The sequence below is a fragment of the Sulfitobacter sp. DSM 110093 genome, assembly GCF_022788715.1.
Lineage (GTDB): Bacteria > Pseudomonadota > Alphaproteobacteria > Rhodobacterales > Rhodobacteraceae > Sulfitobacter.
Genome location: NZ_CP085167.1, coordinates 1,458,636 through 1,515,785, shown reverse-complemented (window position 1 = coordinate 1,515,785; position 57,150 = coordinate 1,458,636). Strand labels below are relative to the sequence as shown.

At 60.1% G+C, this 57,150-nt stretch carries 52 protein-coding genes and 1 tRNA gene (2 of these 53 running past the window's edge); 25 read left to right on the top strand and 28 right to left on the bottom strand.

Features of this window, described 5'->3' with window-relative positions; genetic code table 11:
* From DSM110093_RS07320 to DSM110093_RS07310, 3 genes are all read left to right on the top strand, one after another.
* Positions 1-333, top strand: the 3' end of a protein-coding gene (locus DSM110093_RS07320) for a class I SAM-dependent methyltransferase (RefSeq protein ID WP_243267430.1). The gene continues 513 nt to the left of window position 1, outside the view; only the last 333 of its 846 coding nucleotides appear in the window; the start codon falls outside the window, past its left edge; the stop codon is at positions 331-333.
* A 41-nt stretch (positions 334-374) separates the two neighbouring features.
* A tRNA-Gly gene (locus tag DSM110093_RS07315) sits at positions 375-448 on the top strand.
* Positions 449-647: 199 nt separating this feature from the next.
* Positions 648-2,699, top strand: a complete 2,052-nt coding sequence (locus DSM110093_RS07310) for an ATP-binding protein (protein WP_243267429.1) — start codon at positions 648-650, stop codon at positions 2,697-2,699.
* 55 nt (positions 2,700-2,754) lie between these two features.
* On the opposite strand, the gene DSM110093_RS07305 is transcribed toward DSM110093_RS07310, so the two are convergent.
* From DSM110093_RS07305 to zwf, 4 genes are all read right to left on the bottom strand, one after another.
* On the bottom strand, positions 2,755-4,383 hold the full coding sequence (locus DSM110093_RS07305) for a long-chain fatty acid--CoA ligase (RefSeq protein ID WP_243267427.1): 1,629 nt from the start codon (positions 4,381-4,383) through the stop codon (positions 2,755-2,757).
* A 162-nt stretch (positions 4,384-4,545) separates the two neighbouring features.
* Complete coding sequence (pgi, locus tag DSM110093_RS07300) at positions 4,546-6,138, bottom strand: glucose-6-phosphate isomerase (RefSeq protein ID WP_243267426.1); 1,593 nt, start codon at positions 6,136-6,138, stop codon at positions 4,546-4,548.
* Positions 6,135-6,806, bottom strand: a complete 672-nt coding sequence (gene pgl, locus DSM110093_RS07295; RefSeq protein ID WP_243267424.1) for a 6-phosphogluconolactonase — start codon at positions 6,804-6,806, stop codon at positions 6,135-6,137. Before pgl ends, pgi begins: the two co-directional genes overlap by 4 nt.
* Positions 6,803-8,266 carry a glucose-6-phosphate dehydrogenase gene (gene zwf / locus DSM110093_RS07290; protein ID WP_243267423.1) on the bottom strand — a complete coding sequence of 488 codons (1,464 nt, stop codon included), beginning with the start codon at positions 8,264-8,266 and terminating at the stop codon, positions 6,803-6,805. The genes pgl and zwf overlap by 4 nt, the downstream gene beginning before the upstream one ends.
* Positions 8,267-8,426: 160 nt before the next feature.
* Here zwf and DSM110093_RS07285 point away from each other — a divergent pair, with 160 nt between their 5' ends.
* On the top strand, positions 8,427-9,374 hold the full coding sequence (locus DSM110093_RS07285) for a radical SAM protein (protein ID WP_243267422.1): 948 nt from the start codon (positions 8,427-8,429) through the stop codon (positions 9,372-9,374).
* 19 nt (positions 9,375-9,393) lie between these two features.
* Here DSM110093_RS07285 and DSM110093_RS07280 read toward each other — a convergent pair whose 3' ends face one another.
* Positions 9,394-9,663 carry an usg protein gene (locus DSM110093_RS07280; RefSeq protein ID WP_067623819.1) on the bottom strand — a complete coding sequence of 90 codons (270 nt, stop codon included), beginning with the start codon at positions 9,661-9,663 and terminating at the stop codon, positions 9,394-9,396.
* Between the two features lie 189 nt (positions 9,664-9,852).
* Here DSM110093_RS07280 and gyrA point away from each other — a divergent pair, with 189 nt between their 5' ends.
* Positions 9,853-12,603 (top strand): DNA gyrase subunit A, encoded by a 2,751-nt coding sequence (gene gyrA / locus DSM110093_RS07275; protein ID WP_243267421.1) that lies wholly within the window; start codon positions 9,853-9,855, stop codon positions 12,601-12,603.
* Between the two features lie 129 nt (positions 12,604-12,732).
* On the opposite strand, the gene DSM110093_RS07270 is transcribed toward gyrA, so the two are convergent.
* The 4 genes from DSM110093_RS07270 to DSM110093_RS07255 all read right to left on the bottom strand — a co-directional run bounded on the left by DSM110093_RS07270 (position 12,733) and on the right by DSM110093_RS07255 (position 16,881).
* The gene (locus tag DSM110093_RS07270) at positions 12,733-13,065 is read right to left on the bottom strand and encodes a hypothetical protein (protein WP_243267419.1); all 333 of its coding nucleotides are present in this window, start codon (positions 13,063-13,065) and stop codon (positions 12,733-12,735) included.
* A gap of 164 nt (positions 13,066-13,229) precedes the next feature.
* Positions 13,230-14,711, bottom strand: coding sequence for a carboxypeptidase M32 (locus tag DSM110093_RS07265; RefSeq protein WP_243267418.1), 1,482 nt, complete (start codon positions 14,709-14,711; stop codon positions 13,230-13,232).
* Between the two features lie 3 nt (positions 14,712-14,714).
* Complete coding sequence (gene ctaA, locus DSM110093_RS07260; protein ID WP_243267416.1) at positions 14,715-15,860, bottom strand: heme A synthase; 1,146 nt, start codon at positions 15,858-15,860, stop codon at positions 14,715-14,717.
* Positions 15,861-16,116: 256 nt separating this feature from the next.
* Positions 16,117-16,881 carry an RNA methyltransferase gene (locus DSM110093_RS07255; RefSeq protein WP_243267414.1) on the bottom strand — a complete coding sequence of 255 codons (765 nt, stop codon included), beginning with the start codon at positions 16,879-16,881 and terminating at the stop codon, positions 16,117-16,119.
* 122 nt (positions 16,882-17,003) lie between these two features.
* Between DSM110093_RS07255 and DSM110093_RS07250 the strand changes: the two genes are divergently transcribed.
* Complete coding sequence (locus DSM110093_RS07250; RefSeq protein WP_243267413.1) at positions 17,004-17,627, top strand: thiamine phosphate synthase; 624 nt, start codon at positions 17,004-17,006, stop codon at positions 17,625-17,627.
* Between the two features lie 40 nt (positions 17,628-17,667).
* Here the strand turns inward: DSM110093_RS07250 and DSM110093_RS07245 are convergent, their stop codons facing one another.
* Positions 17,668-18,813: a HupE/UreJ family protein gene (locus DSM110093_RS07245; protein WP_243267412.1), complete on the bottom strand. Its 1,146-nt coding sequence runs from the start codon at positions 18,811-18,813 to the stop codon at positions 17,668-17,670.
* Between DSM110093_RS07245 and DSM110093_RS07240 the strand changes: the two genes are divergently transcribed.
* From DSM110093_RS07240 to DSM110093_RS07225, 4 genes are all read left to right on the top strand, one after another.
* On the top strand, positions 18,812-19,639 hold the full coding sequence (locus DSM110093_RS07240; RefSeq protein WP_243267411.1) for a DUF4198 domain-containing protein: 828 nt from the start codon (positions 18,812-18,814) through the stop codon (positions 19,637-19,639). The genes DSM110093_RS07245 and DSM110093_RS07240 overlap by 2 nt on opposite strands.
* Before the next feature lie 42 nt (positions 19,640-19,681).
* Positions 19,682-20,566 carry a PfkB family carbohydrate kinase gene (locus tag DSM110093_RS07235; RefSeq protein ID WP_243267408.1) on the top strand — a complete coding sequence of 295 codons (885 nt, stop codon included), beginning with the start codon at positions 19,682-19,684 and terminating at the stop codon, positions 20,564-20,566.
* Positions 20,563-21,495: a pseudouridine-5'-phosphate glycosidase gene (locus DSM110093_RS07230; RefSeq protein ID WP_243267406.1), complete on the top strand. Its 933-nt coding sequence runs from the start codon at positions 20,563-20,565 to the stop codon at positions 21,493-21,495. Before DSM110093_RS07235 ends, DSM110093_RS07230 begins: the two co-directional genes overlap by 4 nt.
* Before the next feature lie 84 nt (positions 21,496-21,579).
* Entirely contained in the window at positions 21,580-22,332 is a 753-nt protein-coding gene (locus tag DSM110093_RS07225; RefSeq protein WP_243267405.1) for a DUF502 domain-containing protein, read from the top strand.
* Here DSM110093_RS07225 and DSM110093_RS07220 read toward each other — a convergent pair.
* Together DSM110093_RS07220 and DSM110093_RS07215 are read right to left on the bottom strand one after the other, a co-directional pair.
* The gene (locus tag DSM110093_RS07220; RefSeq protein WP_243267403.1) at positions 22,312-23,346 is read right to left on the bottom strand and encodes a patatin-like phospholipase family protein; all 1,035 of its coding nucleotides are present in this window, start codon (positions 23,344-23,346) and stop codon (positions 22,312-22,314) included. The two genes, DSM110093_RS07225 and DSM110093_RS07220, sit on opposite strands and share 21 nt — an antisense overlap.
* A 5-nt stretch (positions 23,347-23,351) precedes the next feature.
* On the bottom strand, positions 23,352-24,137 hold the full coding sequence (locus DSM110093_RS07215) for a 3-hydroxybutyrate dehydrogenase (protein ID WP_279290857.1): 786 nt from the start codon (positions 24,135-24,137) through the stop codon (positions 23,352-23,354).
* 402 nt (positions 24,138-24,539) lie between these two features.
* On the opposite strand from DSM110093_RS07215, the gene DSM110093_RS07210 reads away from it, so the two are divergent.
* Positions 24,540-26,270, top strand: a complete 1,731-nt coding sequence (locus tag DSM110093_RS07210; protein ID WP_347568637.1) for an extracellular solute-binding protein — start codon at positions 24,540-24,542, stop codon at positions 26,268-26,270.
* On the opposite strand, the gene DSM110093_RS07205 is transcribed toward DSM110093_RS07210, so the two are convergent.
* The gene (locus DSM110093_RS07205) at positions 26,259-26,882 is read right to left on the bottom strand and encodes an XRE family transcriptional regulator (protein ID WP_243267402.1); all 624 of its coding nucleotides are present in this window, start codon (positions 26,880-26,882) and stop codon (positions 26,259-26,261) included. The genes DSM110093_RS07210 and DSM110093_RS07205 overlap by 12 nt on opposite strands.
* Before the next feature lie 102 nt (positions 26,883-26,984).
* Here DSM110093_RS07205 and DSM110093_RS07200 point away from each other — a divergent pair, with 102 nt between their 5' ends.
* Positions 26,985-27,629, top strand: a complete 645-nt coding sequence (locus tag DSM110093_RS07200; protein ID WP_243267400.1) for a DsbA family oxidoreductase — start codon at positions 26,985-26,987, stop codon at positions 27,627-27,629.
* A gap of 146 nt (positions 27,630-27,775) precedes the next feature.
* Entirely contained in the window at positions 27,776-28,981 is a 1,206-nt protein-coding gene (locus DSM110093_RS07195; RefSeq protein WP_243267683.1) for a multidrug effflux MFS transporter, read from the top strand.
* 17 nt (positions 28,982-28,998) lie between these two features.
* On the opposite strand, the gene mfd is transcribed toward DSM110093_RS07195, so the two are convergent.
* Both mfd and DSM110093_RS07185 read right to left on the bottom strand, forming a co-directional pair.
* Complete coding sequence (gene mfd, locus DSM110093_RS07190; protein ID WP_243267398.1) at positions 28,999-32,469, bottom strand: transcription-repair coupling factor; 3,471 nt, start codon at positions 32,467-32,469, stop codon at positions 28,999-29,001.
* A 31-nt stretch (positions 32,470-32,500) separates the two neighbouring features.
* Positions 32,501-33,028, bottom strand: coding sequence for a component of SufBCD complex (locus DSM110093_RS07185; RefSeq protein ID WP_243267682.1), 528 nt, complete (start codon positions 33,026-33,028; stop codon positions 32,501-32,503).
* Between the two features lie 119 nt (positions 33,029-33,147).
* Here DSM110093_RS07185 and hemB point away from each other — a divergent pair, with 119 nt between their 5' ends.
* Entirely contained in the window at positions 33,148-34,152 is a 1,005-nt protein-coding gene (gene hemB, locus DSM110093_RS07180; RefSeq protein ID WP_243267397.1) for a porphobilinogen synthase, read from the top strand.
* 124 nt (positions 34,153-34,276) lie between these two features.
* The gene (locus DSM110093_RS07175) at positions 34,277-34,843 is read left to right on the top strand and encodes a YSC84-related protein (RefSeq protein WP_243267396.1); all 567 of its coding nucleotides are present in this window, start codon (positions 34,277-34,279) and stop codon (positions 34,841-34,843) included.
* Positions 34,844-34,918: 75 nt separating this feature from the next.
* Here DSM110093_RS07175 and DSM110093_RS07170 read toward each other — a convergent pair whose 3' ends face one another.
* On the bottom strand, positions 34,919-35,791 hold the full coding sequence (locus tag DSM110093_RS07170; RefSeq protein ID WP_243267395.1) for an NAD(P)-dependent oxidoreductase: 873 nt from the start codon (positions 35,789-35,791) through the stop codon (positions 34,919-34,921).
* A gap of 96 nt (positions 35,792-35,887) precedes the next feature.
* On the opposite strand from DSM110093_RS07170, the gene DSM110093_RS07165 reads away from it, so the two are divergent.
* Together DSM110093_RS07165 and DSM110093_RS07160 are read left to right on the top strand one after the other, a co-directional pair.
* Positions 35,888-38,356 (top strand): penicillin acylase family protein, encoded by a 2,469-nt coding sequence (locus DSM110093_RS07165; RefSeq protein WP_243267393.1) that lies wholly within the window; start codon positions 35,888-35,890, stop codon positions 38,354-38,356.
* The gene (locus DSM110093_RS07160) at positions 38,353-38,919 is read left to right on the top strand and encodes a pseudouridine synthase (protein ID WP_243267392.1); all 567 of its coding nucleotides are present in this window, start codon (positions 38,353-38,355) and stop codon (positions 38,917-38,919) included. The genes DSM110093_RS07165 and DSM110093_RS07160 overlap by 4 nt, the downstream gene beginning before the upstream one ends.
* On the opposite strand, the gene DSM110093_RS07155 is transcribed toward DSM110093_RS07160, so the two are convergent.
* From DSM110093_RS07155 to trkA, 5 genes are all read right to left on the bottom strand, one after another.
* On the bottom strand, positions 38,916-39,317 hold the full coding sequence (locus tag DSM110093_RS07155; protein WP_243267390.1) for a DUF2177 family protein: 402 nt from the start codon (positions 39,315-39,317) through the stop codon (positions 38,916-38,918). The genes DSM110093_RS07160 and DSM110093_RS07155 overlap by 4 nt on opposite strands.
* A gap of 99 nt (positions 39,318-39,416) precedes the next feature.
* Positions 39,417-40,715 carry a GTPase HflX gene (gene hflX / locus DSM110093_RS07150; protein ID WP_243267388.1) on the bottom strand — a complete coding sequence of 433 codons (1,299 nt, stop codon included), beginning with the start codon at positions 40,713-40,715 and terminating at the stop codon, positions 39,417-39,419.
* Positions 40,712-40,951: an RNA chaperone Hfq gene (hfq, locus tag DSM110093_RS07145; RefSeq protein WP_007119530.1), complete on the bottom strand. Its 240-nt coding sequence runs from the start codon at positions 40,949-40,951 to the stop codon at positions 40,712-40,714. The genes hflX and hfq overlap by 4 nt, the downstream gene beginning before the upstream one ends.
* Positions 40,952-41,081: 130 nt before the next feature.
* Positions 41,082-42,635 carry a potassium transporter TrkG gene (locus DSM110093_RS07140; RefSeq protein ID WP_243267387.1) on the bottom strand — a complete coding sequence of 518 codons (1,554 nt, stop codon included), beginning with the start codon at positions 42,633-42,635 and terminating at the stop codon, positions 41,082-41,084.
* A 15-nt stretch (positions 42,636-42,650) separates the two neighbouring features.
* Positions 42,651-44,027, bottom strand: coding sequence for a Trk system potassium transporter TrkA (gene trkA, locus DSM110093_RS07135; protein WP_067942561.1), 1,377 nt, complete (start codon positions 44,025-44,027; stop codon positions 42,651-42,653).
* A gap of 126 nt (positions 44,028-44,153) precedes the next feature.
* On the opposite strand from trkA, the gene DSM110093_RS07130 reads away from it, so the two are divergent.
* Positions 44,154-44,648 (top strand): hypothetical protein, encoded by a 495-nt coding sequence (locus DSM110093_RS07130; protein ID WP_243267385.1) that lies wholly within the window; start codon positions 44,154-44,156, stop codon positions 44,646-44,648.
* 46 nt (positions 44,649-44,694) lie between these two features.
* Here DSM110093_RS07130 and DSM110093_RS07125 read toward each other — a convergent pair whose 3' ends face one another.
* From DSM110093_RS07125 to dusB, 5 genes are all read right to left on the bottom strand, one after another.
* Positions 44,695-46,107, bottom strand: coding sequence for a sigma-54 dependent transcriptional regulator (locus tag DSM110093_RS07125; protein WP_243267384.1), 1,413 nt, complete (start codon positions 46,105-46,107; stop codon positions 44,695-44,697).
* Positions 46,100-48,355, bottom strand: coding sequence for a PAS domain-containing sensor histidine kinase (locus DSM110093_RS07120; RefSeq protein ID WP_243267382.1), 2,256 nt, complete (start codon positions 48,353-48,355; stop codon positions 46,100-46,102). Before DSM110093_RS07120 ends, DSM110093_RS07125 begins: the two co-directional genes overlap by 8 nt.
* Before the next feature lie 95 nt (positions 48,356-48,450).
* Complete coding sequence (locus tag DSM110093_RS07115) at positions 48,451-49,830, bottom strand: response regulator (protein WP_243267380.1); 1,380 nt, start codon at positions 49,828-49,830, stop codon at positions 48,451-48,453.
* 1 nt (position 49,831) lies between these two features.
* Positions 49,832-50,917 carry an ATP-binding protein gene (locus tag DSM110093_RS07110; protein WP_243267378.1) on the bottom strand — a complete coding sequence of 362 codons (1,086 nt, stop codon included), beginning with the start codon at positions 50,915-50,917 and terminating at the stop codon, positions 49,832-49,834.
* The gene (gene dusB / locus DSM110093_RS07105; RefSeq protein ID WP_243267681.1) at positions 50,914-51,858 is read right to left on the bottom strand and encodes a tRNA dihydrouridine synthase DusB; all 945 of its coding nucleotides are present in this window, start codon (positions 51,856-51,858) and stop codon (positions 50,914-50,916) included. The genes DSM110093_RS07110 and dusB overlap by 4 nt, the downstream gene beginning before the upstream one ends.
* Positions 51,859-52,090: 232 nt before the next feature.
* Here dusB and DSM110093_RS07100 point away from each other — a divergent pair, with 232 nt between their 5' ends.
* The 3 genes from DSM110093_RS07100 to DSM110093_RS07090 are packed head-to-tail and all read left to right on the top strand — an operon-like array spanning position 52,091 to position 54,183.
* Entirely contained in the window at positions 52,091-53,221 is a 1,131-nt protein-coding gene (locus tag DSM110093_RS07100; RefSeq protein ID WP_243267376.1) for a bifunctional 2-C-methyl-D-erythritol 4-phosphate cytidylyltransferase/2-C-methyl-D-erythritol 2,4-cyclodiphosphate synthase, read from the top strand.
* Entirely contained in the window at positions 53,218-53,709 is a 492-nt protein-coding gene (locus DSM110093_RS07095; RefSeq protein ID WP_243267375.1) for a phosphatidylglycerophosphatase A, read from the top strand. The genes DSM110093_RS07100 and DSM110093_RS07095 overlap by 4 nt, the downstream gene beginning before the upstream one ends.
* Positions 53,710-54,183: a CinA family protein gene (locus DSM110093_RS07090; protein ID WP_243267373.1), complete on the top strand. Its 474-nt coding sequence runs from the start codon at positions 53,710-53,712 to the stop codon at positions 54,181-54,183.
* A 3-nt stretch (positions 54,184-54,186) separates the two neighbouring features.
* Here the strand turns inward: DSM110093_RS07090 and DSM110093_RS07085 are convergent, their stop codons facing one another.
* A complete protein-coding gene (locus tag DSM110093_RS07085; RefSeq protein ID WP_243267372.1) occupies positions 54,187-54,639 on the bottom strand; it encodes a type II toxin-antitoxin system RatA family toxin in 453 nt (150 codons plus the stop codon).
* 68 nt (positions 54,640-54,707) lie between these two features.
* Here DSM110093_RS07085 and hpt point away from each other — a divergent pair, with 68 nt between their 5' ends.
* From hpt to DSM110093_RS07065, 4 genes are all read left to right on the top strand, one after another.
* The gene (hpt, locus tag DSM110093_RS07080) at positions 54,708-55,244 is read left to right on the top strand and encodes a hypoxanthine phosphoribosyltransferase (RefSeq protein WP_243267371.1); all 537 of its coding nucleotides are present in this window, start codon (positions 54,708-54,710) and stop codon (positions 55,242-55,244) included.
* Positions 55,241-55,417 (top strand): hypothetical protein, encoded by a 177-nt coding sequence (locus DSM110093_RS07075; protein WP_243267370.1) that lies wholly within the window; start codon positions 55,241-55,243, stop codon positions 55,415-55,417. Before hpt ends, DSM110093_RS07075 begins: the two co-directional genes overlap by 4 nt.
* Positions 55,418-55,510: 93 nt before the next feature.
* The gene (locus DSM110093_RS07070) at positions 55,511-55,990 is read left to right on the top strand and encodes a cytochrome c (RefSeq protein ID WP_243267369.1); all 480 of its coding nucleotides are present in this window, start codon (positions 55,511-55,513) and stop codon (positions 55,988-55,990) included.
* A 3-nt stretch (positions 55,991-55,993) separates the two neighbouring features.
* Positions 55,994-56,881: a cytochrome c gene (locus DSM110093_RS07065; RefSeq protein ID WP_243267367.1), complete on the top strand. Its 888-nt coding sequence runs from the start codon at positions 55,994-55,996 to the stop codon at positions 56,879-56,881.
* A 22-nt stretch (positions 56,882-56,903) separates the two neighbouring features.
* Here the strand turns inward: DSM110093_RS07065 and lipA are convergent, their stop codons facing one another.
* Positions 56,904-57,150, bottom strand: the end of a protein-coding gene (gene lipA, locus DSM110093_RS07060) for a lipoyl synthase (RefSeq protein WP_093926366.1). 707 nt of this gene lie beyond the right edge of the window; the window shows 247 of its 954 coding nt (coding positions 708-954); the start codon falls outside the window, past its right edge — the gene reads right to left on this strand; it ends in the stop codon at positions 56,904-56,906.

Genomic DNA, 57,150 nt, shown 5'->3' with positions numbered 1-57,150 from the left:
GGTGCCATGCCCAAAACCGACCCCGACGCCCCCGGCCCCTTCGCCTTTCGCGATCCCCAACGGGTGGACGCGACCCTCACGCAAGCAGGCTTTGCCGACATCAAATGTGAGGTGATGAAGCTTGATCTAACGCCCGCAGGCTCGGTCGAAGGTTTGGCCCAACAGATGTGTGATATTGGTCCGGCAAGCGGTACGATTAATTATTTCAACGCACCCCCAACACAGGTGGCCGAATTGCGCCAAACCATCGCCGACGCCCTGCGGCCCTACGCGCAAAACGGCCCCCTGCGCCTGCCCGCCGAGATCAATTTCGTCACCGCCACCAAACCCTGACTTGACCTTCTCCTGCACGCCGATTATCTCAACCTCAGCGCGCGGGTATGGTGAAAAGGTATCACGGCAGCTTCCCAAGCTTTAGTTACGAGTTCGATTCTCGTTACCCGCTCCACGCTGATTTACCGCTGCCCTAGTGAGGCGCGACATCAGCCATTTTGAAACCCGCTGGTTTCTCGCAGATCAATCACTTGAATAGCTTGAGGATGTCCGAATTTTGCCATGATTTCTATCAATGGTAGCGGCCAGCAGGATGTAAACTACGCGCAAATGGCCCAACGATGTCAAATGCGCCCGGAGGCAAAGGATAAAACGTGGGAAACACGTTTCGGGACTACGCGACATCCAAGGCGTATATCATCGTCAATTTCATCGTGCTGTGCTGCGTGGCTGGCATCAGCTATTCGATCGTCAAACTGGATTACGAGCAGCATATCGCCAGCATGCGTCAGGATGCGCGCCAAGCGCTGCACGAAGTCAGCAATCAGGTGCAGCACCAGTTTCAAGAGACGATCTTAGTCACCAAGAACATCGAGAATATTCTGCTCTCGGGTGAGTCGTTCAAAGACAAAAAGATTGAATTGTTGGTTAAGGAATTGAGGGAGCGGAACCCCGGCATAAAGGCCTTTGCCCTCGCCCCAGATCTGACCATTACCGAAAGCTATCCCAAACAGCCGAATGGGCCGACCATCGGCATGGCGTACAGAAACATTCCCGCACAGTTATCAGGCGTTGCAAATGCCTATCGCCGCCAAAGCCCAACCATCGAAGGTCCGCTGACGCTTGTGCAGGGCGGTAGGGGCTATATCATGCATTATCCGGTCTTTGAACGGCCCACCGGCCTTGGTGCACCGCGCTTTTGGGGCGTGATGTCGATCGTGTTCCAGCCCGACCGTCTGTTTGAACCGCATCAGAATCCCCATCAAGCCGCCGACTATACCTATAGCCTACGCGCATTCCCGACAGGCACGCTCCCGCCAGAAATAGAGCCTTCGGCGCTCAACGATGGTGATCCGGTGCGCACCCGGTTTGAGCTGTTGGGCAAGACATGGGAAGCCACGGCACGCCCGGTTAACGGTCTGCCGCCCTATGCTCCGCAAAGCCCCTACCTTGTAGCCTTCGCGCTGGTTGCGACCATCGCACTGATGGCCGGGCTTTGGGCGTTCCGCCGGGTTACGTTGAAAAAGCAAGAGGCCGACGCCCTTTTGGCCGAGGGAATCGGCTCAATCCAAGAAGGCTTTATTGCTTTTGATGAAAAGGAACGGTTGGTCACCGTGAACAGCAAGTTCCTTGAGTATCACCCTGAGATCGCCGATCTTCTGGTCCCCGGCAGGACCATTGAAGAATTGCTGCGGCATTGGGTGGCCCGCAATCAGCATCCCGAGAATGTCGAAGAGCGCGAGGCATGGATTGCGAAGCGCCTTGCCCGTTTCCGCAACCCAAGTGGCGCCTTTAACCTAGAAGTCTCGGACAATTTCTGGCTCAAGGTCACGGAATCGCGCACGCCGCACGGGTACACCGTGGGTATCTGGACCGACGTGACCACCGAAAAGCGCGCGCTAGACGCGGCCAAGGCGGCGGACCGGGAAAAGACCGAATTCCTGAACAACGTCAGCCATGAACTGCGCACCCCACTCACCGTAATCTCTGGCCGGGCGACCTTTTTGCAGCACGCCGAGAAACTGCCACAGGCGCGCCGTTTGCAGACTGCACTGACCAATAGCCCCAACGCCACGCCCGAAATCCGCAACAGCGTGGATGAGTTCCAGAATTTTGTCTCTAACCAAGCAGGCGGCATTGCAGGATCGTCAAAACATATGCTGCGCCTTGTCGAAGACCTGCTGGATTGGACCAAAGTCGCCCGTGGGAAGATGGAACTTGATCTACAAGAGATTGAGGCCAGCGATATCGCCCGCTCCGTCGCCGATGACCTGCGCCCAGATGCCGAGGCCAAGGGGCTGACCCTGACCTATGAAGACAACGGCACCGCCACAGCCAATGCCGATCCGGTGCGCTTGCGGCAGATCCTTTACAATCTGATTTCAAATGCGGTCAAATTTACGCGCAGCGGGAATATTCACCTCCAGATGCATCAGACTGCCGAGGAGATCACCTTCGCAGTGACCGACACCGGCTGTGGCATCTCCGAAGAGAACTTGGAACGGGTTTTCTTGCGTTTTCAACAAGTTGATGGGTCCATGTCGCGGGAGAATGGCGGCTTGGGACTGGGGCTTGCGATTGCCGAACAGCTCGCCACGCTGCACGGCGGTGGGCTTTCGCTGGAAAGCACAGTCGATGTGGGAAGCACCTTCAGGCTTACCCTGCCGCGTCCGCTGACCGACAGTGACCTGCGCCGCTCGGCCTGAACGGCAGTTTAGGGTGCAAAGGCCCCGGCCCAAGCTGGACCGGGGCGCTTTTTTTTTAGCTCTCGCTTTGCGTCAGTATGTCGCCAAAACGCTCACGCAGATCACGCTTTAGCACTTTCCCTGTCGCATTGCGCGGCAGTTCTTCGGCAAAAACCACGCGGTCGGGCACCTGCCATTTCGCAATCTGGTCTTCAAAGACCTTAAGAATATCAGCCTCTGAGGGGTCGGCCCCTTCGGCCTTTACCGCGATCAGAACCGGACGTTCATCCCATTTTGGGTGTGTCGCGCCAATCACGGCGGCGTCGGCCAGATCGGGATGGGCGATGGCGATGTTTTCCAACTCGACCGAGCTGATCCATTCCCCGCCCGATTTAATGATATCTTTGGCGCGGTCACGGATGGTGATATATCCGTCCTTGTCCATCGTCGCGATATCGCCGGTGTCGAACCAACCGTCGCGCAGGGTGCTGTCGCGGTCGGATTGATAATAGGCGTCCAATATCCAATGACCGCGCGTTACCAGCGCCCCTTGGGTTTCGCCGTCATGGGGCAGCGGCTTGCCTGCGTCGTCCCAAATTTCAAGCTCAACACCAAACACCGGGCGGCCTTGGTTCTCGCGCAGCTTGTGCTGTGCGTTTACGGGCAATTCGCCGTGTTTCGCCAAGGGTTTATTGACGCTGCCCACCGGCGACATCTCGGTCATGCCCCAAGCGTGGATCGTCTCTACGCCATAGTCTTCGCGGAAGGTCGCAATCATCGACGGCGGACAGGCCGACCCGCCGACCACGGTGCGCTCAAGACTGGAGAGTTCACTGCCCGACTTCTTGGCCGCCGCCAAGAGCCCCTGCCAGATCGTCGGCACGCCAAGTGCAAGTGACACGTTATACGTGTCGATCAGCCCAACCAGCGGCGCCCCATCAAGGTTCGGCCCCGGCAGCACCATCCGCGCGCCGGTCATGGCGCTGGCATAGGGGCTGCCCCAAGCGTTGACGTGGAACATGGGCACCACCGCCATAACGATATCCCGCGCGGAAATGGCGATGCTGTCGGCCATGTTGATGCCAAAGGAATGCAGCACGGTCGAGCGATGGGAATAGAGCACGCCCTTGGGATTGCCCGTGGTGCCGGAGGTGTAGCAAAGGCTCGACGCGGTGTTCTCATCCAGATCGGGCCAGTCGAAACCAGCATCGCCCGAGGCTACCAAATCGTCATAAAAAATCAGCCCCGGCAGCGCTTCGGCGGCTTCGGCATCAGGTCCCGACATCAACACGAGGTGCTTGAGATGCTCCAGCTTGTCGCGGATCGCGGCGATCAGCGGCACGAAGGTCTTGTCAATGAACAGCACCTCATCCGCCGCGTGATTGAGGATATAGATCAGTTGATCGGCAAAAAGACGTGGGTTGATCGTATGGCAGACAAAGCCCGCGCCCGAGGTGCCAAAGTAGATCTCCAAATGCCGACGGTTGTTCCACGCGATGGTCCCGCAGCGCGCCTGCGTTGACAGCCCCAGATCCGTCAACGCCGAACCCAAGCGCCGCGCGTTCTCGGCTACCTTGCCCCAGTTGGTTTCCTCGACCCCGCCCGTGGTCGAGACCGAGATAATCTCCCCCTCGGGGTGATAGCGTTCGGCGTGGGCAATCAAGCTTGAGATCAGCAGCGGCTGCGTCATCATTTGGCCAAGCATAATGGGGATCCTCCAATCATTTGCGTTGAGACTGTCCAAAGGTCAGGGCAGTTGCAAGCCTTCCCCTTCGGCAAGTCTAAATCGGCAACGATAGGCAGCAGAATGGCCCGCGCAGGCGGGGTTTGCCTGCGCGCGTCGGTCCATCAATTTTGGATGCAGCCCTTAGCCGCGATGCTGGTGGATATAGCCGATCAACCCGGCGGTAGAGCCATCCTTGCCCTCGGCAGAGACCTCTCCTTCGACCAGCGGCTGGAGCGATTTGGCCAGTTCCTTGCCCAGTTCCACGCCCCATTGATCGAACGAGTTGATGCCGAGGATCACCCCTTCGACAAAGACGCGATGCTCATAAAGCGCGATGATCTGGCCCAGCGTGAAGGGATCGAGCGTTTCATAGGCCAGCGTCGTCGAGGGCCGATTGCCGGGGAAAACACGGTGACGCGCTTGCCGCTCAAGCTCATCGCCCGACAGCCCGGCATCGCGCATGATCGCCCGTGCTTCGTCCAAAGACCGCCCGCGCATCAGCGCTTCGGATTGGGCAAGGCAATTGGCGATCAGCAGGTCATGGTGATGCTCTAATTCCGGCTCATGCCCCTTGGCCGCGACCAGAAACTCACACGGGATCACCCGCGTGCCTTGGTGGATCAACTGATAGAAAGCGTGCTGGCCATTGGTGCCCGCCGCACCCCAGACCACCGGACCAGTGTGACGCGGGCTGTCAGCGCCGTCCATCTGCACGCCCTTGCCATTCGATTCCATCTCAAGCTGTTGCAGGTAATCGGGAAGTTTTTCCAACCGTTGGTCATAGGGCAGCACCGCGCGCGTCGCGTGGCCGCAGATTTGGTTGTGCCAAATGCCCACAAGCGCCAGCAACATCGGCATATTCTCTGCCGGATCTGCTGCACAGAAATGGCGGTCCATCTCTTGCGCGCCGCGTAGAAAACTGTCGAACGCTTTGGGGCCAATGGCAATCATCAGCGAAAGCCCAATCGGGCCCCAGACGGAATAGCGCCCGCCGACCCAATCCTCAAACCCGAAGACCTGCGCCGGGTCGATTCCAAACTCGGCGGTCTTGTCATCAGCGGTGCTGAGGGCTGCGAATTGCGCCGCCGGGTCACCACCATGGTCCTGCATCCATGCCCGCGCGGTGCGCGCGTTGGTCATGGTCTCAATGGTGGTAAAAGTCTTGGAGGCGACGATCACCAAGGTCGTCTTGGCATCCAGCCCGCGCAGCGTATCGGCAATATGCGCGCCATCGACGTTGGAGACGAAATGGCAGCGCGGCCCATCGTGATAGGGTGTTAGTGCACGAACTGCCATCGCAGGGCCAAGGTCAGAGCCGCCGATGCCGATATTGACCACATCCGTAATCTCGCCGCCGCGCACCTGATCGGCAAAGCGGCCCATCCGCACCAGCGTATCGCGGATCTGCGGCATGACATCCGCGCCCTCGACCTCGACCGGCCCGCCATCAAGATTGCGCAGGGCGGTATGGAGCACCGCGCGGCCTTCGGTTTCGTTAATCGGCTCGCCTGCAAACATTGCATCACGGCGGTGGGTCACCTTAACAGCGTCGATCAACCGCAGCAGGGCCGCGCGCGCCTCAGCGTCAATATTCGTCTTGGCGTAATCGAACAGCATGTGCTGCGTCCGCAAAGAAAATTCTTCGGCCCGTTTGGGGTCTTCAAACAGCGATGTGATCTTGCGATCTGCCGTTGCATGTTGCTGTTCTTGCAAGTCTTGCCAAATGTCCATCATGCTGCCCAGTAGACTTCTATTTCATCGAGTACCGCCGCGATGGGCGCATCTTCGGGTGAGAGTTTCTCCGAGCGTTCAAGTGCTGCGCGTTTTTCGTCGCCGAAAATCACCAAATGTTTGTTTAACGCCCCATCCAGCACATGGGCCGGAAGTGTCACCCGCGCCGTTGGCTGGCCCTCGGGGTAAACCGGACACAACAGCGGCGCGTCAGACGCGAGCGCATTGTTCAAGCTTGGGTCTCCGGGAAAGAGCGAGGCGGTATGCATGTCGTCGCCCATGCCCAACAGCAGCACCGAAATCGGCATATGGCGCGCCAAACTGGGTGCTACAGTCTCGGCCCCCTCGCCCGGCGACAATCCTGCGCGGAAAAATGGGATGAACTGCGCATTAGCAGCGCGGTCGTTCAGAAGGTGCTCCCGTACCAGCCGTGCGTTGGACAGGGGATCGTTTCCATCCACCCATCGCTCATCGGTCAGCATGACATCCACGCGATCCCAATCAAGATCGGTCGCGCTGAGCATTTCGAAAATCGGACCGGGGGTAGACCCTCCCGGCACGGCAAATGATACGCGATCATTACCCGAAAGCGCCGATTTCAGCTTGCCCGCCAGTTTGTTGGCGACATTCATGACCAGCATTTCGCGGTCTGCATATTCGATGATGTTCATGGGGATACCTTTCGCCATTCACGGCCATCGCGCCGCATCATTTCACCTGCATCCGTGGGCCCGGCAGAGCCGCTGTCATAGGGCTTTGGCACATCATTGCGCGCCTCCCAGCCTTGGATGATCGGATCGGTCCAGGCCCAAGCGGCCTCGACCTCATCGTCGCGCATGAACAATGTCTGGTTGCCCCGGATCACGTCCATAATCAGCCGCTCATATGCATCCACCTGATCGCCGCCATCGGGGCCGAGCGCTTCGGCGAATGTCATATCAAGCGGCACATCGACAAGACGCATTCCCCCCGGCCCCGGTTCCTTGATCGTCACGCCAAGGGTGATGCCTTCATTGGGTTGAAGCCGGATTGACAGCACATTGCGGTGCCGGCCCGCGTCCTCGGCAAAGATCGAATGCGGCGTGTCTTTGAACACCACGGTGATTTCGCTCGATCGGGCCACCATGCGTTTGCCGGTGCGCAGGTAGAACGGGGTGCCATGCCAGCGCCAGTTGCTGATATGGGCCTTTAGCGCCACAAAGCTTTCGGTGCGCGAACGCGGATTTTCCACAGCATTACGGTAGCTTGGAGCCTTTTCTTCATTCCCTGCCTCGGCCTCATACTGGCCACGTACAAGGTGATGTGGCAACACCGGGTCAAGCGCACGGATCACCTTGAGTTTTTCATCGCGCACCGCATCGGGGTCGAAACGCGCGGGCGGCTCCATCGCGATCAGGCACAACAGCTGCATCAGGTGGTTTTGCACCATGTCCCGCATCGCACCGGATTTGTCGTAATACTCACCACGCCCGCCGACGCCCACCGTTTCGGCCACGGTAATCTGGATGTGATCGACATACTGCCGGTTCCACAGCGGCTCGAACAGCATATTGCCAAAGCGCACGGCCATGAGGTTTTGCACCGTCTCTTTGCCGAGGTAGTGGTCGATCCGGTAGATCTGCTGTTCTTTGAAATAGGTCGCCAGCGTGGCGTTCAACGCCCGCGCGCTTGCCAGATCACGGCCAAACGGTTTTTCTACGACGATACGGCTGTCTTCGCCCGCCATGCCCCATTGTTGCAAACGTTCTGCCAAATCACCGAACAACCCCGGCGCGACAGAGAAGTAGTAAACCTCGATCCGATCCTTGCCTGCCATCATCTGCTGCAATTCGGCCCAGCCGGTTTCGCCCCGCGCGTCGATCGCTACGTAATCAAGCTTGGCAAGAAATGCGTCAAGGTTATCGCATGCATCCTTGCCGCCAAACTCACTGATCGCCTCTGATACCATCTCGCGGTAGCCCGCGCTGTCCATCTCGGTCCGCGCGGCGCCGATAATCCGCGCCTCTTCGGGCATCTGGCCTGCGCAATACCGCCGGTAAAGGCCGGGCAGAATCTTGCGCCGGGCCAGATCGCCGGTGCCGCCAAAAATAACCAAATCGAAAGGGTCGACAGGGATAACGCGCGAAACCATTAATTATTCCTTGTCCGGGTAAATGGGCAGAGTTAGCGCAAACATACTTATTTTTACCTACTTCACAAGACTGTGCACCCCGCACCTTGGACTTTTAGGCAGGGCCGCAATAGCTTACCACAACAGGACAGGAACAAATGGGATCACGCAAGGACCAATCATGAAAGATATCGCGCAAGCAAACGAGGGCAAGTTCCAAAACCCGGCGGTGACCGCCAAGGGGGAACCACGCGCCACCGTAGCCCTGCGCGGCGCGGAGACGCTGTGGTTCAACACTGGCACCCTTTGCAATATCGAATGCGTCAACTGCTATATTGCCTCAAGCCCCAAGAATGACGCGTTGGTCTATATCACCGCCGATGAAGTGCGCGATTACCTTGATCAAATCGTCGAGCGTAACTGGCCGGTGCGCGAGATCGCCTTTACCGGCGGCGAGCCCTTTATGAACCCGCAGATGGTTGAGATCACCGAAGCCTCGCTGGAGCGTGGCTATGAAGTATTGATCCTAACAAATGCCATGCGTCCGATGATGCGCAAATCTGTGCAAACCGGGCTGCTGCGGCTGCGCGACGCCTTTCCGGGCAAGATGACTTTCCGCATCTCTGTCGACCACTACCGTCGCGATCTGCATGACGCAGAGCGGGGTGCAGGTGCTTTTGATAAGACCCTTATCGGTATGGAATGGCTGCGGGATAATGATTTTCGCATGGCGGTCGCGGGACGGTCGATCTTTGCCGACAGTGATGCCGACAGCCGCGCGGGCTATGCTGCGTTCTATGCCGAACACGGGTTTGACATCGACGCAAACGATCCCGGTATGACGGTGCTTTTCCCCGAGATGGACGAAGCGGTCGAAGTGCCTGAGATCACCACCGCCTGTTGGAGCATTCTGGATGTATCGCCTGACGCGGTGATGTGTTCCTCCTCTCGCATGGTGGTCAAGCGCAAAGGGTCAGAGAAACCCGCCGTGCTGGCCTGTACGCTGCTGCCCTATGACCCGGAATTCGAGCTTGGCACAACCTTGGCCGAGGCAGAGCGTGACGTGTCGTTGAACCATCCGCATTGCGCTAAGTTCTGCGTGTTGGGCGGGGCAAGTTGCTCGGCCTGACGCCCCCTGCCCTTTTGCCTTAATGTAGCGTGAATTCACCTACTTGGTTCTGCCATTCACCGGGACCAATCAGCTTGCGATGTGTAAAGCGGACCGAGTGCAGCGGCCCGTCCAGTTCAGCACGCCAGAACTCGACAAACTCGAACAGGCGCGGATGGTCTGGCGCGATGTCGTAATCCTGCCAGATATAGCTGTTCAGCACATGGCTATAGTCGGGCATGTGGTAAAAGAACTCTGCCGTGGTCAGCCCGTAGCCTTTGAGCATCATTTCGGTTTCACTGCGGGGCATATTGCGCCTCCTTTTCTGCCTCGGTAAGACAAGTTTGCGCAGTGATAAATACTTTTCAATAAAAACAGTATGTTGGCACTTCACTCAGAGTGCTGCCAGTGCGTTTCGGCCACAGCCATTGCACCTGATATGCCCCGTCTGCTATAGAAAACCGCAAGATATAGAACCATAAAATGGTGGGCCAGATACGTGACCGATACGCCGGAAACCCCTGATAACGCAGACAAAAAGCCTATTTTCCACGGGCCGTCGGTGACAATCGAACACGAGATGCGCACGTCCTATCTGGACTACGCGATGTCAGTGATCGTCAGCCGGGCGATCCCCGACCTGCGCGATGGGCTTAAACCGGTGCACCGCCGCATCCTTTTTGCCATGCATGAGACCGGAAACACCCACGACAAATCCTACCGCAAATCCGCCCGCCCCGTGGGCGACGTGATGGGCCAGTACCACCCGCATGGTGACTCTGCGATCTATGACGCTTTGGTGCGTATGGCGCAGGATTTTTCGATGTCGCTGCCGCTGCTTGATGGTCAGGGCAACTTTGGCTCAATGGACGGCGATAACCCTGCGGCGATGCGCTATACCGAGGTGCGGATGGACAAGCCAGCGGCCTATCTGCTGGCAGACATCGACAAAGACACTGTCGATTATCAAGACAACTATGACGGCAAACAGAAAGAACCTACGGTTCTGCCTGCGCGCTTCCCCAATATGCTGGTCAACGGCGCAGGCGGCATTGCCGTCGGCATGGCCACCAACATTCCGCCGCATAACCTTGGCGAGGTTGTCGACGCATGCCTCGCGCTGATCGACGACCCTGACCTGACTTCTGAGCAACTGATTGATTATGTCCCCGGCCCCGATTTCCCAACGGGCGGGATCATGCTTGGCCGTTCAGGCGCGCGCAAAGCTTACCTTGAGGGGCGCGGCAGTGTCGTGATCCGTGCCAAGACGCGGGTCGAAGAGATCCGCAAAGATCGCTGGGCCATTGTTATTGATGAAATCCCCTATCAGGTTAACAAAGCCTCGATGATCGAAAAGATCGCTGAACAAGTCCGCGACAAGAAGATCGAAGGCATTTCCCACGTTCAGGACGAAAGCGACCGTAACGGCGTGCGCGTGGTGGTCGAACTCAAACGCGATGCGACCGCCGAAGTCGTGATGAACCAACTGTACCGCTTCACACCGATGCAAACCTATTTCGGCTGCAACATGCTGGCGCTGAACGGCGGCCGGCCTGAACAGCTGACTTTGCGCAAGTTCCTCAGCTACTTCATCGACTTCCGCGAAGATGTTGTTGCCCGCCGCACCGCCTATCTGCTGCGCAAGGCACGTGAGCGGAGCCATATCCTTTGTGGTCTGGCGGTTGCCGTCACAAACATCGATGAAGTCGTCGCCACCATCCGCTCCTCCGCCGATGCCTCTCAGGCACGCGAAAAGCTGATGACGCGCCGCTGGCCCGCGGAAGACATCCTGCCTTATATTGCGCTGATCGACGATCCAACCCATACCGCGAATGACGATGGCACTTATAACCTGTCAGAGGCTCAGGCCCGTGCGATTTTGGAACTGCGTCTGCAGCGTCTGACCCAGATCGGTGTCAAAGAAGTCACCGATGAGCTGGAAGAGCTGGCTGGCAAGATCAAGGAATACCTTGAAATTCTCGGTTCACGCGAACGCATCCTTGGCATCATCTCAGACGAGCTGCGCGAAGTGCGTGAACTCTTTGCCGTGCCGCGCCGCACCGAGATTGTCGATTGGTCCGGCGACATGGACGACGAAGACCTGATCGCCCGCGAAGACATGGTCGTGACCGTGACATCTGGCGGTTACATCAAACGTACCCCCCTCGCCGATTTCCGTGCGCAGCGTCGGGGCGGCAAGGGCGTCTCGGGCATGCAGACGAAAGAAGAGGATGTCGTGACCAACCTCTTCGTCGCCAATACCCATACGCAGCTTTTGTTCTTCACCACTGATGGGATGGTCTACAAACTTAAGACTTGGCGCCTGCCACAGGGTGCGCGCACTGCCAAAGGCAAGGCCATCGTCAACATCCTACCTATTCCCACCGGCGTTTCCATTGCGGCGATTATGCCGGTCGATCGGGATGAAAAGGACTGGGATGATCTACAGGTGGTCTTTGCCACTTCTGCCGGCACCGTGCGGCGAAACAAGCTGTCGGATTTCACCAATGTAAAAGCCAACGGCAAGATCGCTATGAAGTTCGAAGGCGAACATGAGGGCACCACACTAATCAACGCACGCATCGCGTCGCATGATGATGACGTGATGCTGGTGACCGACGCTGGCCGCGCGATCCGCTTCCCGGCGACAGATGTGCGGGTGTTCAATTCGCGCAACTCTGTCGGTGTGCGGGGCATTCGTTTGGGCGAAAAAGACACCGTCGTATCGATGTCCGTGATCCGCCACTTTGAGGCTGCCTCGGAAGAGCGTGTCGCCTATCTCAAGCAACGCCGCCTGATGGCGGGGCTGACCGATGATGACAGCAGCGATGACGAAGAAGAGCAGGTGCAAGCCGGGCAACTCAGCACCGAGCGCTATGCAGAGATGTCTGCGGCAGAGGATTTGATTTTGACGATCACGGCCAAGGGCGCGGGCAAAGTGTCTTCGGCACATGACTATCCGGTGCGTGGCCGTGGCGGCATGGGTGTGACGGCTTGGACCAAGGCAATGGCACATGGTCCAATCGTTGCCTGCTTCCCGGTTGAGATGTCGGATCAAGTCATGCTGGCGACATCCAAAGGCCAATCGATCCGCGTTCCCGTAGAAGGGATTTCTTTCCGGTCGCGCAGTGCGGGTGGTGTGAAGGTCTTTAGCACGGGCAAGAACGAAGAGGTCGTCAGCGTGGCTTGGATCGCCGATCAGGGCAACGACGAGGATGAAGCTGTCGAAGATGACAGCGCCGCAGAATAACCTACATTGTACCCCGCCCCGTAGTGAAAGCTTCGGGGCGGTTGCCTTATCAGCCAAATATCAAGCAACAAAAAATCCCCCGCGCCATCGGCACGGGGGGTTTTCTAATCTTAAGCTTCTGTAAAGAAGTTATTGAGTAGTAGTTGTGGTAGTAGAGGACGAAGAGCCCGCTGCAATCGCCACAAGAACCAGAGCCGCGCCTGCCGCTGCTGCGCCGCCACCAAGGCCAGCACCAGCTGCGAAGAGGCCAGCATCATCAGCGCGTACGCAAACGCGGACTGTGTCGCCATCAACTGTAACCGGGTCTGGCTTGCAGTTGTAGATCACGCCATTCGCGCCTTGAACCTGAAGCGAATAAACGGAGTCGTCGGACGCCCCAAGAACCGCTGCCTGTGTTGTTGTTTGGGCAAATGCAGCACCCGTAAGGGCGATTGTCGCCGCGACCGTTGCAAGAATTTTCATTGTCTAGGTACTCCTATATCTCGTCAAAAATCAAAACTCACCGGACCATCGCATATTATCATGCTCAGCGCAAAGACGAATTGTTAAAGCTCAGTTAAGAATTCACGTGGTGCCTGTTGTCTGAGCAACACCGCCAAATGGCCTATTGTTCCCAGTTTTTCTATTTAAATCCCATATAGATCTTTGAATTTGTTTTCTAGGTAGTTCAGCAATGGTTCCTCGGTCGGCGGCTTTCCGCAAGCGCGTGTTATGACCTCTCGTGGTTCAAAAAGCCCACCGTGTTGTTGGACGTTTTCACGCAGCCAACCTGTTGCAGCACTTGTATCGCCCCGCGCGAGGGATTCGTCCAAATCAGGCACCGCCGCGCGCATCGCATCATTGAGGCAGCCAGCATAGACATTCCCAAGGCTGTAGGTCGGAAAATACCCCAGCAGACCAACCGACCAGTGCACGTCCTGCAAAACACCATTCGAAGGGCGATCAACAGGATACCCGAAATCGGCTTCAAAGCGGTCATTCCATGCGGCCTCCAGCCCATGGACCTGCAAATCCCCCGACATCAGTGCACGTTCCAAATCAAAGCGCAGCAGGACGTGGAGGTTATATTGCAATTCGTCAGCCTCGGTCCGGATGAAGCCGTCCGACACACGGTTGACGATTTTGTAGAATGTCTCGGCATCCGGCACGCCGAAGTCACCATAAGCAGCCGTCATTTCACCAAACAACCAGCCGGTGAAGGGGCGGCTGCGGCCAATCTGATTTTCATAGATACGGCTTTGGCTTTCATGCACCCCCATCGACACGCCGCGCCCCAACGGGGTCAGCAGATAGGCGTTGTCGATCCCTTGCTCATAGGCGGCGTGGCCGACTTCATGCACCGTGGAATAGAAGCAATTGAAAGGGTCAAGCGCGTTGGTCCGCGTGGTAATCCTAACATCCAAGCCCGACCCGGATGAGAAAGGATGCACAGCCTTATCGATCCGCCCGGTGGAGAGATCATACCCAAAATGCCGGGCAAGTTTAGCTGTCAGGTCCATCTGAGAGGCTTCATCGAACACGCCTTCCAAAACTGGCGGTGCATCGGCATCGCGCACGGCGGCGCGTAGTTCGGTCAGTTTAGGGCGCAGCGCCCCGAACATCGCCTCTAGGTCTGCCGCTGTGGTACCGGGCTCATAGTCCTCCAGCATCGCGTCGTAGATATCAATATCGCGCCCCTCGGCCAAGGCAGCCCCCTCTTCACGTTTGAGAGCAATTACCTCCTTCAAGGTCGGGGCAAAGGCGGCGAAATCATCGGCGGCACGGGCTTCGGCCCACGTACCCTGCGCGGCGGAGGTGACACGGGCGATCCGTGCGGCAAGGTCCGCGGGTACGCGGGTGGCACGGTCAAAATCGCGTTTAATGTGGCGCAGGTTGGCCTGCCCCACCGCGTCCAGACCCGCCGTTTCGATACGGCCCAGCCAATCGGCGATACGCGGATCTATTCGGCGGGCGTGCAGCACGCTTTCCATCGCGGCCATTTCCTCGCCCCGTTGCGGCGCAGCCCCGCGCGGCATTACGGTTTCCTGATCCCAGCCCAAGCGACCCGCCACTTGCGCCAGCGCTTCGGTTTCGCGCTGAAAGGCCATCAATTCGTCGTATGCAGTCATGTCTCAGCCTCTTATCGATGTGGCGACGGGATAGGCCGCAAGAAAACGCGCCCGCAGGATCAACACCCAGAGCAGAACGGCCAGCGCCTGATGTGCCAGCGCCAGATGTACGGGGGCAGCATAGAGCACAGTGGTGATGCCCAGCACCACCTGCAAGGCCAGCGCCGCCATCACCGCATTAAACGCAAAGCGCGTCCGCGCATGGGCCGAGCGGCGACCGCGCAGCCAGACGACTACGCCGAAAGCAAACAGCAGATAGCCCGCCATCCGGTGCATGAACTGCACCAGCCCGGGATTTTCAAAGAAGTTGCGCCATGTGGGCGTGATATCGAAAGCCTCTGGCGGAAAGAACTGCCCCTGCATCAGCGGCCAGTCAACGAAGTAGCGGCCTGCGTCAATCCCAGCGACCAGCGCGCCCAGCAGGATTTGCAGGCCCGCAAAATGCAAAAGTCCCGTGGCCATGCCGAACTGCTTGGCCTCTTTGGCGCGGCGGGCTTGCATCAGATCTCGCTCGGTGCGGCCCAGTAACAATGTGTACCACGTGATGAATCCGAGGATCACAAAAGCCAACCCCAGATGGGTCGCGAGACGGTAGGAAGCCACATCCGTCACCCCCTGCCCGCTGGTCACGCCCGAGGCGACCATCCACCAGCCAATTGCGCCTTGGGCGCCACCAAGCGCGCCGATAAAGAGCAGACGTTTGTTCCAGCCTACGGGTATCTGGCGTCGGATCAGGAAATAGAAAAAGCCCAATGCCCAAACAAGGCCGATCACCCGACCCAACTGCCGATGGCCCCATTCCCACCAATAGATGCTTTTAAAATCAGAGAGTTCCATCCAAGCGTTCTGCACCTGAAACTCGTCGATCTGCTTGTATTTATCGAACTCCGCCTGCCAGTCGGTGTCGTTCATCGGTGGGATGGCGCCGGTGACCGGACGCCATTCCGTGATGCTAAGCCCACTGTCAGTAAGACGTGTCAGCCCGCCGACGGCGATCATAACAAAGACCAGCGCAAAGAGGATCATCAGCCAGATGCGGATCGCGCCACGCGCGCCGCCACGGCCCTTGTCGATGCCGCCGGTTTGGACCGGGGCACGGGTGGGTTGGTCGGTGCCGACCTCTTCGAAAAGTTTGCGTTTTTCCGCCATGGCGCGCCTCATTTTCCGTTTGGATAGAGTGGTATGCCATGGGCGGGGAAAGGTCTAGCGGGTGGGTTATGTTGTCGTCGGGCGAATTTGGCCCTGACCCGAAATCAAGCTGCGGCCCCCGAGCCATCGCCTGCCTGCCCCAAGGCGAGACGCTTTAGTGAAGCCAGGCAAGAACCCTACGTAAAGGTTTGGTTTTAAATCGTAAAGTGGCACCATGCACCGTCACCCCGCGGCCAAGAGATGGCCCTCGAAACGCTCAGCCTTTCTCTTTCCAACGGACCATTTGCCGCAGGATCCCGTGCAGCATCTGCACATCGGCCCGCGTGAGCGGCATCCGCGACCACATGTTGCGCAGGTTCAGCTTCATCGAGGCCGTTTTATGCTCTGGGTAAAAGAACCCCGCCTCTTCCAACCGATCCTCATAATGCCGCGCTAAATGGTCGATTTCGGCCCCTTTGGCCCAATCGGTGCCCGCCATTTCGGTCACCTCATGGGTCACCTCTCCCTGCGCGCGCATCCATTCGTAAGACATCAACAACACGCATTGCGCGAGGTTAAGCGACGCAAAACGCGGGTTCACGGGGACGGAAACAATCGCATTGGCCTGTGCAATATCCTCATTCTCCAGCCCTGCCCGTTCTGGCCCGAAAAGCACCGCAACCCGTTGGCCTACCGCAATCTTTTCTGCGGCCAGCTTCATCGCCGCTTCGGGGCTATAGACCGGTTTGGTCAAATCACGCCCGCGTGCCGTGGTGGCAAAGGTGAAATCGCAATCGGCCAAGGCGCTCGGCAGGTCCGCACAATGCTGCGCCTCATCCAACAACCGCCCCGCACCCGAGGCCATGGCCACGGCAGATTGGCTCGGCCAGCCGTCACGCGGCGCCACGACCCGCATGTGATCGAGGCCAAAGTTCCACATCGCACGCGCCGCCGCGCCGATGTTCTCGCCCATTTGGGGGCGGACGAGCACAATTGCCGGGATTGGCGCGGGAAGGACGGGGGAAGATGATGTCTGGGTCATAGGCGCCTCATAGCTCCTGCGCCTGCGCACCGCAAGAAAGCCCGCGCAGCACACGCATATCCGTTTTCTTTTGCAACGCCTTGCGCTACTCAGACTCCCAGACCCGAGCAAGGACAGTGACCATGGACGCGCCAGAACAACCGCAGATTTACCTTATCACCCCTCCCGAAGTTGAGCTGAGCCAATTCCCCGCGCAACTGGCCGCCGTGCTGGACGCGCATCCGATCGCCTGTGTGCGGATGGCTCTGTCGACGCGCGACGAAGACCGCCTGTCCCGTGCCGGTGACGCGCTGCGCGAGGTCACCCATGCGCGCGACGTGGCCTTAGTGATTTCGGATCACCTATTGATGGTCGAACGCCTTGGCCTTGACGGCGTGCATCTGAGCGACGCGGCTCGCACCGTGCGCCATGCCCGCAAGGAATTGGGTGAGGACGCGATTGTCGGCACCTATTGCGGCACCTCGCGCCACGAAGGCATGGCAGCAGGCGAAGCAGGGGCGGATTATGTCAGCTTTGGCCCCACACAGGCCAGCGCGCTTGGCGATGGCAGCTTTGCCGAAGCCGATCTGTTCCAGTGGTGGTCCGAGGTGATCGAAGTGCCCGTCGTCGCCGAAGGTGCGCTCGACATCGACATGATCCGCAAACTGGCCCCGCGCACGGATTTCTTCGGCATCGGAGCCGAGATTTGGGACAAGGACGATCCGGTGGCCGAACTTGCCACCCTGATCGCCGCCATGCAGGACTAAGCGGCCCTTGGGGCAGCCCGGTTAAGGGCTGCCCACTCGCTTACAGAAACACCCGCTCAATGAACCAATAGGCCCCAACCGCCGCGATCACGCAGGAGGCGGGCACAGCGATGGCGCGGCGATACCAGTCGCGCTTCATCGCCCAGCCGACCAGCACGAAGGCAATGGCGATCACCGCAAGCTGGCCCAATTCCACACCTATGTTAAAGCCAATAAGCGCGGGCACAAACTGCCCCGCAGGCAAGCCAAAATCGCCCAGCACCGAAGCAAATCCAAGCCCGTGCAATAGGCCGAAGCCAAAGATCACCAACGGTCGCCAGCGGTTCAAACCAGAGTGGAAGATATTCTCAACCGCGACATAGGTAATGGACGCGGCGATCAGCGGCTCGACAATCGCGCCGGGCACGTTAACCCAGCCCATCGCACCAAGCGCCAATGTCACCGTATGGGCCAAGGTAAAGGCCGAGACTTGCCAGATCAGCGGCCGCAGCCGGGTCGACAGGAAGAAAAGCCCCAAAACAAAGAGGATATGATCCAACCCCTTGGGCAGAATGTGGTCGAACCCAACCGGGATATAGCTGACAAACGCCTGCCACCCACTTTGCGCATCACCGCCCGCAAGGACGATCTCGGGGCTGACCTCACCACCAGACAGATAGCCGGTGTAAGGCGCCTCGACGCCCTGTTGCCGCAGCACCAACGCGCCTGCGCCTTCGGGCCAAGTGACCTGGATATGCTCTGCGCTGCCGGGCACCGGCGCCTCTAACCGCCACAGGCTGTCGCGCGGCAGTGCAGGGTCGACCCCATCAGGCACGTCGACCGCCACGCTCCCAAGCGCGATTGCCTCACCGTCCACGCTAAGCAGCGGCAGGCTGTTCCAAGTTGGCAAAAGATCTGGCGCAAGAGCCGCGATATCCGCTGCAGGCTGGCTGCGCAGGGCGTCATAATCCCCGGCATTTTCAGCATTATCTGTGTCCTCGACACTGTCCAGATCGATCTCTGCCAGCAGTGCCTCTAGGTTAATCTGAAACTCCAGCACGGCGCGGCCCTCGGCGACCGTCAAATCTGCAATCGTGGGTTTGACCTCATGGGCCTGCACCGCAGCACCCGCCGAGAAAAGGATCGCGCTTGACAAAACCCATAGCAACGCCAGCTTGGATCTGAGCCAAAAGAAAGTTCTCTGCATGAAAATGTCCCTGTCGTCTGTCATTATTTTCAGTATCTTATCGGCAACGCCGATCTTTGCACATGAATACTGGCTGTCGCCGCTGAACTATCAAGTGGAAAGCGGCGAAAACATCGCGGCGCATTTTCGCAACGGCGAAGAGTTTGTTGGCTCAACCTTTCCTTATCTGCCCAACCGCCTCACACGCTTTGAGCTTATGGTAGAGGGGCAGCCCTATGACCTCTCCCCCCGTGCAGGTGACAACCCGGCCTTGCAGCTTCGTGCGCCGGATCGCGATGCGCTGGTGGTCGCAGTGGCCGAAACCACCCCCTCCAAAGTGACCTACACCGAATGGGAGAAGTTCCTCTCCTTCGCCGAGCATAAGGATTTCCCGCAGGCCGAAGCAGATCACATCGCCAACGGCTGGTCGCAGGACAAAATCATCGAGAGTTACACGCGCCACGTCAAAACCCTGATCGCCACAGGCTCGGGCAACGGACAAGACGCCGCTACCGGCATGGCCACCGAATTTGTCGCCCTGACGAATCCCTATGAGGTTGATTTTGACAATCAGATGAAAGTCGCGCTGCTCTATCAAGATGCGCCGCGCGCCAATGCCCAGATCGAAGTTTTTGACCGCGCTCCGGATAACAGTGTCACCATTTCAATGCACCGCACCGATGAAGACGGCAAAGCAGTGATTCCGGTAACGCCGGGCCATGAGTATCTCTTTGATGCAGTGGTTCTACGCCCGGCAGAGAATGCCAAAACAGGCGAAGGCTATGACCTCGACCAACCCGCTTGGGAAACGCTCTGGGCCGCGCTGACATTTGCGGTGCCACAATAAGGCCGCTTGCGCGCGGTAACGCTTGGCGGCTAGAAGCGCCGCATGACCAGAACACCTGACATCTTGTGTATTGGCTCCGTCCTTTGGGACGTGATCGGCCGCTCTGAAAACGCCATGCGCCAAGGCTCTGACATGCCGGGGCGCATCACGCGTTTGCCGGGCGGCGTGGCGCTGAACATTGGCATGGCGCTGGCGCGCTTTGGCCTGACCCCCGCGCTGTTGTCCGCCGTGGGCCGCGATGCAGAGGGGGATGAATTGATCGCCGCCTGTACGCTGCGCGGTCTGATCACCGACCACGTTTACCGCTCAGACGATCTGCCGACCGACCGCTATATGGCTGTCGAAGGGTCAAATGGGTTGATTGCCGCGATTGCCGATGCCCATTCGCTGGAAGCGGCGGGCGACAAGATTCTGCGTCCGCTCGAAGATGGCAGCCTGCCTGCACCCTATAAAGGCGCCGTGGCGCTAGATGGCAATCTCACTGTCGAATTACTCGCCCGCATGGCGCAGAGCCCGCTGTTGGCTGAGGCCGACCTGCGCGTCGCCCCCGCCTCGCCCGGCAAAGCGCTGCGGCTGACGCCTTTCCTGAAGGCCGGTCGCGGCACGCTTTACGTGAACCTCGAAGAGGCTGGGCTGCTCTGTCAGGCAAGCTTTGACGATTCCCCCACCGCGGCCCGCGCCCTGCTGGCCCGTGGCGCGCGCCGTGCCGTGGTGACAGATGGTGGCAACCCCGCCACCGTGGGGCAAGGTGATGATATCATCACCCTGACCCCGCCCTCGGTCCATGTGGCCCGTGTGACGGGCGCAGGCGACACATTCATGGCCGCCCATGTGGCTGCCGAACTTGGCGGTGCCGTTGCGCAATCCGCCCTCAAGGCAGCACTAGATGCCGCCGCCCTTTACGTTTCCGGAGAGACCAAGATATGACCACCGCCACATCCGCCCTGCCCCTGACCTTCAGCGCCGAAGTGGCCAAGGCCCGCGAAAGCGGTGCCGCTATCGTGGCGTTGGAAAGCACGATCATCACCCATGGCATGCCCTATCCGCAAAACCTCGAAGTGGCGCGGCAGGTTGAGCAGGACATCCGCGATGCCGGGGCTGTCCCTGCCACCATCGCCGTGATCCGGGGCGCGTTGCACATTGGTCTGGACGACGACCAGCTTAGCGATCTGGCGCAGGCCAAAGATGTGGCGAAACTTTCGCGCGCCGACATGGCCGTCTGCATCGCATCGGGCGGCACAGGCGCCACCACTGTCGCCGCCACCATGATCGCCGCCAATCTTGCGGGCATCGAAGTCTTCGCCACCGGCGGCATCGGCGGCGTGCACAAAGGCGCGGAAGACAGCTTTGACATCTCCGCCGACCTGATGGAACTGGCACAGACCCCCGTCACCGTGATCGCCGCGGGTGCCAAAGCCATTTTGGACGTGCCGAAAACGCTGGAAGTGTTGGAAACCCAAGGCGTGCCAGTCATCACCGTGGGTCAAGACAGCTTCCCCGCCTTCTGGAGCGCGGGATCCGATTTGCAGTCGCCGCTGCGTCTCGATGACGCGGGCGCGATTGCCAAAGCCCACCGCACCCGCGCCGCCATGGGTCTCCCCGGCGGTCAACTCGTGGCCAATCCGATCCCGGCGGATGAAGAAATCCCCGCCGCCGAACTGGCTCCGATTATCGCCCAAGCACAATCTGAGGCTGACGCCCAAGGCGTGCACGGCAAGGGCGTGACCCCGTTCCTGCTCCAGCGCATCTTTGAATTGACCGAGGGCCGCTCGCTGGTCGCCAATATCGCATTGGTGCGCAACAATGCCCGGCTAGGGGCCAAGATCGCCGCAAACCTCGTCAACCTGCCGCGTTAAAGGCGAAAAACACCGTCGAGCCATTGCCGGGCCGGGGCAGACGCCTTAGCTATGTTGCGATTAACTCTTCGGAAAACGGCGCAGATGAACACACCTTTCGATCCCGACCCGACGCAGGTCCGGCGCAGCCTTGTTGCAAGGCTGCGGGCGTCCTTCCTGACCGGGTTGGTCGTGATTGCGCCCGTTGGGCTGACCATCTGGCTGATCTGGAGCGTGGTCGGCTGGATCGACGGTTTTGTGCTGCCGCTGGTGCCCAAAGCCTACCATCCTGACCGCCTGCTCCAGGATTTCCTCGGCCTTGACCCATCGTTGCAGTTTAACGTGCGCGGCCTTGGCGTGGTGATCTTCTTGATCTTTACGATCATGGTTGGTTGGGCCGCGAAGGGTCTTATTGGCCGCTCGATGATCCGCTTTGCCGAAAGCCTCGTGGAACGTACCCCCGTGGTGCGCACCATCTATTCCGGCATTAAGCAGATTTCCGAGACGATCTTTGCCCAATCCGAGCGGAGTTTCGAGACCGCCTGCCTGATTGAATACCCCCGGCGCGGGATCTGGGCGCTTGGGTTTATCTCTACCGAGGCGAAGGGCGAAGTGCTCAAACGCACCGGAGCCAATGGAGAAATGCTTTCTGTCTTTCTGCCGACCACACCCAACCCCACCTCGGGGTTCTTGCTGTTCGTCCCCCGTGCCGATGTCATCGAACTTGACATGAGCGTGGAAGACGCGGCGAAACTGGTGATCTCTGCCGGGCTGGTCTATCCCCCGCGCCCCGGTGCTGATCTGCCCGAGGCGCTGGCCCTGTCGGACCCCGAAAACTCAGCCGAACATCGCGGGTAGATCGACGCTGCTGCGCTGGTTCAGGTCGTCAAAGTGATCCGTCAAGAATTGATCCGCTGCCGCGACACCCGCTTCATGCAGCGCTCGTATCACCGCCGGATTGGGCAACATCTTGGTCGCCACCGACAACTGCGCCATGAGCGCGTCATCAGCGATCATATGCATGTGGACCCGCTTCATCCGCCCTTCTGGCAGGGTGCCATCCGCGATCAGGCGCTGGACAAAATCAATCGCCCGCATCTCTCGCAATAGGCTGGAATTGAAGCTGATCTCATTGATCCGGTTCTGGATCTGCTGGGGCGTCGTCGGCAGGTCTTCGCGCTCTAGCGGATTGATGTTCACCACGACGATGTCTTCCGGCAGGTCGTCGCGAAACAGCGGGAACAGTGCCGGATTTCCAGTGTAACCACCGTCCCAAAACGCTTCGCGTTGGCCGGTCTGGGCGTCGTCAATCTCAACCGCTTTAAAGATGGTTGGCAGGCAGGCCGAGGCCAGCAGCGCGTCGGGGCCGATCTCGTCCCCCTCAAACACCCTGATCTTGCCGTTGCGCACCCGCGTGGCGCAGACAAAGAAGAACGGCGGTTTCTGCGCCCCCACTTTGCCATAGTCGAAATGCGCCACGACATCCTCAAGCGGATTGCGATAGAACGGCCCGTAGGCATAGGGCGACACAACCCGCGTTAGCGAGTCTGAGATCGCCACAGGTAGCGAATATTCCATCGCCTGGCTGAGCTTATCCAACCCGAATGGTGCCAGCCAATGCGACAGCCGCAGGTCGGAAATGCCCGAGACCTGCCCCCAGAGCCAATCAAGGTTTTCCCGCGCCCCCTCGCGCCCGCCAGAGATCATGCCCGATTTCAGCGCCGCACCATTCAGCGCCCCGGCAGAGGTGCCGGAGATGCCGCAGATTTCCAGATCGTCCTGCTGCAACAGCCGATCCAACACCCCCCAAGTGAAAGCGCCATGCGCGCCGCCCCCTTGGAGGGCGAGGTTAATGCGTTTTTTGACCGCCACGGCGCTTACAACGCTGTCCAGCCGCCATCGACGCTGATGGTCGTGCCGGTGATCTGGGCCGCCGCGTCAGAGCACAGGAACGTTGCCGTGCCGCCCATCTGCTCGACAGTGGCAAATTCGCGCGAAGGCTGGCGGGTGAGCATGACCTGCTCGATCACCTCCTCGCGGCTCATGTCGTATTCCTTCATGGTGTCGGGGATCTGCTTTTCGACAATCGGGGTCAGCACATACCCCGGGCAAATCGCGTTGCAGGTGATTGGCTCCTTCGCCGTTTCCAGCGCGGTCGTCTTGCTGAGGCCGACAATACCGTGTTTCGCAGCAATATAGGCGGATTTATAGGGCGAAGCCGTCAGGCCATGCGCCGAGGCGATATTGATCACCCGGCCCCAACCCGCCTTGCGCATCATCGGCAGCGCTTCGGCAGTGGTGTGAAAGGCCGACGACAGGTTAATCGCAATGATCGCATCCCATTTCTCGGCCGGGAAATCGGGGATCGGGGCGACATGTTGGATGCCCGCATTGTTCACCAAGATGTCACAGGTCCCGGCTTCGGCGATCAAACGCCGACACTCCGCCCCCTTGGACATATCCGCCTTGATGTACCGGGCCGTTACGTTGCATTCCTCGGCCATCTGCTGCGCCAAGGCATGATCCGCTTCGTCATCGGTAAAAGAGTTCAACACGATATCGGCCCCGGCCCGCGCCAGTTCCCAGGCGATGCCCAGTCCGATTCCAGAATTCGATCCGGTGATGACGGCTGTTTTGCCGGACAGGTCGATGGTGAAAGCCATGGCGCGTCTCCTTGTTCATGCTGCGACTGCATCATGTACTGCGAACCGGGCAAAGGGAAAGGGTTTGCGCGCGAAACCGCCAAGGAAGGGAGGCGGCACGCAATAGGCCAAAAAAAAACGCCCGCACGAAGCGGGCGTAAGTTATTGAGGCAGGTTTCATACAGGCAAGAAACCTATCGAGCAGTGACCTCTGTATACGCAATCTACGGCCACAATCCAAGCTAAAAGTTTGATAAGGCGGGAATCCGCGGGTATGGATTAACTCCAATAAAATAAGGGCAGATCGTGATTGTTTCAAAAATGAGCTGGGATTTTTTCTCGACAGGACGGGGCGTTGCGGCGCTTTCTTCACTGATTCTGCTCTCTGGCGCGGCCTGGGCTGCCCCTCAGCATGGAATCGCCATGTACGGTGAGCCTGAACTGCCTGCCGATTTCACCGTCCTTCCATATGTAAATCCCGAGGCTCCTAAGGGCGGAGAGATCGTTCTGGGCAACACCGGGGGATTCGACAGCCTTAACCCCTTTGTGCGCAAGGGCACCGCGCCTTGGCAGTTGCCGCATTTCACCCATGAGACCTTGATGGGGCGTTCGTGGGACGAACCTTTCGCGCTTTACGGTCTGCTGGCTGAAAGCATTGAGGTGCCCGACGACCGTTCATGGGTAGAGTTCACCCTGCGTGAAGAGGCACGGTTTTCTGATGGCAGCCCCGTCACCGTCGAAGATGTGATCTTCTCGTTCGACCTTCTGGGCACCGAAGGCCACCCGCGCTACCACGGGCTGCGCCAGCAGATTGACAGCATAGAGCAGACAGGCCCGCGCAGCCTGCGGATGACCTTTAACAGCGACAACCGTGAGCTTGCCCTGCTCGCCGGGATGCGCCCCATTCTCAGCAAAGCGCAATGGGAGGGCAAAGATTTTGCCAACGCCCCCTTGGCCGAATTCCCACTGGGCACCGGCCCTTACGCCATCAGCGACTATCAAGCGGGCCGCCACGTCACCCTGACGCGCAATCCTGACTACTGGGGCGCCGAGGTGCCCTTCCGCCGCGGCACGCATAATTACGATGAGGTCAAAATCGACTTCTACGGCGATGCCAATGTGTTGTTCGAGGCATTTAAAGCTGGCCAAATCTCAGCCGTGCGCGAATTCAATGCCGAGACATGGGCCACGCAATATGACTTCCCGGCGATCCGCCGGGGCGAGGTGGTAAAATCCAGCTTTCCGCATAGCAAACCCTCGGGCATGACCGGCTTTGTCATGAACTCCCGCCGCGCGCCGTTTGACGATTGGCAGGTGCGCGACGCGCTGATCTCGGCCTTCAACTTTGAGTATATTAACGAAACGCTGACCGGCGGCGCCCTGCCCCGGATCACCTCTTATTTCTCCAACTCCGACCTTGCCATGCGCGATGGGCCGGCGACAGGCCGCGTCTTCGATTTGCTGGCTGACTACGCCGACACCCTGCCGCCGGGCACGGTGGACGGCTATACGCTGCCCGTGGCCGACGGCTCTGCCCGCAACCGATCAGGCATTCGCGCGGCGATGCAGCAACTCAACGCTGCGGGTTACGAAGCCGAAGGCGGCGTCATGCGCCGCGCGGATGGCACGCCGCTGACATTCACCATTCTTCTGTCCAAAGGCAGTCGTGAAAACCTAGCAATTGCAGAGCTTTACACGCAGGCGCTAAAGCGGCTTGGGATCACGGCGCGGATTGAAACGGTTGATGACGCGCAATTCGTGGCGCGGCAGAACGAATATGACTTCGACATGACCATCTTCCGCCGCGCCCTATCGCTCAGCCCCGGCACGGAGCAGCGTTTCTATTGGGGGTCAGAGGCCGCCGATCTGCCCGGCACGCGCAACCTCATGGGCGTGCGCTCTCCCGCCGTCGATGCGATGATCGATCAAATGCTGCAAGCGCGTGAGACGGCGGATTTCGTCGCCGCCACCCGTGCGCTGGACCGTATCCTCACCGCTGGGCGCTATGTCATTCCCTTCTGGCAGTTCGACGAGGGGCTGATCGCCCATGACGCGCGCATGGCATACCCTGACACTATCCCGCTTTACGGCGACGGGCCGAACTTCATGCCCGAGGTTTGGTGGTGGCGACCGGCCGAAGGCTCAGACCAGTGAGGTCACCCAAAGGATCATCGCATCCTCATCGCTGAGCGAGACGACATTGTGCCCCATGGTGGCGTCGTAATAGGCGCTGTCACCGCGGCGCATGTCGACGGGTTCATAGAACTCGGTAAAGAGCCGCACCATGCCAGTCAGCACATAGAGGAATTCTTCGCCGTCATGGCGCACCCAGCCGTCGAACTCCTCCATCCGGCGTGCGCGGATGCGGGCGCGGTAGGGCAGCATCTGTTTTTTGCGCAGCGCATCGGCCAGCAGCACATGTTCATAGGTGCCAGTGGCCTTGGCCGCGCCCTCTTCGGCGCGGGTCACCGCCATGCGGCCAGTGATCTTTTCCCCCGCAGGTGGCGTAAACAGTTGGGGCACGGTGATCTCCAACCCCACGGCGAGCTTTTTCAGCGCGTCATAGGTGGGCGACATCAGCCCGTTCTCGATCTTGCTAAGCGTGGAACGCGCCAGCCCGGCCTGCCGCGCGGCCTGCTCTAACGTCCAATTGCGCGCCTTGCGCAACTCGCGCACCCGTGCGCCAAGATCAACCGGCGGCGCGGTCTCGTTCGCGCCGCTTTCGCGGGCGATCTGGATCATGGAGCGGGGCGGCGTGTCTGTCATGGACCTGCTATAGCCGCGCCCAAAGACGCTTGCAACGCTGCCCGCTTGCGATACCCGCCGCACCCCGCTATGCCCATTGCGCAGCAATAGATGGGGTTTACCATGGCCGAAGCGATCAAACTCGATATCATGTCAGACCCGATCTGCCCGTGGTGCTATATCGGAAAGGCGCATCTCGACCGCGCATTGCAAGATCACCCCAACCATCCTTTCGCCATCGAATGGCACCCGTTTCAGCTGAACCCCGACATGCCGCGCAAAGGTATGGACCGCCGCGCCTATCTCGAAGGCAAGTTCGGCGGCAAGGAAGGCGCCGTGCGCGCCTATGCCCCCGTGGTAGAACATGCCGAAAAAGCAGGGCTGAACATCAACTTTGAGGCAATGAAGCGCACGCCCAACACGCTGGATGCCCACCGCCTGATCCATTGGGCCGGGATTGAGGGGCGCCAGACCGCCGCTGTCGCCGCGTTGTTCAAAGCCTATTTCGTTGACGCCCGCGACATTGGCGATGCCGAGGTGTTGGCCGACATCGCCGATGGTATTGAGATGGACGCCGCCGTGGTCACCCGTCTGCTAAAGTCCGATGTCGACACCCAAGACATCCGCGACCGCGATGCCCATAGCCGCAAAATGGGGGTAAATTCGGTCCCTACCTTCATCATTGCCAATGCCCATGCCGTGCCCGGTGCACAGCCGCCCGAGCTATGGGCGCAGGTCATTGCCGACCTGACAAAGCAGCAGGGCTAAACAAGCGCGCAATCATTGCGAAGTTAAGCGCTCTCGACTATCGAGAACGCAACCAAAAGTTATTCCCTGAAGCTCCCCCGCGTTGACCTGTCCGCGAGGGTCAACCGCCGGAGCGCCGCGTGACCACTGAAAACTCAAAATTCGCCATGGGCCGGATCGAATTCATCGGCCTTATCGCGATGATGTTCGCTACGATCGCTTTTTCCATCGACGCGATGCTGCCTGCCCTGCCCGAGATTGCCGCAGAACTCTCCCCAGAACTCGCCCATCGCGCACCGCTGATCCTGACGGCCTTCGTGCTGGGCATGGGGCTTGGCACCTTCTTTAGCGGGCCGCTGTCTGATGCCTTTGGCCGACGCAACGTGGTTTTTGGCGGCGCGGCGCTTTATTCGCTGTCCGCCTTCGTCGCTTGGATGAGCAACTCGCTCGAAGTCATGTTGGTGGCGCGGGTTTTCCAAGGGCTCGGTGCATCTGGCCCCCGCGTGGTGGCCGTGGCGATCATCCGCGACCTTTACGAGGGGCGTGAGATGGCCCGGATCATGTCGGTTGTGATGATGGTCTTTGCGCTGGTTCCAGCGCTTGCGCCAATGCTGGGCGCGGGGATCATCCTCGTAGCGGGTTGGCGCGCAATCTTTATCGCTTTCATGGCATTCTCAATCATTTCCGTGATCTGGATGGGTCTGCGCCTGCCCGAAACCCTGCCGCGGGAAAACCGCCGTCCGTTGCGGGTGGGGCTGATGATGAGCGCCGTGCGCGAGTTGCTGACGCATCCTTCGGTGCGTCTGTCGATTCTCGTACAATCGCTCGCCTTGGCGATGTTGTTTTCAATGCTGATGCTGGTGCAACCAATCTATGACAGCGTCTATGGGCGGGGCGATAGCTTTCCGTTGTGGTTTGGCGGCATCGCCGTCGTGGCCGCCAGCGCCAGCCTGATCAACGCGCTGCTGGTCGTGCGCTATGGCATGCGGCGGCTAGTGACCATCGCACTGGGCGCGCAGATCATTCTGTCGGGGATCATGTATTTTGCAAATCTCGGCGCCCTGCCCGACCCTTACGGCTTTGCCGCCTTTGTGTTTTTCCAGACCTGCTTGTTTTTCCAGGCGGGGCTGACGCTGGGCAACCTGAACGCCATCGCCATGGAACCGATGGGCCATATTGCGGGCATGGCGGCATCCATCGTGGGGGCGATCTCCACGGTGTTGGCCGCCCTCATTGCCTCCCCGGTGGGCCTCATGTTTGACGGCACGACAAAGCCGCTGGCGTTGGCGATGCTCTTTATGGCAATCGTCGCTTATGCGCTGATGCTCTACATGGGGCGGGTGGAAAATCGGCAGCCGGCGGCGGCGGAATAACCGCCGCCCCATCGGGTTTAGCCCTTGGCTTTTGCCTTCTTCGCAAGCTTTTCCTTGGCGATCACATGTTCGGCAAGGTCACGCGCGATGGCAAAGGCACCTTTGATCTTATCGGCATCCGATTTCCAATCGCGGCGCACGACGATCTTGTTGTCCTTAACCTTTGCAAGCCCGCGCTGATCCTGAATAAATTGCACCAGCCCTTCGGGTGAAGCGAATTTATCATTGTGGAACTGGATCGTCGCCCCTTTAGGCCCGCCGTCAAGCTTGGCAATCCCGGCGCGTTTGCACATCGCCTTGATCCGCACCACCAGCATGAGCGTGTTAACTTCCTTCGGCAACTTGCCGAAACGGTCGATCAACTCTGCGGCAAAACCTTCGAGTTCCACCTTGGTCGATAGCTCACTCAGGCGTCGATAGAGGCCCAAACGCACGTCGAGATCAGGCACGTAATCTTCGGGGATCAGCACGGGCACGCCGAGGTTGATTTGCGGCGCCCATTGCTCGTCGGCTTCGCTCAGGCCTTCCATCTCGCCAGCTCTGATCTTGGCAATCGCCTCTTCCAGCATCGACTGATACAGTTCAAAGCCCACATCGCGCATCTGGCCGGATTGCTCTTCGCCCAGCAGGTTGCCCGCCCCGCGAATATCAAGGTCTTGGGATGCGAGCGTAAAGCCCGCGCCGAGCGTGTCGAGGCTGCCCAACACCCGCAGACGTTTCTGCGCGGTATCGGTCAGTTTGGCACGTGGCTTGGTCGTGAGGTACGCATAGGCGCGTGTTTTGGAGCGGCCCACGCGGCCCCGAATTTGATAGAGCTGCGCAAGGCCGAACATATCGGCGCGGTGCACGACCATGGTGTTGGCGGTCGGAATGTCGAGCCCGGATTCAACAATTGTCGTCGCCAACAGAATGTCGAATTTCCCATCATAAAAAGCGTTCATCCGGTCATCCAACTCCCCCGGTGCCATCTGCCCATGGGCGACGACGTAGGAGAGTTCCGGTAGCTGCGCCTGAAGGAAATCCTCGATCTCGCGCAGATCGCTCAGGCGGGGTACCACATAGAAACTCTGCCCGCCCCGGTAATGCTCACGCAGCAACGCCTCGCGGATCGTCACCGCGTCAAACTCGCTGACGTAGGTGCGGATCGAAAGGCGGTCGACGGGCGGTGTGCCGATTACCGACAGATCGCGCACCCCGGTCAGCGACAATTGCAGAGTGCGCGGGATGGGCGTGGCCGTCAGTGTCAGCACATGGATATCGGTCCGCAGTGATTTCAGCCGTTCCTTGTGGGTCACACCGAAATGCTGCTCTTCGTCGATCACCAGCAGGCCGAGGTCTTTGAACCGAATGCCTTTAGCCAGCAGAGCATGCGTACCGATGACAATATCGACCGTGCCCTTAGCCATCCCGTCGCGCGTCGTCGCGGCCTCTTTGGCCGAGACGAAGCGGCTGAGTTGGCGCACTTCTATCGGGAAACCGCGAAAACGTTCTGCAAAGCTTTTGTAGTGCTGCCGCGCCAACAGCGTTGTCGGCGCGATCACCGCGACCTGAACACCCGACATCGCCGCAACAAAAGCCGCCCGCATGGCGACTTCGGTCTTACCAAAGCCGACATCGCCGCAAACCAGACGGTCCATTGGATTTCCAGAGGTCAGGTCATCCACCACATCACCAATGGCGCGCAGCTGATCGTCGGTCTCTGTATAAGGGAACCGGGCCGAGAATGCGTCCCACATGCCGGGCGGCGGATCGAGCACTGGCGCTTTGCGCAGCGCGCGTTCGGCGGCGATACGGATCAGCTTATCCGCCATCTCGCGGATGCGCTCTTTGAGCTTGGCTTTCTTGGACTGCCACGCGCCACCGCCGAGCTTGTCCAGCAGACCTTCATCGTGGCCATAACGCGACAGCAGTTCAATATTTTCAACTGGCAGATAAAGCTTAGATTGCTCGGCATATTCCAGCACGAGACATTCATGCGCAGCACCGGCGGCGGTCACCACCTCCATGCCGTGATAGCGCCCGATGCCGTGGTCCACATGAACCACCAGATCGCCGGGGCTGAGGCTTTGCGCCTCGGTCAGGAAATTCTCGGCCCGGCGTTTGCGTTTCGGCGCACGGATGAGGCGGTCGCCCAGCACGTCCTGCTCGGAAATCACCGTCATCCCCGGCGCTTCAAAGCCATGCTCCAGCGCCCAAACGGCCAGATGCAGCCCGCGTTTACCGATCCGCGTGGCATCAGTAACCGGGATCGCTTCGGCCAACCCTTCGTCTTCTATCAGCCCCGTCAGGCGTTCGCGTGCGCCTTCGGAATAGCTGGCGATCAGCACCGGCCCCACTTCAAGCTTTGCCTTAATATGCGCAGCCAAAGCACCAAAAAGGCTGACAGATTCTTGCTGGCGTTCGGGCGAAAAGTTGCGTCCGATCCGCGCACCTGCGTCCAACACGCCCGGCCCAGTGGGCTGCGGCAATGGGTTGAACTGGATTACCCGTTTTCCAATCAACGCCTCGTTCCAAGCGTCGTCGGTCAGATATAGCCCTTCGGGCGGCGCGGGTTTATAGACGCTGTCCATTTTAGAGCGCGTCTTCATCGCCAGTTGTCGCGTCTCATATTGGTCGGCAATCGTGTCCCACCGCGCGAGGCGCATGGGCGTCAGTTGATCGTCCAGCGTGATCGTGGCCTTCGGCAGATAGTCAAAGAGCGTTTCGAGATTGTCGTGGAAAAACGACAACCAATGTTCCGCGCCTTGATGTTTGCGGCCCGCGCTGATCGCCTCATAAAGTGGATCATCGGTGCCCGCTGCGCCGAACTCAATGCGGTAGTTCTGTCGGAAACGAGTGATCGCCGCCTCGTCGAGGATTACCTCACTGACCGGCGCCAGCTCCACCAGATCAAGCTTTTCCGTGGTGCGCTGCGTCGCCGGGTCAAACCGCCGCGCGCCGTCCAGCACATCCCCGAAAAGATCAAGCCGCACCGGGCCAAGGTCGCCCGGCGGGTAGATGTCGATGATCCCGCCCCGCACGGCGTAGTCACCCGGCTCCATCACCGTGGGGCTTTGCACAAAGCCCATGCGCACCAAAAATTCGCGCAGTGCTTTTTCGTCAATCCGGCTACCGACACGCGCGGCAAAGGCGGCATCGCGCAGGGTGTCCCGCGCGGGGATGCGTTGGCTGGCTGCGTTCAGCGTGGTCAGTAGAACAAACTGATCCGGCATCCCATGCACCAGCGCCGCCAAGGTCGCCATGCGCTGCGCGGAGATATCCGCATTGGGCGACACACGGTCATAGGGCAGGCAATCCCAGCTTGGGAAGGTGAACACCGGCATATCAGGCGCATGAAAGCGCAGTGCGGCCTGCATCGCGGCCATGCGCTTGTCATCGCGCGCCACATGGGTCACCGGCTGGCCGCCCTTGGCGATTTCATCAAGGATGGCGCGGGCATCAAAGCCTTCGGGAACGCCGGAGAGGGTGATATTGCGCGGATCGTTCATCGGGTCTCAATTGGGCCTGCGGCGTGGCCTGTCAACCCGCGAGCGGGCCAAGGTTTAGATTTTGATACATTCCCCAGAGTGCCGTCACAAAGATCGCGACCATGCCGATGATCTGGGTATAGAGGCGGTGACGCATCAGACGTCGCTGCAACACGTCGCCGCTGGACCCTTCCATGCGGATCAGCCGCGCGGTCGACAGGCTCAGCAGCCCAACCAACGACATGGGAAAGCCGAGCAGAAGCAGAGCTTGGGCAAATTCGATGTCATAGGCAAAGCCCAAAAGCACCAAAGTGCTCAGCGCGAAGAAACCCAGACCCAATAGCCAAAGCCCTGAAACTTGAGAGATATAGAGCATCCGGTTCACGTTGATCCGAACAATGTCTTCAAGATCGGTCTGCGCCTCACCCCCGTGACGGCGGGCGCGCAGCACCATGTCAAAGGGCACGCCCAGCACCCAATGGCTTGCGGTCGACCACATCACCGCCAGCGCGATCCAGAACCATAGGTTCGAGAAAGAGCGCATGTCGATCATTTCGAAAAGGGTCTGATACCAGTCCAAGGCGTGCTCGTCCGAAATTAAAGTTCGCATCTCTTAGCTGTCCGGCGCGGCGATTCATAGGGTTGAGGCGTTCAAAAATACATGGCAAGCCCGTGCCGAGCCATTCTGAGGTAATTTTGATGCAACCCGTCTACGCCCCCTTCCCCGCCACACGCCTGCGCCGCACCCGTGCCAACGCCGGTATCCGCGCGCTGGTGCGCGAGAATGACCTACAATTGGGCGATCTGATCTGGCCGGTGTTCGTGCGCGAAGGCGATGGCGTCGAAGAGCCGATCCCCTCCATGCCCGGTGTCATGCGCCGCTCGGTTGACAAGCTGGTCGCGGCGGTGCGCGAGGCGGCGGAACTGGGCATCGGCACGATCTGCGTCTTTCCCTATACCGGCCCCGAGGACCGGACCGAGGATTGCGCCCGCGCATGGGATCCGCAAAACGCCACCAACCGCGCCATCGCGGCGATCAAAGAAGCCATGCCGCAGATGGTGGTGATGACCGATGTGGCGCTGGACACCTATAACATTAACGGCCACGACGGTTTTGTCGAAAACGGCATCATCGTGAATGACCGCACGGTTGAGGCGCTGGTCAAGATGGCGCTGGCCCAAGCCGAAGCGGGGGCCGATATCATCGGACCGTCAGATATGATGGATGGTCGCATCGGCGCGATCCGCGACGCCCTTGAGGCCGCAGGGCACCATGACGTGATGATCCTGAGCTATGCCGCCAAATACGCCAGCGCCTTTTACGGCCCGTTCCGCGATGCGGTGGGTGCCTCTTCGGCCCTGACCGGCGATAAGAAGACCTATCAGATGGATCCCGCCAACAGCGATGAAGCGCTGCGGCTGGTGGCGCGCGACCTGTCGGAAGGCGCGGATATGGTCATGGTCAAACCCGGCATGCCTTATCTGGACATATGCCGCCGTGTGAAAGACACCTTTGGCGCGCCGACCTTCGCCTATCAGGTATCCGGCGAATACAGCATGATCCGGGGCGCGGCTGACCAAGGGTGGATCGACGGCGAACGCGCAATGATGGAGAGCCTTTTGGCCTTTAAGCGCGCAGGTTGTGATGGGGTGCTGACCTACTTTGCCCCCGATGTTGCCCGGCTATTGGCCAAAAGCGCGTGACCTAAGGGCGTAAATCTGCGCAAAGGGTCCAATCAACATGACAAAGCGCGTGATTATGCGTAATCTCCGCTCAAGTCGGGAAAACCGGCAGCAGGCAAACGATCTTAATATACAGGCAGATAACATGAGCAATCGAACATACAATCGGCGCATTGTGACCTTGGGCGCCCTTTCGGCGCTTGGCGTGACGGCGGCATGCGGCAACGGCGTGGGCGGGCGCGGCAGCGCCATGATCGACGCGCGCGTCGACGCAACACTGGCCGAAATGTACCGCGGCTATCCCAACACACGGCAGCTGGCGGAAAAGGCCAATGGTATGTTGGTCATGCCGCTGGTCACCGAAGCGGGCCTAGGCTTTGGCGGTGCATACGGGCGCGGCGCGCTGCGCGTCAACGACGTGACAGTGGACTACTATTCAGTAACCAAAGCTTCGGGCGGGTTGCAGATCGGCGCGCAGCAATATGCGCATGTGCTGTTCTTCATGACCGAACCCGCGCTGCGCGATTTCCGCAGCTCGCCCGGTTGGGCTGCTGGCGCCGGTTTGGAATATGTGATTTCCGACAAGGGCGACAGCGTAAGCGCTGACACGACCACCGTCATGGCCCCAGTGCTGGCGGCGGTCTTTGGCCGCGCGGGCCTGCGCCTTGGCGCCACGCTGGAAGGTACGAAATACACGCGGATCATTCCCTAAATCGGGGCAGACCAATGGTCTTTGAGGGGCAGCGCCAGTTCATGCAGGCGCTGCCCTTTCCATTTGCCGTTTGGCTTAGCCCATGGCGCGCAAGCGTTTGATCAGGCTCGACGTATCCCAACGCCCGCCGCCTTGCTTTTGCACGTCTTTATAGAACTGATCGACGAGTGCCGTGACCGGCAGGCTCGCCCCTGTCTCATCCGCCGTGTCCAGACAGATGCCCAGATCCTTGCGCATCCAATCAACGGCGAAACCATGCTCGAACTTATCGTCCAGCATCGTCTCATAACGGTTTTCCATCTGCCATGACCCCGCGGCACCTTGGCTGATCACCTCAACCACCGCGCGGCCATCAAGCCCGGCTTTTTCAGCAAAGTGCAGCGCTTCTGACAGCCCCTGTACTAGCCCGGCGATGGCGATCTGGTTACACATCTTGGTCATCTGGCCCGCGCCGCTGTCACCAATGCGCCGGCAGATCTTTGAATAGACCTCCATGATTGGCAGCGCCCTGTCAAATGCACCCTCATCTCCGCCACACATGATCGACAATTGGCCGTTTTCCGCTCCTGCCTGACCGCCCGAAATCGGCGCGTCGACAAAGCTCACCTGCGCATCATCGGCGGCGGCATAAAGTTCGCGTGTCACCGCCGCAGAAACGGTCGTGTGATCGACAAAGATCGCCCCCGCCGTCATGCCGCCAAAGGCCCCGTCCTCTCCCAAACAGACCGAGCGCAGGTCATCGTCATTGCCTACGCAGGCAATGACGAAATCCGCATCCTTTGCCGCCGCGTGCGGGGTCTTGGCCATGGCGCCGCCATAGGCTTTCACCCAGTCTTCGGCCTTGGCTTCGGTGCGGTTATAGACGGTCACTTCGTGGCCCGCCTTTTGAAGATGCCCCGCCATCGGAGCCCCCATGACCCCCAGTCCCAAAAACGCGAGCTTTGCCATGTGCTTTTCCTTATCATTCAGTTGCGTTATTCCCTGTCACAACACCTACCACCCTGCGCGCTCCGGTCAATCTGCGCGCCAGCCGAGGACCCCCCGATGGCATTGATGTTTCGCTGGCTTATCCGATTGGCGGTGTTTCTCGTCACGTTGAGCGTCGTGGTTTTGCTACTGGTCTACTGGTTCGCCGCGCGGTCGCTGCCCGACTATGACGATACGGTTGAGGTGCGCGGCGTCACTGCCCCTGTGGAGGTCGTGCGCGACAATGCCAATGTGCCGCATATTTTTGGTGAGACGGACGCGGATGTGTTTTTCGGCCTTGGCTTTGCCCACGCCCAAGACCGCCTCTGGCAGTTGATCACCCTGCGCCGCACCGCGCAGGGGCGGCTGTCAGAGGTCTTTGGCCCCGCCACCGTGACCACCGACAAACTGATGCGGCGCTATGATATCTATCGGCTCGCCGTGGCCTCTGCGGATAAGCTTGATCCCGAAACTAAATCAGCGCTTGAAGCCTATTCCGCCGGGATCAACGCGCGGCTAGATCAGATCAACACCGAAGCCTTGGGCCGCGGTGCGCCAGAGATGTGGCTGTTCAACGCGCCCATGGCCCCGTGGCGGCCCGCGGATTCACTGGCGGTGACCAAGCTGATGGGCCTGCAAATGTCGGGCCATCTGGAGGCGGAAGTGCTGCGCGCGCGGGTGTCGTTGGAGCTAAGCGACCAGGACCGTCTGCGCGACATCCTGCCGGATGCGCCGGGCAGCGGGGTCGCCGCCCTGCCCGAATATGCCGCTCTCTTTCCTGACGTGACAACGCGCCACGCCGCCGCAGCGCCGATGGACAGCCATCCGCTGTCGCCATTCAAGCGGCAGGCTTTCGCCGGGGCTTCCAACGCTTGGGCCGCAGCGCCGTCGCGCTCTGCTGCGGGCGGCACGCTTTTGGCCAATGATCCGCACTTGGGGTTCACCGCCCCGGCGATCTGGTATCTTGCCCGGCTGGAGCTTGAGACCGGCGGCGTGATCGGCGGCACGATACCCGGCATGCCTGTGGTGCTAACGGGCCGCAGCGCCGATCTGGGCTGGGGGCTGACCACCGCCTATGTCGATGACCAAGACGTCTATATCGAAGAGCTGAACACCGACAACACCGAAGAATACCGCACCCCCGACGGGTTCAAGAAATTCCGCAAACGCTCATCCATCATCAATATCGCCGATGCTGACCCCATCACCGTCACCCTGCGTTGGACCGACAATGGCCCCGTGCTGCCGGGCAGCCACTACAACCTTGGCAGCATCACGCCGCCGGGGCATGTGGCCTCTGTCGCCTCGACCCTCTTTACCGAAGAGGACACATCGCTTGCCGCCGCAATGAAGGTGATGCGCGCGAAATCGGTGCAGCAGGCGATCAATGCGGCGACAGACTATGTGGCCCCGGCACAGAACCTGACGCTGGTGGACCGCGACACCATCGCCATGAAAACCATCGGCGCCATGCCGCGCCGCGACGCCAATCACCAAAGCGAGGGGCGCATGCCCAGCCCCGGCTGGATCTCCGCAAACCGTTGGGATGGGATGCTGCCCTATACCGCCAACCCTGAGTTCATCGCCCCCGCGGGCGGCATCCTTGGCAATACCAACAACAAGACCGTCGATCGGCCCTTTCCCAACCATGTCTCTTTCGTCTGGGGCGACACACAGCGGGTGCAACGCTGGCAGAGGCTGATGCAGAACCGCGAGGTACATACCCGCGACAGTTTCATCGAAGCGCAGCTTGATACGGTCAGCCCCACGGCCCGCGCGCTCTTGCCGCTGATCGGCGCTGAGTTGTGGTTCACCGGAGAGGCCGCGCCCGATGGCACGCCCGAACGCCAGCGCCAGCGCGCGCTGGATCTGCTGGCGGGCTGGTCGGGTGAGATGAACGAACACCTGCCCGAGCCGCTGATCTATGCCGCATGGTTCCGCGCCCTGCAGGACCGTCTGATCCGCGATGAACTGGGGCCACTGGCCGAAGAATTCACTCACGTTCAACCGCTCTTTATCGAACGCGCGTTCCGCGATGTGCAGGGCGCCGCCAAATGGTGCGACGTGCGCCAGTCCGCCCCGGTCGAGACCTGCCATGACATGGCCCGCCTCGCGCTCGATGACGCACTGCTGTGGATTAATGAAACATGGGGCACGCAGCTTGAATCGCTTCGCTGGGGTGACGCGCATCAAGCGACACATGACCATCCCGTACTGGGTGAAGTCCCCCTGCTGCGTTACTTCGTGAACATTCGGCAATCGACATCGGGCGGAGACAACACCCTGCAACGCGGGCTGACGCGCGGCACCGGCAAAGACCCGTTTTATAATGTGCATGGCGCGGGCTATCGTGGAGTTTATGATTTTGCCGATCCCGACAGTTCGGTCTTTGTCACCTCCACCGGGCAATCGGGGCATTTCCTATCGCGCCATTACGACGACATGGCGCAACTCTGGCGGCGCGGTGAATATATCCCGATGTCGCTTGATGCCGAATTGGCCCGCGCTGCTGCCGTGGGCGTAACCCGATTGGAGCCTGCCCCATGACCGCCCGCGTGATCCTGCTGAACAAACCCTACGGCGTTCTATCGCAATTCACTGACAAAGGCACCGAGGGCAGCACGCGGCCCACCCTGTCGGCCTACATTGACGAAAAAGGGTTCTACCCCGCAGGGCGTTTGGACCGCGACAGCGAAGGGTTGCTGGTACTGACCGACCATGGCCCGTTGCAGGCCCGCATCGCGCATCCCAAATACAAACGCCCTAAAACCTATCTGGTGCAGGTCGAAGGCACCCCGGATGAGGCCGCCCTCGCCGCGCTGCGCAAAGGCGTAATGCTGAAAGACGGCAAAACCGCCCCGGCAGATGTGGATCAGATCGACGCGCCTGAGCCCCTCTGGCCACGAGACCCACCCGTGCGTTTTCGCAAAACCGTGCCCGATGCCTGGCTGCGCATCACCATCCGCGAGGGGCGCAACCGCCAAGTGCGGCGCATGACGGCGCATGTGGGGCTGCCCACCCTGCGGCTGATCCGCGCCAGTGTGGGCGATTGGGAACTGGCCGGGCTGCAACCCGGCGCTTGGCGCTGGTCTACCGAAACCGGCCGTTAGGTCAGTGCGCGGGTGATCGCCACACCTGCCGTCGCCGCCGTGCCGGTCAGGATCGACCCCCAAGTGAAATCCCGCGCCACCATGGCCCATGTCCAATCCTTGAGCGTCGCCAGATTGGTGAACTCATAGGTGCCATAGCCCATCGCGCCGATCAGCAGCGCATTGCCAAAAGCCCAGAGCAGCGAGTGATCCTGCACCATCGCGGGCCAAGACACGAACCACAGCACCACCGCTACGAAGAAGGCGTAGAAGATCAGCGCCGGGGCGACTCGAAATTCATCCAGCAACCAGTCTCCGATATCGCGTTCAAACGCAGGTTTGATAAGATAGGTCAGCCCAAGGTAGTCCAGCCCGAGAAAGATAACGACGGTTGAGATATACAGGATGATAAGGGTCATGTGGCGCGCTCCGCAAAAGGTCGTTTCACCATATGCGACGCAGCGTGCCGATTTCGATGCTTGCCGGGGCAAAAATTGCCCCAGACTGCGCCGTAGCTTTTAAATCTGCTGGAATTCAGCCTCTTGGCGCGCGGACCAACGCACGGTGATCTCAAACCCGTCTTCGGTCTGACGCTCACCTTCTACCACGTCCTGTGCGAACAGCCATGCGCGTTTCTTGCCTTCGGCAAAGCCAAGGGTCAATTCGGCCTCGCGCACCGCGCCTTGCAGCGCTTCGGCGATGGTTTCCTGAAACGCCTCTAGCCCCTCACCGGTGATGGCCGAGATTGCCAGCACATCGTCGTTGCGCGTAGCCCGTGCGCGCATTGCGTCCGCGCGGTCTTCGGGGAGCAGGTCCAGCTTGTTCCAAATCTCGAAACTGCGGGTCTCTTTCGGGACGCCCAAGGATGCGAGGATATCGCGCACGTTCTGGGCCTGCTCTTCGGTCTCGGCGTGGGACACATCGCGCACGTGACAAATGATGTCGGCGGCCAGCACCTCTTCGAGGGTGGCGCGGAAGGCCGCGACAAGTTCGGTGGGCAGATCGCTGATAAAACCCACCGTGTCGCTGAGAATGATCTCAGGCCCGTCCGGCAACACAAGACTGCGCATGGTCGGGTCGAGCGTGGCAAAGAGCATGTCTTTGGCCATCACCTCTGCCCCGGTCAAGCGGTTGAAAAGCGTGGATTTCCCGGCGTTGGTATAGCCCACCAATGCGACAATCGGGAAAGGCACCTTGGCACGCGCGGCGCGGTGCAGCGCGCGTGTTTTCACGACTTTTTCCAACTGGCGGCGCAAACGCACCAACTGGTCGTCGATGGCGCGGCGGTCCGCCTCGATCTGGGTCTCACCCGGACCACCGACAAAGCCCAAACCGCCCCGCTGACGCTCAAGGTGGGTCCAAGCCCGCACCAGACGCGTGCGCTGGTAGTTTAGCGCGGCCATCTCGACCTGAAGCACACCTTCGCGGGTGGCGGCGCGGTCGCTGAAAATCTCAAGAATCAGCCCGGTGCGGTCAAGCAGTTTCACGCCCCACGCTTTTTCAAGGTTGCGCTGCTGCACCGGCGTTACGGGGCCGTCAACCAGCACAAGCTCGACCTCGGCGGCCTTCATGCGCTGCTCTAACTCTTCGATCTTGCCTTTGCCGAACAGCATTCCGGCATGGACGGTGCGCAGGGGCACGACTTCGGACCCCACCACCTCAAGTTCAGGGAGCGCTTCGGCCAATGCCACAGCTTCGGCCAGCGCGGGTTCTGGCGCGCGCCGGTCGTTGTCGGTTTTGATATCAGGATGCAGCACCCAAGCGCGCGTTACGCGGGGCCCATCGCTGTTGTCGATCTGAAATGCTGGACGGCTCAAGAAGCGTCTTCGCCCTCATAAAGGCTGATCGGCTGGCTTGGCATGATGGTCGAAATCGCGTGTTTGTAGACAAGTTGCGATTGACCGTCACGGCGCAGCAGAACGCAGAAGTTGTCGAACCAAGTAATCACACCCTGCAACTTAACGCCGTTAATCAGGAAAATTGTCACCGGGACCTTGGTCTTGCGAACGTGGTTTAGGAACGCATCCTGAAGGTTCTGTCTGTCTGACGCCATGGTAGTCTCGCCTTTTTTTCTTGCTGGCGTCCGCGTACCGGACCCCCCCATTGCGTCAAGTATGGAGTGCACAAGCGCGAGTTTCCAGCCCCAATATCAGCGGACTAGGGCGGATCGGTTGCCAAACGTGTCAAGCGCGCCACAAATTCGGGGTCATTAGCGCAATAATCGCCAAAGTTTCCAACCGACCCAGCACCATTGCGCCGCTGAGAATGATTTTCGCGGCCAATCCCAGTTCAATCAAACGAATGGGTGTATCGGCGGCATGTTCGATCAGCGGCCCGGTGGTCGATAGTGTCGCAACCGACATGACCACAGCAGCATCGAATGATGTACCGGTTAGGGTCAGCAGCAATGTGACCCCGGCCAGCGACATCGCAAAGAGCATAAAGAAGATCCACGCGATGAACGCGCCGTTACTTTGCAGCCGCCGTCCCGCCGCACCGGCCCCGCTTACGGAATTGGGATAGACCAGACGGTCCATCTCGCGCACGCCATTTTGATAAAGCGCAAAGACCCGCAGCAGTTTCACACCGCCCGCCGTAGTGGCCACGCCGCCGCCGATCAGGGCAAGCCCCATGAGAACCAGGCCCGGCGTGCGCAGGCCCGACCAGTTCTGCGCATCCGACCAATGCTCTGACACAAAACCGGTGGTCGTCAGGAAGGAGAGCACGGTAAACAGCCCACCCCAAAGCGCCTGAAGCGCGCGGGCGCCATCGACCTCAACCTCAACCTCGAACGCGCCAATCCAATGGCGGGCGAAAAGCAGCAAAGGCACGCCGATCACCACAAGAAGGCCGATGCGGAACTCAGGATCGGTCATCAGCCCGCCTTGGGTCGCCGTAATTGTGTCTTTGGAAAAGGTGAGACGTGAAAGCGCGAACAGCATGAAAAGCATCATCACCGCTTCGCCAGAGGCACCAATCTGCGCGTTATCCACCCCGCCGACCGGGGAAATGCCCGATGTCGCCAAGACCGACATCGCATGACAAAGGGCAACCAATGCCGTCTCTCCACCGATCACGAGCAAGAGCCACAGCAGCAACGTCAACCCGGTGTATATCGGCAGCAACGCCTGTGTTGTTCGTAGCAAACGCTGGCGCGGGGTGATCTTGCCCATCCGGGCGCCGATACGGTCGTCGGGCCGTCCGGGTTCGGCCTGAGCGGTCACTTCAAATCCCCCCAAGTGCAGGGGCGCCAGAATTGCCGACGCTGTGACCCACATAAGCAAGCCGCCCATCCAGCCGACCTGCGCACGCCAGAGATGCAGCGTATTGCTCAACCGGGCGGGGTTTTCAAACATCGTCGCCCCAGTGGTGGTCAAGGCGCTGACCATCTCGAAATAGACATTCACAAAACGGGTGGTCGGCAGTGCCTCAAGAAAGGGAATCGCGAAAAACACTGGTAGAAAGACAAAAGCCGAGAGCAGGGACAACAGCGGCCCCAATGCGCCGTCCAAAGGTTTGCGCCCGGCATGGGCGATGGCAATCAGGGTGAAAGCGACAAGCCCCAGAACTCCAGCATAAAGGAACGCGCGGCTGGCCTGATGATCATTCACCACCAACCCGTAGATCGACGGCAAAAGCATGGATACAGCAGAGACGCCGAACAATTGCAGGAACAGCGGCAGCTGCACGATCTCTCGGCGGATGCCGGTCGGTCGGATGCTGGTCGGTTGCGTCACGCGGCGCTCCTGCGCTTAGAAAAAGTCGATCGAGACCTGCAAAAGCTGCTCAACCCGTGGCACATCTTCGGCCAAAGCAAAGAGGGCGACAACATCGCCTTCGTCAATTCGGGTGCTGCCCATGGGGCGGATCACCTTGCCTTCTTTGCGCAGCATGCCGATCAACACGCCCTCAGGGAAGTCAATTTCCGACACTTTTTTGCCCGCGAGGGGCGATGTCGACAGCACTTCGGCCTCGATCACCTCGGCCTCGGCATCGCCGATGGAATAGACCGCCCGCACCCGCCCATGGCGGATGTGGCGCAGGATCGAACTGACCGTCGTGGCGCGCGGATTGATATAGGCGTCGATGCCAAGGTGGGTCATCAGCGGCACCAGCGTCGGGTCATTGATCAGCGCGATGACATAGGGGCAGCCTTCGGCCTTGGCGCGCACACATGACAGCATGTTGGTCTTGTCGTCATCCGTCACCGCCAGCATCGCATCGGCACGGCTGATGCCCGCCTCGGCCAGCAGCGCGGCATCAAGCCCGTCGCCATTCAGCACGATGGTCCGCTCCAAGCCTTCAGCGGCGCGTTCGGCGCATTTGCGGTTTTTCTCGATCATCTTGGTGCGCACGCGCAGCGGCCCGGCCTCAAGGTGCTGCGCCACGGTCAGGCCGACATTGCCCCCGCCCACTAGCACGACACGCTCTTGCTTGGTGGTCTGCTTGCCGAAAATCTCCATCGTGCGGGCGATGTCGTCGTGATGCGAAAACACGTAGCAGTCATCGCCAACGAAAAGCTGATCCTTCGCCTCGGGCGCGAACAGCGTGCCATCGCGGCGCACGCCTACAACAACCGCGCGTAGGGTCGAGAAGAGATCAGTCAACTGCCGCAACGGCGTGTTCACTACCGGGCAATCGCTATCGATGGAAATCCCGAGAAGCTGCGCCTGCCCGTCCATGAAAATCTCTGTGTCAAAGGCGGCGGGCGCGCTGAGACGCTGAAGGGCTGCGGTGGCGACCTCTTTCTCAGGGGAAATCACCACGTCGATCGGCATGTGATCACGGCGGTAAAGGTCGGAGTAGATCGCATCCAGATAGGATTGGCTGCGCAGACGGGCGATCTTGCGGTTGATGCCAAAGACCGAATGCGCCACCTGACAGGTCACCATATTGACCTCGTCCGAGTGGGTCGCGGCGATGATCATCTCGGCGTCCCGCGCGCCCGCACGGTCCAACACGTCGGGGTAGCTGGCGAAACCGGCGATGCCCTGCACATCCAACGTATCGGTGGCGCGGCGGATCAATTCGGCATTGCTGTCGACCACGGTCACATCGTTGCGCTCTCCGCTGAGGTGACGGGCAATCTGCCAACCCACCTGCCCTGCGCCGCAAATGATGATTTTCATGAAGGCTTCCTTACCCTGAGCAAAGATCGTGTGAGGGTTGTCTTAGGTCGGTTAGAGGGCATGACAGATGGGTTGGCAAGGGTCAAATCAATTGTGTTTACCCCACAACAACGGCATGATGGCGCTATGAAACCGATATCGCTTCGCCCGTCCCGCACCGCCTTTGCCCTGATGCTCGTCTCCTTGGGGGCTGCTGCCTGCGCGCCGCTGAACACCTATTACAAGCCCGGCGCCAGTGTTGCGCAGGTCAACCGTGCGACAACAGCTTGCGAGGTTAAGGCACTGCGCGATGTGCCGATCTCAACCCAAGTGCGCCGCGGCCCGCCGCGCTATGTGCCCCAGCGTCGCCGCTGTAATGCAGACAATAAATGCAGGTACACGGGGGGCTTTTACGTGCCCGGCCGGGTGGAGACGTTTGACCCCAACGAAGGGCTCCGCAACCGGGTTGAAGGGCAATGTATGGCCGATCAGGGCTTTGCCCCGGTGTCGATCCCCGCATGCCCAAACAACGTCGCCCGCGCCGCACCACCGCGCGCAACCACAACCCTGCCTGCGCTGAACTCTAACTCTTGCGTGATCCGCAATAACAACGGATCTTTCCAGATCGTTACGCGCGGTTAAATCGAATGTGCGAGGGGGCGCACCCCTCGCGCGCGTCCGGCGGGGTCTAACCCGTCGCCTCCACCTCTTCGTCCACATGCGCGATCCGCACACCTGCCTTGGCCGAGGTCACAACGCCAAGCGATTTCAGCTTACGGTGCAGGGCGCTGCGTTCCATGCCGACGAAATTCGCGGTGCGGCTAATGTTGCCGCCAAAACGGTTGATCTGAGTCAGCAGGTATTCCCGCTCGAAGGCCTCGCGCGCTTCGCGCAACGGCAGTGTTGCCAATGCGCCCGAAAGCACCACACGCCCATCGTCGCCGCCTGCTTCTTCCTCTCCGGGCAACTCGCGGGCCTCAATCGGGCCGGTGCCATCGCCAAGGATCAGAACCCGCTCGACAAGGTTTTTGAGTTGCCGCACATTGCCGGGCCAGACCATCGTCTGCATCAAGGCCACGGCATCGTCTGTCAACGCGCGCTCGGGCAGACCTTGCGAGGCTTTGAATTCGGCGATGAAATGCTCGGCCAAAAACGGAATGTCCTCTCGCCGTTCTTCGAGCGAGGGCACGGCAATCGGCACGACGTTAAGGCGGTGGTAAAGCTCTTGGCGGAATGTATCGGCCTTGATTGCCTGATCCAGATCGCGATTGGTCGACGAAATCACCCGCAGATCAACCCGCACCTTGTCGGTCCCGCCGACGCGGGTGAACTGTTGGTCCACCAGCACCCGAAGGATCTTGGACTGGGTGCCAAGCGGCATGTCCGCGACCTCATCAAAGTAGATCACCCCGCCGTGCGCCTGTTCCAACAACCCTGGCTCGATCCCCCGGTCCGGCGTCTCGCGGCCAAAAAGCACCTCTTCCATCCGGTCCGGGGCCACCCCGGCGCAATTGACGGTGATAAAGGGCGCAGAGGCGCGGGCGGAATGGGCATGAATATAGCGCGCGGCCACTTCCTTGCCCGATCCGGCGGGGCCGGTCAGCATCACGCGGCCATTGGATTTGGTCACCTTGTCGAGCTGGCTCAGCAAGGCGCGATAGGGCGCGGAGGTGCCGATCATCTCAGAGGTGGCAACATCGCGGCGCTTGAGGTTCTGGTTCTCCCGGCGCAGGCGCGAGGTTTCCATCGCGCGGCGGATCACCACCAACAGTTGGTCAATGTTAAAGGGCTTTTCGATAAAGTCGTAGGCACCTTGTTTGATCGCTGCGACGGCAATTTCGATATTTCCGTGGCCTGAGATAATCACCACCGGCACATCCGGGTTGTCGCGTTTGACGGTTTTGAGAATGTCGATCCCGTCCATCCGGCTGTCTTTCAGCCAAATGTCGAGGATGATCAGCGCCGGTGCCTCGGTGTTGATTTCTGCCATCGTCTCGTCTGAGTTGCTGGCCAATCGCGTGGCAAAGCCTTCGTCCTGAAGGATATCCGAGATCAACTCACGGATGTCGCGTTCGTCATCTACAATTAGGATGTCACTCATCTGCCTTGTCCCCTTGGTCTGTCGTTGTGTCGATTGCCAGCGGCAGCGTAATAACCGCCATGGCCCCGTGATGGTCTTGCCCGTCGAACGCGGGCGCGGTTTCGAGCGTCAGGCTCCCGCCATGTTCCTCGATAATCTTTTTGACGATCGGCAGCCCCAGCCCGGTACCTTCACTGCGCGTGGTCACATAGGGCTCAAACAGCCGTGCGCGGTCTTCGGGCAGACCGATGCCATTGTCGGCAATGGTCAGCCGCAAGAGCCGGTTATCCGGTGTAAGCGCCACGCGGATTTGCGGCACATGCCCCTCGGGCGCGCCGTCTTTCTTCAGGCTATCAATGGCTTCGCCCGCGTTCTTGATCAGATTGGTCAGCGCCTGCGAGATCATCGTGCCGTCGATATTGGCCATGACCGGCTGCGCGGGCAGTTCTATCTTGATACCCACGTCCTCTTGCCGGCTTTGCTGTAACATAACCGCATCGCGTAGCAATTGCGTGATGTCCTGACGGCTGGTTTCCGGTTCTGGCATTCGCGCAAATTTTGAGAATTCGTCGACGATGCGCCGCAGATCGCCGGTTTGACGGATGATAACGCCCGTCATCTGCTCTAGCGCGTCGTCATCCCCTTCGGCCATTTTAGGGCCGAACTTGCGGCGAATACGCTCCGCGCTCAACTGGATCGGCGTTAGTGGGTTTTTAATCTCATGGGCAATACGGCGTGCCACATCGCCCCATGCGGCCATGCGCTGCGCGCTGACCAGATCGGTCACATCGTCAAAGGCCACCACATAGCCTTCGAGGTTGCCATCCTTGGCGCGGCGCGTGGCCATGCGAACCAGCAAGTTTTCCATCGCCCCTTGGCGCGACACCTTGACCTCGGCCTGCGCCACCTCATCTGTTGCGGTTTTCACTGTTTCAAACAGCGGCCCGAACTCGGGCACCGCAAGGGTCAGCGGCAGGCTTTGCTGATCTTCGGACCAATCCAACAGCCGCATGGCAGAGCGGTTGACGAAGGTCACGCGCCCCTCCGGGTCCAGCCCCACCACGCCAGAGGTGACCGAGCTTAGCACGGAATCGAACAGGCGGCGGCGACGCTCAATCTGGTCGGTATTTTCCAGCAACGTCTCGCGTTGGCCTTTCAACTGCCGCGTCATCTGGTTGAAGTAACGTCCCAGCATGGCAATTTCGTCATCGCCCTCTTCTTCGCGGACCTGCACGTTCAGATCACCCGCACCCACCTGTTGCGCGGCGCCGGTCAAGCGCCCAACCGGGCCGGAGAGCCGTTCAGCAAACCACAGGCCCAACCAGACAGCGGCCAGTATCAGGATCACTGCAAAGCCAAGATAGACCAGCGCAAATTCAAACAGCAGCCGCCCGCGTTCGGATTCAAGCTGTTGATACAGACGCACCGTTTCTTTGGTTTCATCCAGCAGGGCCAGAATCTCACCATCCACGGCGCGGGACACATAGAGGAAGCGATCCACATAGGCATCCATCGGCACCAGTGCGCGGAATTCGTTGTTGGGCCAATCTTCGATGACCAGAAGGCCTTCTTCGCTGGCGGCTTCAAGCTGCGCCTCGGTGGGGGCCTCAAAATCAAACAGATAAGACCGATCACCGCGGGCGCGGATTTGCGCAGTACTGTCAATCAGGAAGGCTTCGCGCAGGCCGCGCTGAATTTGCCGCTGGCCCTCGCCCAAAAGCTCACTGTCGCTGAGGTTGATCCCCTGCGCACGGGCGCTATCGATGCTGCGGGCAAGGGTTTGCGCATCTAAGATCAGGCCTTCGCGCTGCTCGGCCTCATAGGCCTCTGCCGCAGCGAGCGAAGAGCCAACCACGCCGCTGACCCGGTCAGAGAACCAGCCTTCGAGGCCCACATTTACTGTCAGCCCCGCAAATATCGCTACTGTCACCGTGGGGATCAACGCCATCAGCGCGAAGACACCCGTCAATCGCAGGTGCAACCGAGAGCCCGCCGATTTAGCGCGGCGCGCTGAGATCAGCCGCCCGACCTGAATGAGAACCAGCGCCGCCACCAGCAGCACATAGACCAGATCGGACAACAGAATGAGCCGCAGGTTGAGCGTATCCGCCCCCTGCCCTAGCGGCCCGAGCGCCAGATAGGTCGCCAGTGCCAAGACCGGCCCCAACACAACCAGTCCAAAGGTGGACCAATTGCGCAGCCGTTTGACCCGCCTGAGACGCCCCAACCGCTCGAGCTTGAACCTGCGTGACCGGGTTGCCACCCCCATACCTCACCGATGTTGTGATGCATCGCTACATCAACCGCCATATTATGTGGTCCTGACCGGGATAGTACCCCGATGGCCACTGTTATGTGGCTCTTTTACATCATCTTGCGGCCCCGTGTCACCTCAATATCGAGGTCTGTGATCTTCTTGCGCAAAGTATTTCTGTTTATCCCCAACAGAGCGGCACATTTTGCTTGATTACCTGCGGTTGCAGCCAGTGCGATTTCAATCATCGGCAGTTCAACTTCACGCAATATCCGCGCGTAAAGCCCCGGAGGCGGCAACATAGAGCCGTGCAAATCAAAGTAGCGTTGCAAATGCCGCTCGACCGACGCGCCCAGACGTTCGGTATCGGCCTCAGTCTGCATGGGCGCCGGGCCGGTCTGCGCCCCAAGCAAGAGTTCGGCCTCACTCGCTGGGATTTCTGCTGCCTGACTGGCCAGCGCCAACTGGCGCATCGCATGTTCCAATTGGCGGACATTTCCGGGCCATGGGAATTTGAGCAGAATTTGCGACGCTTTATCAGAGAGTTTGCGCGGTGACGCTGGGCCGGGATTGGCACGGGCCAAGAAATGATCGGCCAACAGCGGGATATCTTCGACACGGTCGCGCAGTGCGGGCACTTCGAGGGTCGCCCCTGACAGGCGATAATAGAGATCGCGCCGCAGCCTGCCGTCTTGCATTGCGGCATCCAGATCGCTCTGGCTGGTCGCCATAAAGCGCGGCGCGTCATCGCCCGGCGCGTCCATCATCCGCACCAAACGGGCCTGAATATCCTGAGGGAAGTCCGCGATCTCATCGATCATCAGGGTGCCACCGCCCACCCGCGCCAGCACCCGTGCCGGGCCCTCGATGTCTGCAAGATCAGCATCGGTAACTGTCACAAAAGGCAGGCTGCGTCGGTCGGAAAAATCATGGATCGCGCGTGCAATGAGTGACTTACCCGATCCGCTCTCGCCCCAGATAAGCACCGGCAGATCGGTGTTCATCACCCGCGCCACGGTGCGGTAGAGCGCCTGCATCACCGGAGTGCGGCCAATCATCGGCAGATCGTCACGCTCCGCGTCGATCTCGGCACTGTCGTCGGGGGCCGTTTTGCGGCTGAGCGTCGTGCGCTGCTCCAAGGCACGGGCGGTGCGTTTCATCAGGTCCGGCAGGTCGAAGGGTTTGGGCAAATAGTCAAAGGCTTCGGCCTCTGCCGCCTTGATCGCTGTCATGATTGTGTTCTGCGCTGAAATGACGATCACCGGCAGGCCGGGGCGATCCTGCGCGATTTTCGGCAGCATTTCCAGACCGTTGCCATCGGGCATGACCACGTCAGAGATCACCGCGTCGCCCTTGCCCTCGCTGACCCATCGCATCAGGGTGGTCAGGCTTGAGGTCGCATGAACCTTACAGCCCGCGCGGGTCAGCGCTTGGGTCAGAACGGTGCGGATTGTACGGTCGTCATCGGCGACGAGGATGGTGCCATCCATGTCAATTCTCCTTAAGGGCTGCAGCGCCTGCACGCGGCAACGAGATGCGAAATGCGGTTCGACCGGGGGCGGAACTGACAGAAATCCAGCCTCCATGGTCTGAGATAATCTTGCTCACCAAGGCGAGGCCGAGCCCGGTGCCATTCTCACGACCCGAGACGAATGGGTCGAAAACATCGGCGCGGATATGCTCCGGCAGGCCGGGGCCATCGTCGATCACCTCAATCTGCAGGGGCAGGAGCTGGCCATTGCCATCAGCACGGCGCAACTGGAACCCGTGTTCATAAAAACTGCGCAACCGGATCGTACCACCGGCGTCGCCCGCGGCCTCAGCAGCGTTGCGGATCAAGTTCAGCAAGACCTGCAAAAGCTGATCCTTGTCGCCAAGCGCAGGCGGCAGCGAGGGATCGTAGTCCTCGATAATCCTCATTTTCGAGCCGAATCCTAACAGCGCCGAACGGCGGGCGCGGTCAAGCACATCATGCAGGTTCACCGGCTTCCGCTCCGGTGCCATCAGGTTGCCAAATTGCTCGACCTGTTCCAGCAGTTTTACGATGCGACGACTTTCGGCGACGATAAGATCCGTCAGTTCCAGGTCACTTTTGGACAGATTCATTGACAAGAGCTGTGCCGCCCCCGTGATCCCTGCCAGCGGGTTCTTGATCTCATGGGCCAGCATCTCGGCCATGCCGATGGCGGATTTGGCGGCGGATTTTACGCTGTGGTCTTGCGTGATGCGCCCTGCCAATTCGCGCGGTGTGATCATCAAGATCATCTGCCCGTCCCCGCCCGCCAGCGGCGCAATCTGCAGACCGCATTGCAAAGGCGCCCGCTGCATCGCGCCGACATCCACGTCATTCACAAACAGCGGCGTACCCTGCAGACGCGCGCGGGCAAAAGCAGCCTCTAGCGGGTGATCCACCGCGATCAGATGCCAAAGCGATTGACCAATCGTCGCGCGGGCAGACGCGTTAAGGAAACCTTCGGCAGAGGGGTTCAGATCATCAACCCGGTCGTCGGCACCAATGATAAAGGCGGGCACCGGCAGAGAACTCCAAATCTGCCGTTCCGGTGTCTCGGCTCTCATGCTGCAACCGGGGTTTGCGTGGCTGCGGCATCATACTGCATCGCCTCTGCGATCAAATCGAAGGTGGTGTTCACTTCTCGCGCGGTCAGCACGGCGCGGCGCAGATCAGAGGGGGTATCGCAATGATCCATGTACCAGCCTAAATGTTTTCGCGCCACCTTGGCCCCCAGATCGGCCCCGTAGAAGCGCAGCATTTCGTCGTAATGCTCTGCAACCATCTCGGCCATTGCCGCCCCTTTGGGGATCATCGGTGCAGGGCGCCCGTGCAGGTCATGGGCGATCTGCGCCAGCAGCCAAGGCCGCCCTTGCGCACCGCGCCCAACCATCACTCCATCTGCGCCCGACAGGCGCAGTGCTGTCCGTGCCTCTTTGCTGCCGATGATATCACCATTGGCGATGACGGGGACATTCACGGACTCTTTCACCGCTCGGATCGCAGCCCAATCGGCTCGGCCTTTGTAGAACTGACAGCGCGTGCGCCCGTGAATGGTGATCATCTGCACGCCTGCGTCCTCGGCTCGTTTGGCGATAGGTGCTGCGTTAAGCATATTGTCGTCCCAGCCCAGCCGGGTTTTCAGCGTCACCGGCACGTTCACCGCGCCGACCACCGCTTCGATCAGCCGCAGCGCGTGATCTGGCGTCTTCATCAGCGCGGAGCCGGAAGCCCCCTGCGTCACTTTCTTGGCCGGGCATCCCATATTGATATCGATGATCCGCGCGCCCATCGCCTCGACCATCCGTGCGGCTTCGGCCATCGGTTCGGCCTCGCGCCCCGCCAGTTGTACCGAGGTGCCAATGACGTCCAATCCCAATTCCGCCTTCTCGCGGGTACCGGGGCGGCGGCTGAGCAGTTCTTGGCTGGCGACCATCTCGGACACGACCAACCCGGCTCCGAATCGCGCCACGAGGCTGCGATAGGGCAAATCGGTGATCCCGGCCATCGGGGCGAGGAAAACCGGCGGGTCAAAATCTAGAGGGTCGGCGGTCACATGCTTAATCCTTGTGCGGTCCCCTGCTGTGTAGACCTGCCACCGGGCGACCTCAATAAAACAAGCTAGAAAAGCAGCTATGCGCCAAGCAATTGCCTAATTTTTAGGCAGCGCCCCCAGATTGCACCCTGCCCCCGCTTTGCCTAGACAGGGCCATGACCCCTATATTATCCGGAACGCCCTTATGAGTATCGCAGCCCTGATCGTCGCCGCCGGGCGTGGCAGCCGCGCGGGCGGCCCACAGCCAAAACAATGGCAGGCACTTGCTGGCGCGCGGGTGATCGACCACACGCTCGCTGCTTTTCGGGCGCTGCCACAAATTACCGAAATTGTTCTGGTACTGCACGAAGATGAAATGGATCAGGCCAAGGCTTTTGCGGCTCAGGGCATCACCGTGACGACTGGCGGGGCCGAGCGTGCCGCCTCGGTCCAGCGCGGTCTTGCGGCGATCCGGCAGGCCGAAAAGGTGCTCATACATGACGCCGCGCGGCCCTGCGTATCGGTTGAGATCATTGCCAGCGTGATTAGCGCACTCGATCAAAATCAAGCCGCAGCCCCCGGATTGCCCGTGACAGACGCCCTATGGCAGGGCACCAACGGACTAGTTACTGGCGCACAGGACCGCAGCGCCCTTTATGCTGCGCAAACGCCGCAGGGGTTTGACCTTGCCGCGATCCGCACCGCCCATGCCAGCTATGGTGGCGCGGCGGCGGATGATGTCGAAGTGGCTCGCGCCGCGGGCCTGACCGTTGCCATCACCCAAGGCAGCGCCGATAACCTGAAAATCACACGGCCCGAGGATTTTGCCCGCGCCGCCCGTATATTGGAGACCCGCATGGACATTCGCACCGGCAACGGATTTGACGTGCACGCCTTCGGCCCCGGAGACCACGTGACGCTCTGCGGCATCGACATTCCGCACACCCACGGGCTGGTCGGCCATTCCGACGCCGATGTGGCGCTGCACACGGTGACCGATGCGATCTATGGCGCGCTGGCGCGCGGCGACATCGGCCAGCATTTCCCGCCGAGTGATCCGCAGTGGAAAGGCGCGCGCAGTGATATTTTCCTGCGTCATGCCGCACGGATGGCGCGCGACATGGGATTCGCCCTTACCCATGTCGATTGCACCCTCATATGCGAGACACCCAAGATCGGGCCCCATGTGCAACCGATGCGCGCCTCCATGGCCGAGATGCTGGGACTTGAGATCGACCGCGTATCCGTTAAAGCGACCACAAGCGAGCGCCTCGGCTTTACCGGGCGCGGCGAAGGCATTGCCTGTATGGCCACAGCAACATTGGTGAAAACATGACCCTTGCTCATCTGATCGCGACGCTTTTGGGCGTCGGCCATATCCGTCCCGCACCGGGCACATGGGGCTCACTGATCGCCCTGCCCTATGCGTGGCTGTTGCATGTGCTGGGGGGCTTTCCCCTGCTGGTGATCGGGATCCTCGTGGCGATCCCCTTGGGCTGGTGGGCAACTGCACGCTACACGGCAGGCGGGCCGGATCATGATCCTGGCGAGGTGGTGGTCGACGAGTTGGTGGGCCAGTGGATCGCGCTCTTGCCGCTCTCTTACGCTGCGTGGTCAATGCAGATACCGATCCTTGCCATGTGGCCCGGTTGGATCGCCGCTTTTGCGCTGTTCCGGCTATTTGATATCACCAAACCGCTGATCATCGGCTGGGCTGACCGTCAGGGCGGGCCGTGGGGCGTGATGCTGGACGATATTTTTGCCGGGGTATTCGCGGCACTTGGCGTCATGGCGCTGGCCGCGCTGTATCACGGGGTCCTGTAAATGAGCCTCGCCGCGCAGCTTCTCGAAAAATCCCGCGAAACCGGCGCGATGGTCGCCTGCGCGGAGAGTTGCACGGGCGGAATGGTGGCCGCCGCGCTGACTGATCTGCCGGGGTCATCGGCCCTGCTGGAGCGCGGCTTCGTTACCTATACCAATGCTGCGAAAACAGCGATGTTGGGCGTGTCAGAGGCGACGCTTGCGCAATGGGGCGCGGTATCAGAACAGGTGGCTCAGGAGATGGCCACAGGCGCATTGGCTCTCTCCGAGGCGCAAATCGCCGTGTCGATCACCGGCATCGCAGGCCCCGGCGGGTCAGAGCATAAGCCCGAAGGCCGCGTCTGCTTTGGCCTTGCCACAGCGGCGGGCGTTCAAACGGAAACCATGGATTTCGGCGCACAAGGCCGCGACGCGGTGCGCCTAGCAGCCCGTGACCATGCGCTTGGCCTTTTATTGCGCGGCTATGAGGCGCTATAGGCGTTAGCCCTGCGGCCCGTAGAGTTCCTTTGCCCGCGCTTCAAAGGCCCGCACGATCCGCTGCATCGCCTCGTTAAAGACGACACCAATGAGCTTTTGCAGGATCGCGTTGCGGAACTCAAAATCGACGAAGAAATGCACCTGACAGCCTTCGGGGCTATCCTCAAAATGCCAGTTCGATTTCATATATTTGAACGGGCCATCCAGATATTCAGTGTCGATCTTCTTGGCCTCGGGCCACAGCACCACACGGCTGGTGAATCGCTCGCGGAACACTTTGAATGAAATCACCAGATCTGCGTCCATCACCCGATGGTCGCCCCGATCTTCGTCGCTACGGATGCGTGCCGCAGCGGTCCAAGGCAGAAATTCAGGATAGCGGCCCACATCGGCAACCAGATCATACATCTGTTGCGCGCTATAGGGCAATTGGCGGGTCTCAGAATGGGTGGGCATTGCGTTCCGTTGCGTTGCGAGTTACCTCCTATCTCACTGTTCGACCCCGCAAATTCAAGGGCAAAACCATGGCACAACGGCCTTACGTCATCGATGAAATGATCTCGGCCAAGGCCATCGCGGCCCGGATCGAAGACCTCTGCCGCGAGATTCACAGCGAATTTACCGGCACCGACAAACTAGTTGTCGTCGGCCTGCTGCGCGGCTCTTTCGTGTTCATTGCCGATTTGGTGCGCGAACTAGACCTGCCGATCGAAGTCGATTTCCTCGAAGCCTCCAGCTATGGCGACGGCATGGAGAGCAGCCGAGAAGTGCGTATTCTCAAGGACTTGCGCGGCGCCATCGAAGGGCGCGACGTGCTGGTCGTCGAAGATATCGTCGACACAGGCCACACGCTGCACCATGTCACCAACCTGCTGCGCTCGCGCGAACCTGCCCGGTTGAAATCCATTGCCCTGCTCGACAAACCCACCCGTCGTGAGGTTGATCTCAAGGCCGATTGGACCGGCTTTGAGATTCCCGATGAATTTGTTGTGGGCTACGGCATCGACTTTGCCCAACGCAACCGCAACCTGCCCTTCATCGGCAAGGTGCGCTTTACGTGATTGACCCACGGTGGCTGCTGCGCATGTCCCAATGGGCGCGCAATCCACCGTCCACGAAACGCGTGATCGTGGTCTTCGCGATCATTGCGGCGGCCTTGGCCATCGGCTTGATCGAATGGCTGGGCTACTGGCCTGACTGGGCCACAGCAGAGCGCATCCCCCGCCGGTTCTAAGCTGAACCGCGCCCCTTATTCCGCTGATCACGTTTTTGTTTTTTGTTGCAAGCCGCGCCCATGTTACGCTGCGACAAGAAAAGGGAGATGACCATGCATTTGACAAAGAGCATTACCGCCATCGGCATCGGCGCCGCGATGATCGCGACCGCTGGCTTCGCCGCCAGCCACAGTGAAAAAGCCGCCAGCGCCGCCGTCAACGCGCGCCACGCGCAGATGCAATTGATCGCCTATCACACCGGCATCTTGGGCGGCATGGCCAAGGGCGAGACGGAATACAATGCCGACATGGCCACCGCTGCCGCGACCAACCTTCATGCCGCTGCAGGGTTTGCGCCGGGCACGCTATGGCTTGAAGGGACCGAGCAAGGGGCCGTCGAAGGTTCTCGGGCCAAGACAGAAATCTGGTCCGATTCTGAAGGGTTTAACGATGCTTTCATGGCGCTGGAAACCGCCAGCGCGGATATGATCGAAGCCGCAGGCACCGACCTTGATGCGCTAAAGGCCGGCATGGGTGCTGTGGGCAAAGCCTGTGGCGCCTGTCATGACGATTACCGCGGCCCAAAGAACTGATCCTTGCGCCGTGTAATTCCTGCACTGCTCGGCTGTGCCGTCCTTGGCGCGGCCCTTGGCTGGGTCATTACCCGGCCCGATCCGCTTGAGCCGTCCTACGGCGCGGGGCTGACGCCTGAACCCGAAGCGGGTGCGCTGGTCTTTGCCGCAGGCGGCTGCGTTTCCTGCCATGCCGCCCCTGAGAGTGAGGGGGATGAGATGCTGGTTTTGGCCGGTGGCCTGCCCTTCCCCAGCGATTTCGGCACCTTTCACGCGCCCAACATATCACCAGACCCGACCCACGGCATCGGTGAGTGGAGCTTGCCGGAATTCGCCCGCGCCGTGACGCGCGGCGTTTCGCCCGAAGGCCAGCACTACTATCCCGCCTTTCCCTATACGGCCTACCAGCATCTCGCCCCGCAGGATGTGGTGAACCTATTCGCCTATATGCAGACCTTACCTGCCGCAGAGGTGCCGAGCCTGCCGCATGAGGTGGGCTTTCCCTTCAACATCCGTCGGGGGCTTGGCGCGTGGAAGGTTATGTTCTTTAACGAAGATTTCGTGCTGGCCGATGCGTCAGATGCACAGGTGGAGCGCGGGCGCTACCTTGTCGAAGGGCTGGCCCATTGCGGCGAATGCCACACGCCGCGCAATGCCTTGGGCGGGTTAGAGCAGGACGCTTGGCTAACCGGCGCGCCGAACCCCTCGGGCAAGGGGCGCATCCCCGGCATCACCCCCGCACATCTTGAGTGGTCCAAGGCCGATCTGGTGGAATATTTCACCTCCGGCTTCACGCCGGAATACGACAGCGCGGGCGGAGAGATGGCCGAGGTGGTCAGTAACCTTGCCCAACTTCCCGAGAGCGACCGCGAAGCAATTGCGGCCTACCTCCAGGCCCTGCCCGGCGGCTAACGCCGGGCACATCTTTTTAGAATTACGCGATACCCAGCTTGCGGTTCCGCGCCTCGCGCAGACGAGCGAAATCGTCGCCTGCGTGATAGCTCGACCGGGTCAGCGGCGTGGCGGAGACCATGAGGAACCCCTTGCCGTAAGCTGCTTTTTCGTAAGAGGTGAATTCCTCCGGCGTGACGAAACGGTCCAGCGCATGGTGCTTGGGCGTGGGCTGTAGATATTGGCCGATGGTCAGGAAATCGATGTCGGCGGCGCGCATGTCTTCCATC

Bases quoted from the DNA above. Each gene is read 5' to 3' on its own strand.
- DSM110093_RS07305 (WP_243267427.1), bottom strand. From the start codon at position 4,383: ATGCTTGGCCAAATGATGACGCAGCCGCTGCTGATCTCAAGCTTGATT.
- pgi (WP_243267426.1), bottom strand. From the start codon at position 6,138: ATGATGGACATTTGGCAAGACTTGCAAGAACAGCAACATGCAACGGCA.
- pgl (WP_243267424.1), bottom strand. From the start codon at position 6,806: ATGAACATCATCGAATATGCAGACCGCGAAATGCTGGTCATGAATGTC.
- zwf (WP_243267423.1), bottom strand. From the start codon at position 8,266: ATGGTTTCGCGCGTTATCCCTGTCGACCCTTTCGATTTGGTTATTTTT.
- DSM110093_RS07285 (WP_243267422.1), top strand. From the start codon at position 8,427: ATGAAAGATATCGCGCAAGCAAACGAGGGCAAGTTCCAAAACCCGGCG.
- DSM110093_RS07280 (WP_067623819.1), bottom strand. From the start codon at position 9,663: ATGCCCCGCAGTGAAACCGAAATGATGCTCAAAGGCTACGGGCTGACC.
- DSM110093_RS07270 (WP_243267419.1), bottom strand. From the start codon at position 13,065: ATGAAAATTCTTGCAACGGTCGCGGCGACAATCGCCCTTACGGGTGCT.
- DSM110093_RS07265 (WP_243267418.1), bottom strand. From the start codon at position 14,711: ATGACTGCATACGACGAATTGATGGCCTTTCAGCGCGAAACCGAAGCG.
- ctaA (WP_243267416.1), bottom strand. From the start codon at position 15,860: ATGGCGGAAAAACGCAAACTTTTCGAAGAGGTCGGCACCGACCAACCC.
- DSM110093_RS07255 (WP_243267414.1), bottom strand. From the start codon at position 16,881: ATGACCCAGACATCATCTTCCCCCGTCCTTCCCGCGCCAATCCCGGCA.
- DSM110093_RS07250 (WP_243267413.1), top strand. From the start codon at position 17,004: ATGGACGCGCCAGAACAACCGCAGATTTACCTTATCACCCCTCCCGAA.
- DSM110093_RS07240 (WP_243267411.1), top strand. From the start codon at position 18,812: ATGAAAATGTCCCTGTCGTCTGTCATTATTTTCAGTATCTTATCGGCA.
- DSM110093_RS07245 (WP_243267412.1), bottom strand. From the start codon at position 18,813: ATGCAGAGAACTTTCTTTTGGCTCAGATCCAAGCTGGCGTTGCTATGG.
- DSM110093_RS07235 (WP_243267408.1), top strand. From the start codon at position 19,682: ATGACCAGAACACCTGACATCTTGTGTATTGGCTCCGTCCTTTGGGAC.
- DSM110093_RS07230 (WP_243267406.1), top strand. From the start codon at position 20,563: ATGACCACCGCCACATCCGCCCTGCCCCTGACCTTCAGCGCCGAAGTG.
- DSM110093_RS07225 (WP_243267405.1), top strand. From the start codon at position 21,580: ATGAACACACCTTTCGATCCCGACCCGACGCAGGTCCGGCGCAGCCTT.
- DSM110093_RS07215 (WP_279290857.1), bottom strand. From the start codon at position 24,137: ATGGCTTTCACCATCGACCTGTCCGGCAAAACAGCCGTCATCACCGGA.
- DSM110093_RS07210 (WP_347568637.1), top strand. From the start codon at position 24,540: ATGTACGGTGAGCCTGAACTGCCTGCCGATTTCACCGTCCTTCCATAT.
- DSM110093_RS07205 (WP_243267402.1), bottom strand. From the start codon at position 26,882: ATGACAGACACGCCGCCCCGCTCCATGATCCAGATCGCCCGCGAAAGC.
- DSM110093_RS07200 (WP_243267400.1), top strand. From the start codon at position 26,985: ATGGCCGAAGCGATCAAACTCGATATCATGTCAGACCCGATCTGCCCG.
- DSM110093_RS07195 (WP_243267683.1), top strand. From the start codon at position 27,776: ATGGGCCGGATCGAATTCATCGGCCTTATCGCGATGATGTTCGCTACG.
- mfd (WP_243267398.1), bottom strand. From the start codon at position 32,469: ATGAACGATCCGCGCAATATCACCCTCTCCGGCGTTCCCGAAGGCTTT.
- hemB (WP_243267397.1), top strand. From the start codon at position 33,148: ATGCAACCCGTCTACGCCCCCTTCCCCGCCACACGCCTGCGCCGCACC.
- DSM110093_RS07175 (WP_243267396.1), top strand. From the start codon at position 34,277: ATGAGCAATCGAACATACAATCGGCGCATTGTGACCTTGGGCGCCCTT.
- DSM110093_RS07170 (WP_243267395.1), bottom strand. From the start codon at position 35,791: ATGGCAAAGCTCGCGTTTTTGGGACTGGGGGTCATGGGGGCTCCGATG.
- DSM110093_RS07165 (WP_243267393.1), top strand. From the start codon at position 35,888: ATGGCATTGATGTTTCGCTGGCTTATCCGATTGGCGGTGTTTCTCGTC.
- DSM110093_RS07160 (WP_243267392.1), top strand. From the start codon at position 38,353: ATGACCGCCCGCGTGATCCTGCTGAACAAACCCTACGGCGTTCTATCG.
- DSM110093_RS07155 (WP_243267390.1), bottom strand. From the start codon at position 39,317: ATGACCCTTATCATCCTGTATATCTCAACCGTCGTTATCTTTCTCGGG.
- hfq (WP_007119530.1), bottom strand. From the start codon at position 40,951: ATGGCGTCAGACAGACAGAACCTTCAGGATGCGTTCCTAAACCACGTT.
- trkA (WP_067942561.1), bottom strand. From the start codon at position 44,027: ATGAAAATCATCATTTGCGGCGCAGGGCAGGTGGGTTGGCAGATTGCC.
- DSM110093_RS07130 (WP_243267385.1), top strand. From the start codon at position 44,154: ATGAAACCGATATCGCTTCGCCCGTCCCGCACCGCCTTTGCCCTGATG.
- DSM110093_RS07125 (WP_243267384.1), bottom strand. From the start codon at position 46,107: ATGAGTGACATCCTAATTGTAGATGACGAACGCGACATCCGTGAGTTG.
- DSM110093_RS07120 (WP_243267382.1), bottom strand. From the start codon at position 48,355: ATGGGGGTGGCAACCCGGTCACGCAGGTTCAAGCTCGAGCGGTTGGGG.
- DSM110093_RS07115 (WP_243267380.1), bottom strand. From the start codon at position 49,830: ATGGATGGCACCATCCTCGTCGCCGATGACGACCGTACAATCCGCACC.
- DSM110093_RS07110 (WP_243267378.1), bottom strand. From the start codon at position 50,917: ATGAGAGCCGAGACACCGGAACGGCAGATTTGGAGTTCTCTGCCGGTG.
- dusB (WP_243267681.1), bottom strand. From the start codon at position 51,858: ATGGCCGGGATCACCGATTTGCCCTATCGCAGCCTCGTGGCGCGATTC.
- DSM110093_RS07100 (WP_243267376.1), top strand. From the start codon at position 52,091: ATGAGTATCGCAGCCCTGATCGTCGCCGCCGGGCGTGGCAGCCGCGCG.
- DSM110093_RS07095 (WP_243267375.1), top strand. From the start codon at position 53,218: ATGACCCTTGCTCATCTGATCGCGACGCTTTTGGGCGTCGGCCATATC.
- DSM110093_RS07090 (WP_243267373.1), top strand. From the start codon at position 53,710: ATGAGCCTCGCCGCGCAGCTTCTCGAAAAATCCCGCGAAACCGGCGCG.
- DSM110093_RS07085 (WP_243267372.1), bottom strand. From the start codon at position 54,639: ATGCCCACCCATTCTGAGACCCGCCAATTGCCCTATAGCGCGCAACAG.
- hpt (WP_243267371.1), top strand. From the start codon at position 54,708: ATGGCACAACGGCCTTACGTCATCGATGAAATGATCTCGGCCAAGGCC.
- DSM110093_RS07070 (WP_243267369.1), top strand. From the start codon at position 55,511: ATGCATTTGACAAAGAGCATTACCGCCATCGGCATCGGCGCCGCGATG.